Here is a 57,671-nt window from a genome sequence, read left to right on the forward strand (position 1 = left end):
AGTCCAATTTATTATAGAGCCGCAATTTTTTAATTAAAAAAGGAGCAGAACAGAATTCAAATAGAATTCGATGTTCCACTCCAACTTTAATTGTTTATAGGATCTTAAAATTATTTCAACTGTTCGGCGCAATCTTTACAGAGCGTATTCAAACTTAAATAACTTGTATTATGCTGATGTTTTACTATCATTCAATAAGTTACCTTCAGAATCGTATAATTCTGGGTCAACTTCATCATTAATTGTTTTATCAGTAATAACAACTTTAGTTACGTCTTCTGATGAAGGAACATCATACATAATATCGATTAATGCTTCTTCAATGATAGAACGTAATCCACGTGCTCCTGTTTTACGCTCAATAGCTTTCTCACTTACCGCAGCTAATGCTTCTTCGGTAAATTCTAACTCAACATTATCAAGTTCTAACATTTTAGTATATTGTTTTACTAAAGCGTTCTTAGGTTGCGTTAAAATGTTTTTAAGCGCTTCTACATCTAATGTTTCTAAGTTAGCAACTATTGGCACACGACCAATAAACTCAGGAATTAAACCATATGATTGTAAGTCTTCTGGGCGAATTTGTTCTAACAATGCTTCCTCATCGTATTTATCCGCTTCATTACTTGCAAATCCAATCACTTTTTCTCCTAAGCGACGTTTAATTACTTCATCGATGCCATCAAACGCACCACCTAGAATGAATAAGATATTTGTTGTATCAATTTGTATTAATTCTTGGTTTGGATGTTTACGTCCACCTTGTGGAGGCACACTTGCAGTCGTACCCTCTAAAATTTTAAGTAAGGCTTGTTGAACACCTTCACCAGATACATCACGCGTAATTGATGTGTTTTCAGATTTTCTAGCAATCTTATCAATTTCATCAACATAGATAATGCCTTTTTCAGCTTTATCAATGTCGAAGTCAGCTGCTTGAATTAATCGTAATAAAATATTTTCTACATCGTCACCAACGTAACCTGCTTCAGTTAAACTTGTAGCATCTGCAATAGCAAATGGAACGTTTAAAGTTTTAGCTAATGTTTGTGCTAATAATGTTTTACCGCTACCAGTTGGTCCTATTAACGCAATATTACTTTTTTGTAACTCAACTTCATCTTCATTAGGTCCTAATTGTTGGATACGTTTATAGTGATTATAAACGGCAACTGCTAAAGATTTTTTAGCTTTTTCTTGACCAATAACATATTCATTTAAATGATCCATAATTTCTTTCGGTGTAGGCAGTTCAGTAAATTCTTCAGAAGTCGTTTGAGTTAACTCTTCTTCTACAATTTCTGAACATAGTTCGATACACTCATTACAGATATATACGCCACTTCCTGCGACTAATTTCTTAACTTGGTCTTGGTCCTTACCACAGAAAGAACATTTTAAATTTTCTTCATCTTCATTGAATTTAAACATTCATTTACACCTCTATTCTTAAACGACTATACTAGATAGCATTCTACAATGCAAATTCATGGTTAACAACTAAAATGCTTAAAACATAGAGTAGCAGGTTACATATATTGATGCACCTGCTACTTTAAATTTTAATTATTAATTTAACAATGAATTATTATTTATCTTCTTTAGTAGATTCAACGTATTTAGCATTGTCTCTAAGTAAGTCAATTACTTTTTGGATACGTACATCATTTTTAATAATGTCAGTATTACCTAAAGTATTTTTAATATCTTCAACTGAGATATTAAATTGTTTACTCATTTTTTCTAATTCTTTATCGATATCTTCATCAGTTGCTTCAATATTTTCTTTATCCGCAATAGCTGAAAGTGTTAAGTTTGTTTTAATGCGTTGTTCTGCATCATCTTTCATTTGTTCTCTTAATTGAGATTCATCTTGACCTGAAATTTGGAAGTAAGTTTGTAAATCTAATCCTTGTTGTTGGATTCTTTGACCAAATTCTTGAACCATACGATCTAATTCAGTGTCAATCATTGCTTGAGGAATATCGATTGTAGCATTATCAGTTGCTTTATTAATTGCTTCTTCTTTTTCAACATTTTCAGCTTCCTCAGCTTTTTGTTCTGATAAACGTTTGCGTAAGTTTTCTTTGTACTCATCAACACTGTGAGCATCTGAATCTAATTCATTTGCAATTTCATCATCTAATTCAGGTACTTCTTTATATTTAATTTCATTTACTTTAGTTTTGAAAGTAGCTTCTTTGCCAGCTAATTCTTCAGCGTGATATTCTTCAGGGAAAGTTACAACTACATCTTTTTCTTCACTTGTTTTAACGCCTACTAATTGATCTTCAAATCCAGGAATAAATGAGCCTGAGCCAATTTCAAGATCATAACCATCTGCTTGTCCACCTTCAAATTGCTCGCCATCAACATAGCCATCAAAGTCAATGTTTACTGTATCTCCATTTTCAACAGCACCATCTTCTTTAACTACCATATCAGCTAAGTGTCCTAGGCTGTGGTCAATTGCTTCTTGTAAATCTTCATCAGTTAATTCTGAATCTTGTTTTTCTATTTCTAAACCTTTGTAATCACCTAATTGAACTTCAGGTTCAACAGTTACAGTAGCTTCAAATTCAAAATCTTTACCTTTTTCAATTTGTGTAACATTAATTTCTGGTTGAGCTACTGGATTGATTCCAGTTTCATCAATAGCTTCACCATATGCTTCAGGTAATAGAATATCTACTGCATCTTGATATAATGCTTCTACACCGAAACGTTGTTCAAAGATAGGACGAGGCACTTTACCTTTACGGAAACCAGGCACGTTAATTTGTTTAACTACTTTTTTAAATGCTTGATCTAATGCTTTGTCTACTTTTTCTGCTGGAACTGTAACTTTTAATAATCCTTCGTTACCTTCCTTTTTTTCCCAAGTTGCTGTCATGTATAAATACCTCCATGATTACATTTTTATTTTTTCAACTTCCCTATTATAGCACACGTCCAATACGGACACAAACAGTCTTTTATAGGGCTTAAAACACTTTTAAAATTCAATAATCTAACTTTAACGAATTAATTTAACAATATAAAATAATTTGCTCAAAGTTGACCATCAAGACTATTAATAAAATTTAATATTTTTACATTATCTTCATTAGTTTGTATACCAATCATTGATTTAAAGTAAACATTATAACCAGTAATCCATTCATCACAAGTGTATAAATCGAATATATTAAGTGGATATAGTAATATAGCATGATTATTCATGGTATGTATTGCTTCATCAATGATATTGAGTGCTCCATTTTCTAGCTTATCAATTACTCGAGGAATTACTTGAGTTTTAAGTTCAGTATGTTCCAAACCATTAAGCTCATTAGGAATAACGTTAACTGAATAATTCATCTTGTTAATATTAATTGGTATATTGTAGCCAGCAAATCTTAAAAATTCTAGCATTAAACTTTTTAAATTGTCTGCCTCAACCTCATTAGATAATAAAAAGGCTATAGTTTCTTTAAATTCATAATGCCCATTATCAATTAATTTAAGAACTAATTGTATTTGTTCATTCAAATTGAGTGTATTAAATTTAGCCAATGATTGACTTGTGATATGTTTATCTTCATTGAGTTGAGATTGAGCATATTCTTTTAATGGAAATAACGCCATTCTTGTTTTATGACTTTGAACTTCGTCTATAATTTGATTGATAACATTTACAGACTCATAATACTGACCTAAGCCATTTAACGCCTTTATATAATATAACATTAACTCATCATACGCTTGAATGCCTCTTTTTAAAAGTACAATAGCTTCTTCTCTTAATTCCAAAAACGAATTCAAATGATATAACATATCACATTTAATTAAGGCTAATGTCTCATCTAGTTCAAATTGTGCTTCATAATCTTCAATTAATTGATATACTGTTTCGTAATGTTGACTGTTATGAGATGATTTAATATCTTTATACAATTTTTGTTGTAGTTTTGGAAAAGGGATGATGTCTGACATGTTGTATCCCTCCTATAAATCTTTTAAAATTAATGCACTCCATGTTTCAAATTCATCATAATTATCAATACGCTCTTTTTCTAACCATTGAATTTTTAATGTATCTGTTTCACGTACTTCAATATCATTTGAGTTAACTTTAATTTTAAAGACTACACCTATATGTACTTTACCCACATCGTTTGTATCATCATTTATAAAACCTATATATTCCAAATTCTGAGAATTAGCTTCTAATAAACCGACTTCTTCTTCTAGCTCTCTTTGAGCATTTACCCTTAAAACTTCGTTTACAGAATTTGCGCCAATCACATCATTCATGTGTCCACCTACACCGATAGAAGATTGACCATGTAGACGTGACTCTCCACCAGCACTTAATCTTTTGTATACTAATATTTCATTTTTCTCATTTTCTAAAAGACAATATGATATTAATTGTTTATATGAAGGATCTTCTTCCATATCTCCACGTCTTTTAACTTCATAATTAGAAAAAGTATTAAATATCGCTTCACCTTGTGGATCATTTTTAGTTAAAAAGCCATTAAAAGCATTTGACTCTTGTTCAAAAAGGATATCTCTTGGTACAACTATAATTTGCTCATCATATTTAGACATAGTGTTCTCCTTACAATAATTTCTTAATTAGCATTTTATCAAACTCAATCACCAAAGAACAAATAAAGGTGCATTAACGATTTATAATTTCAATTATTAATTATTTGAAAACAAAAAAAGATGACTTCAAAGTCATCTTTTATAAATCAATTATTTTAAAGCTTCTTTAGCTTTTGAAACTAACTCTGCGAAAGCTTTTTCATCTGAAATAGCAACTTCAGAAAGCATTTTACGGTTAATATTGATGTCAGCTTTTTTCAAGCCGTTCATTAATCTTGAATAGCTCATGTCATGTTGACGTGCAGCTGCGTTAATACGTGTAATCCATAATTTACGGAAATCACGTTTACGTTGACGACGGTCACGGAAAGCGTATTGACCTGATTTCATTACTTGTTGTTTTGCTACTTTATATAATGTGTGTTTAGCACCGAAGTAACCTTTAGCTAATTTAATCGTTTTTTTACGACGTGCTCTTGTTACTGTTCCACCTTTAACTCGTGGCATATTAAATTCCTCCTTAGATATAACAATTAATTATCGTACATTTATCAATTACAATTATTTTTTATAAGCTAATAATTGTTTTACTCGTTTCATATCGCTTTTAGAAACTAATTTAGCTTTACGTAATTTACGTTTTTGTTTAGTGTTTTTATTTGCAAATAAGTGTGATGTGAAAGCTCTTGAACGTTTTAATTGACCTGAACCAGTTCTTTTAACACGTTTAGCTGCTCCACGGTGAGTTTTCATTTTTGGCATGATTCATTTCCTCCTAATAATAGTGAATTATTTTTCGTTAATAGGCGCTAACATGATAAACATTTGACGCCCTTCCATTTTAGGTTTCTGTTCAACAGTGGCAATATCTTTACATTCGTCAGCGAATTTTTCTAATACGCGCTGACCAATTTCCTTATGAGTGATTGCACGACCTCTGAAACGAATAGAAACTTTACATTTATCGCCTTTAGATAAGAATTTACGACCATTTTTCAACTTAGTTTGGAAATCATGTTCCTCAATAGTTGGACTTAGGCGTATTTCTTTAACATTGATAACTTTTTGTTTCTTTTTCATTTCTTTTTCTTTTTTCTGCTGTTCGAATTTGTATTTACCATAATCCATAATTCTTGCAACAGGTGGTTTAGCATTTGGTGCTACAACTACTAAATCTAATTCAACACGTTCAGCCATTTCTAATGCTTCTCGTTTTGATTTAACACCAATTTGGTCACCATTTTGGCCAATTAAACGTAATTCTTTAGCGCGAATCTTTTCGTTAACTTGCGTTTGATCTTTTGCTATGGTTGACACCTCCCAAAATTTTACGAAATTTTCCAAGCAAAAAGAGCGGACATATTATGCCCGCTCTTCTCTCATACACATTTTATGTGTGACATGATTGACCTGCCAACTGCTTTAAGCGTCGCTACAGGTGAGAAACGGGTGTTTCTACTTGGTACGTTTCGTATTCAACGTTAATAATCATATCAGTGTATATCATATAAGTCAACTATTATTTTAATATTAGTGATGTTTTACTTCATCCATTGAAACATCTTGTCTTAAATCTACTTTATCTAATGGAATTATCTTCGTTTTATATCTCAATTTATGATAAATAAAGAATACTAAGAAAACTGGGATTCCCATATATGTGATAATGAAGCGATTTAAATCGAAATGACCTGTTTTAATAAAATCAACATCTTGCCCGATTATGACAATCACACAGAGCAAGCCTGCGAATATAGGACCGAATGGGAACCATTTAGCTTTATACTTCAATTCCCTTTTACTATGATGCTGTTTTTCGAAAGCTCTTCTAAATCTGTAGTGACTAATTGCAATACCTACCCATGCGATAAAGCCAGTCATACCACTAGCAGCGACTATATACTCATATGCATCACCACTTAGTTTTTGCACTAAGAAAATAATAACTACTAAAATCGCTGTTCCAACTAATGATAAATAAGGAACACCATATTTATTCGTTTTACCAAATGAATGGAAAGCTAATTTATCTTTACTCATTGAATAAAGCATTCGTGTTGAGGCATACATACCTGAATTACCTGCTGATAATACTGATGTTAAAATTACTGCATTCATAAATGATGCCGCAAAAGCTAACCCAGCATTTTTAAACACGAGTGTAAATGGAGAAGTAGCAATATTATCATCGCCACCCATCAATGCATTACTATCGTAAGGGATTAACATACCTATAACAAATATTGCTAATATGTAGAATAATAATATTCTCCAGAATACTTGTTTAATAGCTTTAGGTACAGCGCGTTCTGGATTTTCAGATTCTCCAGCTGTAATACCAATTAACTCTGTACCTTGGAATGAGAATCCAGCAACTAGGAAGACGCCTAGAATTGATAATAAACTTCCACCTAAGTTTCCACCTAGAATTGGTCCGTCACCTTTCGTAAATGTCTCGAAACCTACAAATTCTCCACCCATAATACCTAGTATCGTTAAAAGACCAATAATGATAAAGATAATGACTGTTACAACTTTGATTAAAGCGAACCAATATTCACTTTCACCATAAACTCTAACTGATAAAGAGTTTAGTGCGAATATAATAACTAAGAATATACAACTCCAAACCCATGCTGGAATACCAGCCATAGTTGTCCAATATTGGATGACTTGTGCAGCAATGGTTACATCTGCTGCAACTGTAATAACCCAGTTAAACCAATAGTTCCAACCTAACGCAAATCCTAAAGATGGATCTACAAAACGTGTTGCGTAAGTACTAAATGAACCAGACACTGGTAAATACGTTGCCATTTCACCTAAAGATGTCATGAGGAAGAATACCATAGCTCCAATAATCGCATATGCAATTAAAGCACCTAATGCCCCTGCATCGTGTATTGCTCCCCCAGAGGTCATAAATAATCCGGTACCGATACAACCACCCATTGCTATCATAGAAATATGGCGGTCCTTCAGTCCTCTTTTGATTCCATCATCTTGATTTTCGACTTTTTTCATAGAAGCTCCCTTTCTTACAGTAGAGGCTAACTAAAATAGTTTTGTTGTGTTATGCGATGATTATGAACGCATTCAAATTATACTTCCAAATAGTTTATAATTCTTTAAAGCATAAAAAAGTGGTTGCATACCTTTAGATATGCAACCATCTGCTTAATCTATGTCGGTAGCACATCACAAATTGTGACAGTACAGTTTCTATTCGATAACTGTCCCAACAAATGATAATTAAGGGTATCATTCATTTCGGCATCTTTACCTTCCACACTTTCAACATACGTTCCTTAATAACTTCTGAAGTGTTACTAATTAAAGACGCAACCTCTAACTCTTTTTTTAATTAACTATATAGTAATATACATTAAGCTATCATTTTTATCAAGACTATCTATGTTTTTTCAAACGAATTTCATCTACTAAATTCCAAATAAATTCATCTTTTTCAACTGTTTCTTGATCTTGAGAGCCGTATTTACGTACATTAACTTGATTGTTTTCAACTTCTTTATCACCAACAACTATTTGATAAGGTATTTTTTGCATTTGTGCTTCACGAATTTTGTACCCCATTTTTTCATTACGGTCATCAATTTCTACACGTACACCTTGTGATTTTAATTCATCTTGTAAATTTCTAGCATAGTCATAATGTAAGTCAACATTAACAGGTATTATTTCAACTTGTTTAGGTGCTAACCAAGTTGGGAATGCACCCTTAGTTTCTTCAGTTAAGAACGCTACAAATCGTTCCATAGTTGAAACTACGCCACGATGAATAACTACTGGACGATGATTTTCACCATCGCTACCGATGTATGTTAATTCAAAACGCTCTGGCAATAAGAAATCAATTTGAGCAGTTGATAAAGTTTCTTCTTTACCCATAGCAGTCTTAACTTGAACATCTAGTTTAGGACCATAGAATGCCGCTTCACCAATTGCTTCAACATATGGCAATCCCATTTCATCGACTGCTTCTTTTAACATAGTCTCAGCTTTGTTCCACATTTCATCATCATCCATATACTTCTCTTTATCTTCTGGATCTCTGTAACTTAATCTGAATGTGTAATCTTCAAAGCCAAAGTCACTATATACTTCTTGAATCATGTTAACAACACGTTTGAATTCATCTTTAATTTGATCAGGTCTAACAAATATGTGTGAATCGTTTAATGTCATTCCACGTACACGTTGTAATCCTGATACTGCACCACTGGCTTCATATCTGTGCATAGTTCCTAATTCTGCAATACGGATAGGTAGTTCACGATAAGAATGAGGGCGATTATTATAAACCATCATATGATGTGGACAGTTCATAGGTCGTAATACCATTTCTTCTGTTTCGTCTAATTTCATTGGTGGGAACATATCATCTCTATAATGATCCCAGTGTCCAGAAGTTTTGTATAACTCAACATTTGCTAACACTGGAGTATATACGTGGTCATAACCCATACTTACCTCTTTATCAACTATATAACGTTCAATTTCTCTACGAATTGTAGCTCCATTAGGTAACCATAATGGAAGACCTGCACCTACTAATTGATTGTTAGTGAAAAGCTCTAAATCTTTACCAATTCGACGATGATCACGCTCACGACGTTCTTCAAGCATCTCTAAATGTGCTTTCAAATCTTTTTTATCAAAGAATGCTGTACCATAAATACGCTGTAACATTTTGTTATTGCTATCCCCGCGCCAATATGCACCGGCAGTTGAAAGTAATTTAAATTCTTTGATTTTTGAAGTTGAAGGAACGTGTACACCACGACATAAATCAGTAAATTCACCTTGTGAATATAAAGTAACACTTTCATCTGCAGGTATAGCGTCAATTAATTCCAATTTATAAGGATCATCTTTGAAGAATGATTTAGCTTCTTCTCTTGATACAACTTTGCGTTCAATTTTATGATTTTCATCAACGATTTGTTTCATCGTTTTTTCAATTTTTTCAAAGTCATCTGACGAAACCTTTTCATCCATATCAAAATCATAATAGAACCCACCGTCTATAACAGGGCCAACTCCAAACTTAACATCCCCATATAAACGTTTTAAAGCTTGAGCCATTAAATGGGCAGTAGAATGACGTAAAACTTCAAGCGCTTCATCACTACCTGGAGTCACAATTTCAATTGAACCATCTTCTTCTAATGGTCTAGTTAAATCAACCATTTGATTATTAAATTTACCAGCAACCGCTTTTTTTCTTAATCCAGGGCTAATTGATTGTGCAATTTCTTCAGTTGTTACGCCTTTATCAAACGTTTTCGAATTACCATCTGGGAATTGAACATTTATTTGATCCATTATAAAACCTCCATAAATAAATTCTAATTTCAATTAAATTCTAATTTCGTTGAAATAAAAAAACTCGCCCCTAAAAAAGGGACGAGTTCGTCGTGGTACCACCCTAGTTATTTAGCAATAGCTAAATATCTCTACTTAAGATAACGGTCTTGAGCCGGGCATTGATTACCAACACCTAATGATGAAGGAGTAATAATTTAATTTGTTAGCTAATCTCTCATCATATATTAGCTCGCTGTATAACATGGATTAAATTATCATATCTTCAATTATTTCAACGATTAAGATTTATCTTAATTATACAATAGTTATTTTAAATTTCAATTGTTTCTTAAATTTTTACCATCCAAATAATATGGCGTTGATAAAGATTTAATTCTTTCAATAATTCTAGCAGCTTTTGTTTCTTCCGCACCTTCACGTGTAATAGATAAATGATGTTCTAGCTCATCAAAATTTAAATTCGATGAGAAAAACGTTGGTAGTTCTTGAACCATGCGATAGTGTAGTAATGGTCCAATTACTTCATCTCTAACCCAAGGTGTTACTTCTTCCGCACCTATATCGTCTATCATTAATATATTTGCCTCTCTTATTCGTTGTAACTTTGTTTCATAACTACCATCTCTGAAACCACTTTTGAGCGTGCGAATATACTCAGGTAAATAAACAATCGTAGAAGCAACACTTTTAGCTTTAAGTTGATTGGCAATTGCACCTAGAATAAATGATTTTCCTGTTCCAAATGGACCGTGAATATACATTCCTTTTACATTTTCTCCATTAACTAATTGTTTACAGATATCATTTACATTTTTAGCTATAACTAATCGGTTCAAATCAGTGTCATAAATATCTTTCATCTTAGCGTTTAATGTATCACGTTGCATATGGTGTGATGTGATTAAGTGAGAATTAAATCTTTCTTCATCGTGTTTAATTTTGCAAGGGCACATATTATAACGTATTTTAATTCTATTATTGTCGATATATAATTCAGGTACATGACCTTTAACAAAGTTCGGACAATTTTCATAATCATGTCCATCATAATTTTTTTGTTGATCTTTATACTCTTGTAACACATTTAAGTCATTATCAATGATTTCATTAGTCAATTCAGATTGATGTTCATTTAAAAATGATTTAACATCAGGATCATTAATGACTTGTTTTTTAATTTTAGCAATTCTTTTTTCTAAATCGCCATTTGATTTGATAATACTATTGAATGATTTCATTTAATCCTCCTCCCAATCGCGTTTTAGTTGTTCACGAAACGCAGCTCTTTCCTTTTCAAACTGTTCTTGTTCTTCTTTAGTCGTTTCTTTATCAGTATTTTCTTGACCTCTATTTTTTAACCATTTAGGTGTTTTTTCTCTAGATACAATCTCACGTGATTTTGAATAACGTTTTCTTGATTGACGTTGGTCATTACCTTTATATTCTGATTTTGGTTCATTTGCTTTTAACGCATAGTTATATGCTTCTTTTGCAGTCTTAATACCTAATTTTTTCCAATTAGATGCGATTTCTAAAATATATGTTTTAGGTAGTTTCATCTCATTTTTTAGCATTACAAATTGTAAAAGAATATTAATTACACCAAAGTTTAATTTTTCTCTTTCGACTAACTCTTCAATCATTTTCTTTTGTTGAAATGTTGGTTCTGATTCTGACCATGACGCCAACATATCTACTGGACTTGTTTCCTCTAACAATTGAAACCAATCATCATTTGAAGTGGGCTGACTTGAAGACACAGATTGATTGTTACTATTCACTTCATTTTGATTACTTGCCTTAGGCTCTAATTCAGGTAATTGTTGATTATGTTCAATTAAATAATACGAACGCGCATGCTTTCTCATTTCTTCGTATGATAATTGTTGATTACTAGTAATAGAATTCAATATAATTCGTTTCATAGCATCTTCTGTTAAACCATACAATGTAGCCAATTGAACAATTAAATCTCTAGCTTCTTTAGTTATAATTTCATCGCTAATAAAATGATGACGTAGCATTTCTTTTAAAATCTCAAAATCAAATGATACATTGGATAAATCTATACCATGATATGGTTTTTCTTTTTTAATTGATGAAGCATCAATAGTAACGCTTGAGTGTGGAATTTTAAAAACATCAGTAAACTTGCGAGTTACTTGTTGAAAACCACTTAAATCAAAATCATGCTTTTTAAAATAATTTTTTAAGCTTTTAAAACGTTGTTTATCGACTTGGTTATATAGATAAATTGATAACATAGGATCATTAAAAAATTGATAGGCAGTTGGTGGCTGTATCAATTCGTAAATAAAAAATGATTGTTGTTCATCATGCTTTACATATGTTTTAAATAGACCGATTGCTTCCAATAAATCCATATACTGTCTAAATTCTGATAAATTCATTTTCAATTCATTCATTATTGTGTAATGCGTTAGTGTGTCATCACTATTCACGAATTGATTCATAAAGTGATATGTACCTATCGCTTGCGCGCCAATTAATGGCATATACAATCTATTAAGTATTTCCAAATGATTATGATTAAATTGGAACTGACGATACACTTTAAAACCGTCATGTGGACTCAAACCATACTCATACGATTGTAAACTCATTTATAAATCACTCCGTTTATTATCGTTCAAGATACCTTGCATTGATGCTAACAATTGATCAACATCTTTAAACTCTTTATAAACTGAAGCAAATCTCACATAAGAAACTTGATCGACATGCATCAACAGGTTCATAACATGTTCACCAATATCTCGTGAAGATATTTCAGTTTGTCCGCTATCACGTAGCTGCCATTCAACTTTATTAGTAATATCTTCTAATTGTTGATAACGTACTGGTCTCTTTTCACAAGATCTAACAAGACCATTTAAAATTTTCTCTCTTAAAAATTGTTCTCGAGTTCCATCTTTTTTTACGACAATCAATGGACTTACTTCTATATGTTCGAACGTCGTAAATCGAGTACCACAATTTTCGCATTCTCTTCTTCTTCTAATTGCATTTGCATCATCCGCATGTCTAGAATCAACTACACGCGAATGTGTTGAACTACATTTTGGGCATTTCATATCTTTCACCCTCTTGAATAGATTATGATTCATTATACTATAAAAGCATTCTTGACAAAAGAAGTCTAATTCTCATTTAAATTAAACTAAAACAAAAGTATCTCAATAAGAATCTAGTTTTATGCATAATATATTTCTTAAATGACAAGAATGTGTGAAAGTTTAAATACAAAATCACATAAAAATAAAATACGAGACTATCAAATCTTAGTCAAAAGATTTAACAGTCTCGTTTTAATTTACAGTAATGTCTTGTTAGTTAGCCGTTGCAACATTTTCAGAGCCAATTAATTTAGCAATTTGTTGAGCAACTTCAACTACTCTATTTGAGTAGCCCCACTCATTATCATACCATGCAATCACTTTTACTTTATTATCATCCATCACAATTGTGTTTTGAGCGTCAATAACTGCTGAATTAGGATTTGTATTGAAGTCCATTGATACTAGTGGCGCGTCTTCTACATCGAGAATACCATCTAGGCCAGCATTTCTGAATGCATCATTGACTTGTTCAGCTGTAATATCTTCTTTTAAATCTACAACTAAGTCTACAAGTGACACGTTTTTAGTTGGCACACGTAAAGCTAAGCCATGCAATTTACCTTCTAATTCAGGAAGTACTTCTTTTAAAGCTTTAGCTGCGCCAGTTGAAGTTGGAATAATACTTTCATTACATGAACGTGCACGACGTAAATCTTTATGCGGATTATCAATATTATTTTGATCGTTAGTAATCGCGTGTACTGTTGTCATAAGACCGTTAACGATGCCAAATTTATCATTAAGCACTTTTGCTACCGGACCAATACAGTTAGTTGTACAAGATGCATTACTAAAAATGTCATATGTGTCTACATCTAATTGGTTATCATTTACCCCTTTAACCACCATTTGTACATGGCCACCCTTAGAAGGACCAGTTAGTAATACTTTTTTAGCACCTGCATTAATATGGCCTATTGCTTTATCGCCATGATTAAATTTACCTGTAGCTTCAATTACAATATCAATGTTTAAGTCTTTCCAAGGTAAATTTTCAGGGTTACGGTCAGAAACAAGTTTAATATCTTGTCCATCGACACGGATACCGTTCTCAATTGGTTCAACTTTTTTATCAAATCTACCATGAGTAGTATCATAATTTATTAGATGCGCAATTGTTTCAGGTGGATAGCTTGCGTTGATCGCTACAACATTTAAATCTTCTTTATGTAATGCGATTCTTAACACCATTCTACCTATTCTACCCATACCATTAATTGCAATATTTGTTGACATTTAAAGCACCCCTTGATTGTTTGTTTATATGTTATACTTTATAAAAATAGTGTAACATAATAATTTGATTTTGAAAGCGTTTTCTATTAATTTTAAAAAATTTTTTAATCGACAATATTTGGTTAACAAAAAAGCTCTAATAGACTTATCTATGTAAAAATTTGACATTTACATCATTCATCTACTAGAGCCGAAGCATAAATAATTGCTTAAGCAAATTTTATATATCTTTGTTAATAAAACCTTTATCAGTCAATAGCTGTTCTAAGTTTTGTTTCAGTTCCAACTTATCCCCTAGGTTATCAATAACATGGTCTGCCATTCTACTCTTTTTATCTATTGATATTTGACTATAAACGCGCGCTTTCGCATCCTCTAATGACAATTGATTTCGCTCCATCAATCTCTCAATTTGAATACTTTCAGACGTATATACTAACCATACTTCATCAACTGTATTTTGTAATTCATTTTCAAAAAGAAGCGGGATATCCATTATGACATCATAACCCTGATTAAGATATGATTGCTTTTCTTCTTCCATTATTTCTCTAACTATAGGATGCACAATATCATTTAACTCTAAACGTTTCTCTGGGTGATTAAAAACAATTTCACCTACATATTTGCGATCCATTTCACCTTCATCAGTAATAGCACTATCACCAAAAGCTGCTCTAACTTGTTCTAAACCTTTGGTTCCTTTTGCAACAGCTTTTCTTGCAGCTATATCAGCATCTACAACTTTAAAACCAAATGCTGTTAATAACTCAGAAACCGTTGACTTTCCAGTGGCAATACCACCTGTTAATCCAATAACTTTTGGCATAAATATTCACTCACCTTTATTTCTGACAATGTGGACAAAAATGACTATTTCGCGATGCAATGACTTTTTGCTCAATGTCATGACCACATATTTTACATGTCTTTTGTTTATATACATTTAAGTGTAATTGCATTTCTCCTGTCTTGCCATCAGCATGACGATAATCAGAAATGCTAGTACCGCCATTATTTATACCCTCATTTAATACTTCTTGAACATAATAAAATAACATTTGTCGTTCTTGATTAGACACATCTTTTACTTTCCTCTCAGGTAAAACGCCTGCTCTAAATAACGCTTCACATGCATAAATATTTCCACAACCTGCTATCATTTTATGATCAAGCAACATTTGTTTAATAGGTTTGTTTTGATATTTCTTAAGTTTAATACGGTCTAAAAAATAGTTTAATGCTTTGTCATCAAAAGGTTCAGGCGCAATTTCAAGAAAAGCTGGATAATCATTATAAGTAGCCAGATTTCTTAGTTCACCAAATCGTCTAATATCAGAATAAACGAGTTGTTTACCATTATCTAAATGAAACACGACATGCCAATGTTTTCGATAGTTAGGTGTACTAATATCTGATAATTTATCGACAATAAAAAATCCGCCTGCCATACCTAAATGACTTAATATAATACGCTGGTTGTTATTTTTTTCAATAGTGAAGACAATGTATTTACTTCTTCTATCAACGGATTTTATTTTAAAACTTTCACTATTCAATCTGAAACCATCCAGATTAATTCCTTTGATAATTGTCTCTTTTCCTTGTTGTTTACCCTCAATAACTTTGTTTGAAAATGTCACACTTTTAATAGTTGCATTCAATATATAAGGCTCTATACCCCTTTTAACGTGTTCAACCTCTGGTAATTCTGGCATTTCTAATTCCTCTTTCTATTTTGCATCATACCATGTAGATCCATAGTTAGAATCTACTTTTAACGGCACATCTAATTGTAATGCGTGTTCCATAATTTCCTCAACAAATAAACTAAAATCTTCAACTTCATTTTCAGGTACTTCGAAAATTAATTCATCATGTACTTGAAGTAATAATTGGGCATGATAAGACGTTTGTTTAATTTGTCTATCAAACTCGACCATTGCTAATTTAATAATATCTGCTGCACTACCCTGTATTGGAGTATTCATTGCCGTACGTTCAGCAAAACCTCTCAAATTAAAGTTTCTACTATTAATATCTGGTATATATCTACGACGGTGCAATAATGTTTCAACATATCCATCTACTTTCGCATCTTTGACAATATCTGACATGTATTGTTTTACACCTGGGAAACTTGCCAAATAATCATCTATAAATGCTTTTGCTTTTTTTCGAGTAATGTTCAAGCTCTGGCTTAAACCATAATCACTAATACCATAAACTATTCCAAAGTTAACAGCTTTAGCTTGTCTTCTCATTAAAGCGTTAACTTCATTCGCTTCTACATCAAATACTTTCATCGCAGTAGCAGTATGAACATCTCTTTCATGGATAAATGCTTCTTTCATACTTTCATCTTGGGTAATATGAGCTAGTACACGTAATTCAATTTGAGAGTAATCAGCTGATAATATCACACTATCATTTGAAGTAGGCTTAAAAGCTTTTCTAATCTTACGTCCTTCTTCAAGACGGACTGGTATATTCTGTAAATTAGGATCTACACTTGATAAACGACCAGTTTGCGCTAATGTTTGATTGAAGCGAGTATGAATTCTGTTATCTTTACTTATAACTTTTTGTAATCCCTCTACATAAGTGGATTGTAATTTTGATAATTGACGATATTCAAGTATATAGTCAATGATTGGGTGCTGACCTTGTAATTGCTCCAACACATCAACTGCAGTAGAATATCCAGTTTTTGTTTTTTTAATGACTGGTAGTTCTAGTGTTTCAAATAATACTACACCTAATTGTTTAGGAGAGTTAATGTTAAATTCTTCCCCCGCTGCTTCGTGAATATTACTTATTAGTAAATCTAATTTTTCTTGGATTTCAGACTGCATTTGTTTTAAATCATTAATATCCGTATAAATTCCTGTTTCTTCCATTTCACTTAAGATACGTGCAAGTGGAAGCTCTAAATTTAACAATAGATCAGTTTGTTGGTGTGATTCTAATTCAGTAACCATTTCAGGTTTGCAGGCATAAATTGCCTCTGTGATTGTAGCAATATGCTTATTTAAAATTGCGTCTTCTGGAACATGTCGCTTTTTCCCTTTTCCATAAATTGAAATATCATCTTGGACATATTTTTGATTATAATTACTTACTACAGAGTTCACATCATCTATCGTTCTCGATGGATCAATAATATAACTTGCTAACATAACATCAAATACAATATTTTTTATATCTATATCTAATCTATGCGCAACAACGTATGTTTTTTTAGCATCATAAACAATTTTTTCTGTAGTCTCATTCTCTAGCCATTTAATCAATTCAGGATATTCCTTTAGTTGATTGGAAGCTATTACAACATGGTGCACTCCATCATAAAATCCAAATTTTAAAATTGTATCCTGTAAGTAATTGGTACCATCTACTTCGATGTGAATCACAGCTTCTTTTAATTCTTTAAAATTTATGGTGTTAAAATCATTACTCACTTCAATGACTTTATCTTCGTGTTTCTCTTCAGTATTATTACTATCTATATCAGATAATAATTGTTTGAATTCTAACTTTTTGAATAATTCAATTTTATCTTTATTATCATCTTGATTTTTTAGCTCAGTATCTTGTAATGCAACTTCAATTGGGCTATCTTTATTAATTGTTGCTAATTCTTTACTCATGAATGCATCTTCACGACTGTTTTCAAGTTTTTCCTTTAATTTTTTTCCTGAAACAGATTCTATATTGTCATAAACACCTTCAACAGTATTGAATTGTTTCAATAGTTTGATAGCCGTCTTTTCACCTACACCAGCAACGCCTGGGATGTTATCAGATGTGTCACCCATAAGACCTTTCATATCTATAATTTGACTTGGATTGAGTCCCTCATATTTTTCATTAATGAATTCTGGAGTATAATGATCAACATCTGTTACACCTTTCTTAGTGTAATAAATTGTAACATTATCAGTTGCTAACTGTGTCAAATCTCGATCACCAGTAACAATAATCGTTTCAAACCCTTGCTCGTTAGCTTCTTTACTTAATGTGCCTATAATATCATCAGCCTCATAATTTTCTAACTCATAGTGCTTTATATGGTAAGTATCTAATAATTGTCGAATATACGGGAACTGTTCGCTTAACTCAGGTGGGGTACTCTGTCTTCCGCCTTTGTATTCACTAAATTTTGAATGTCTAAATGTTGTTTTGCCGGCGTCAAACGCAACTAAAAAGTGTGTTGGTTGTTCTTCTCTTATAATCTTTTCCAATAACATAGCAAAACCGTATACAGCATTCGTATGTATTCCTGCTTTGTTAGAAAGTAGTGGTAATGCATAAAATGCTCTAAAACTTAAACTATTACCATCAATTAAAACTAATTTATTCAAAGCGTATACCTCCAGAGTGATTTTATTATATTTTAGCATATAACCTGTGGCATAACGAATGTATGGTTTATACAATAGCTTTTCACACTCTGCATTACTTATTTAAATAAAAAAGGCACTTTCATATCCTCAACCAATTTTTGGTGCAAGTATACGAAAGGCCTTAAAATAATAGTAATAATTATTAATCAAAATAAAAGTTCTAGTAACTCGATATTTTAGTCATTCTTTATTGAACGATATTATTCTTGTTCATCTAAAAATGAAACTTTAAATAGCGAGCCTTCACCAATATTGCTTTCGACATTAATCGTTCCATGGTGTGCCTCTACTATATGTTTTGTTATAGATAAACCTAAACCTGTACCGCCTGAATCTCTACTTCTTGCTTTATCCACCCGATAAAATCTTTCAAAAATATGCTTTTGATCACTTTTATCTATTCCAATACCAAAGTCTTGTATTTCTAAATTTACTTCATGTCCTTCTCTATACACTCTTACAATAACCTCATTATTCTCAAGTGAATAATTAATTGCATTTGATAGTAAATTAGTAATGACTTGTGCGATTTTGTTTTCATGTGCTTCTATAATGACATCTTTTTCTATATCGGATACTATTTTAATATTTTTATATCTTGCTTGGTTTTGTAAGTTATCAATAGTTGTGTAAGCAAGCTCTGATAAATTCATAAATGCTGTTTCTATCTCTGTTTGTTGTTCGATATGTGATAAATCCAATAAATCCATAACGAGTGACTCAATACGATTAGATTCTTTTAAAATAATATTTAAGAACATATCAAGTGATTCTTCATCGTTTTTCGCACCTTCGATAAGTGTTTCAGCGAAGCCTTTAATAGATGTAATAGGTGTTTTAAGCTCATGAGATACATTTGCAACAAACTCCCGACGCAAGTTTTCCAATTTTTTCAAATTTGTTATATCATGCATTACTACAACCATACCTTGTAACTTTTTCTTAGATTTACTTAGTATTGGAACACATGACAAATCGAAATATTTATGATGAACATTATTTAATAAAATTTCTATCTGATCATATAGTGGCTTTTCAGTTTTAAAACTTTCTAGAATTAATTGTTGAATTTTAGGATCTAAATATGATGTATAGTTTTTATTTTCAACCTTACCGTTTGGCCTAAACAACTCATAGTATGCATGATTGGCCACAACAATTTCACCATGTTTGTCGATCATTAATACTGAACTTGGTATATTTTCTAATGTTGTTTTTAATCGATTTGATTGCATTTTTTGTTTATTATTAAGCTTTTGTAAACGTCTTGCAAGATCGTTAGTTGTGACAAATAGCGCTTTTGTCTCCTTAACATTGCTTTCAGGTACTCTAACATGATAGTATCCATCAGCAATTAACGAGGTAGCATAAGTCACTTCATTAATCGGTCTAATATATGTACGATTGATGCTTCTAACAGCTAAATAAATCGCTAAAAGAACAATAATTCCTATTAAAGATAAATACTTCCACATACTCTTTTGTAATTCAAGAATCTCAGTATTCATCCCACTTATGTATATCGTTTTGTCATTGACAGTTGTTTTAAATGTGTATCTAACCTGACCATTTTCTCTTTTATAAATGATATTTGATGGATTAGCTTCATTATCGATGTTATCATTTATTTTATTTTGGTTACCAGTTTGGTATATCACCTTACCATTTTCAGAAATTCTAACAATTAAATTTTGATTAGCTGAAATATTTTTAATTTCATTATTATCATTTTGCTTGTTTAATTTCAAAAAATTTTCAGATACATGTTTGAGTTCCGTAACCTGAGCTGTTGATAATATTTGATAAATTGTATGATGAATAATGACGCCTAAACCAATAAAACTGATTATAGTAATTGTGCTTAATAGCAATAATAATCTATGATGAAATTTAAGCATTAAGCTTTAGGTCTCTCTAATTTATAACCAAGTCCACGAACAGTTTTAATTAATTTAGGTTGTTTCGGATTCTCTTCGAGTTTGTCTCTTAAATGACTTATATGAACATCAACAATTCGAGAATCTCCTGCGAATTCATAATTCCATACAGAATTTAACATGTGTTCTCGAGTGATTACTCGCCCTTGTCTTTCTATTAGATACAACAATAGTTCAAATTCTTTAGGAGTGAGTTCTAATAATTCATCATCTTTATATACCTCAAAGAATTCAGGTCTGATTCTAATATTTTCAATCAATATATCCTCATCATCAACATCTTCTTTTTCAATTTCACTAGCAAATTTCGATCTTCTCAAGATAGCTTTAACTCTCGCCACAACTTCTCTAGGAGAAAAAGGTTTAGTCATATAATCATCGGCACCTAATTCTAATCCTAATACACGATCAAACTCATCATCTTTTGCAGTTAACATTAAAATAGGTACTAAATTCTTATCAGAACGTATTGTTTTACATACTTCAATACCATCTTTTTTAGGTAACATTACATCTAAAACGACAAGTTCTGGTTGAATTTCATTTACCTTTTCCAAAGCTTCTTCACCATCGTAAGCTACCTCAACGATGTAACCAGCCGTTTCAAGATTATATTTAAGTAAAGTTACAATTGATTGCTCATCGTCAACCACTAATACTTTTTGTGACATAATGTGCCTCCCTGAATTAATATAACATTTCAATTTCATTATAACGGAAGTTAAAACAAAAATAACATACAACATATTAAATTTACATAATCTTAACAATCATATGATTATTTTCCACATATTGAGTATTTATTTTATTATTTTTAAAAAATTATTAACATATTATAAACAAAATAAAGTTATTTGTTTTACTTCATAATAAAAAAGCGGAACAGAATTTAATTTAAATTCATTGTTCCACTTTTATTATAAATTGCTATGATCGATAATCCCTTAAACTTGCGCTATTGTGTTAACTACTACATTAGTGCAATGCATCATCAATCTATTAATTTTTAAAAATTTTAAAATATTAATGTGTAATTAAATTACTTTAAGTTTTTAATTAACTCATCAGCGAATTCTGAAGTTGATACTTCAGTAGCACCATCCATTAAACGAGCAAAATCATAAGTTACAACTTTAGAAGCAATAGTAGCTTCAATTGCATCAGTAATCTTATCAGCGGCTTCTTGCCAACCTAAATGTTCTAACATTAGAACTGAACTTAATAATTCAGAAGATGGGTTAACTTTGTTTAAACCAGCATACTTAGGTGCAGTACCATGTGTTGCTTCGAAAATAGCGTGTCCTGACTCATAGTTAATGTTTGCACCTGGTGCAATTCCAATTCCGCCCACTTGAGCTGCTAAAGCATCTGAAATATAGTCACCATTTAAATTCATTGTAGCAACTACATCATGTTCTGCTGGACGAGTTAAAATTTGTTGTAAGAAAATGTCAGCGATAGAATCTTTAATAATGATTTTTCCATCTTGTTCAGCTTTTTCTTGAGCTTGATTTGCTGCATCTTTACCATCTTTTTCAACAATTTCATCATATTGTTGCCAAGTAAATACCTTATCAGCAAATTCATTATGAGCTACATCATAGCCCCATTGCTTAAATGCGCCTTCGGTGAATTTCATAATATTACCTTTATGAACAAGCGTAACAGTTTTACGATTATTATCGATTGCATACTGAATTGCAGCTCTAAGTAAACGTTCAGTACCTTCTTTAGAAACTGGTTTTACACCAATACCTGAAGTTTCTGGGAAGCGAATGTTAGTAGCACCCATTTCATTTTGTAAGAAATCAATGATTTTTTTAACTTCATCAGTACCTTCTTTAAATTCGATACCTGCATAAATATCTTCAGTATTTTCACGGAAGATAACCATATCAACATCTTGTGGACGTTTAACTGGTGAAGGGACACCTTTGAACCAACGAACTGGACGCAAGCATGTAAATAGGTCTAATTCTTGACGTAATGCAACATTTAATGAACGAATACCACCACCAATTGGTGTAGTTAAAGGTCCCTTAATAGCGATTAAATATTCTTTAATCGTGTCAAGCGTTTCTTGAGGTAACCATTCACCTGTTTCATCAAAAGCTTTTTGACCTGCTAGTACTTCTTTCCATTCAATACGTTTTTCGCCGTTATATGCTTTTTCAACAGCTGCATCAATAACGCGACTCGCTGCTTTCCAAATATCTGGGCCAATACCATCACCAATAATAAAAGGAATAATTGGTTCATTAGGTACATTTAATCCATCGTTAATTCTAGTAATTTTTTCAGCTGACATAATTTTACCTCCAAATATTGTGAAATCTATTAAAGTTTATAATTTATCTTTCTTCAATTGGTAAATACTTACGATTAGTTTCACCGACGTAATTAGCTCTAGGACGCATTATTCTATTATCACGATATTGTTCTAGGATATGTGCTGTCCAACCAGATGTACGACTTACCGCGAAAATTGGCGTGAATAAATCGTGTGGAATATCCATACTGTGATATACAGTAGCACTAAAGAAATCGACATTAGGAATAAGTCCTTTTTCTTCTTTCATACGTTTCTCAATAGCTATTGAAATATCATATAATTCACTTCTACCAGTTTCAGAAGTGATTTTTCGGCTCATCTCACGTAAATATTTAGCTCTTGGATCCCCGTCTTTGTATACTCTATGACCAAATCCCATGATTTTTTCTTTATTTTTGAATTTTTCATCTAAATAAGCATCAACTTCATCAACTGATTTAACATCAGCAAGCATGCTCATTACTTGTTCATTTGCTCCACCATGTAAAGGTCCTTTTAATGAACCCACAGCAGCTACAATACCTGAGTACATATCAGATAAAGAAGATACGGCACAACGTGCAGTAAATGCAGAAGCATTAAGTTCATGGTCAGCATGTAACACTAATGCTTTATTAAATGCTTCAACTTCAGTATCTGTTGGTAATTCTCCTCTTAACATATATAAGAAGTTAGCTGCATAACTTAAATCAGGATTAGGTTTAACAGGTTCTTTACCTTCACGAACACGCGCAAATGCTGTAACTAAAGATGCAATTTTCGCTTGAATACGTATTGCTCTTTCTTTTCTATTTTCTTCTGTTTCATTTTCAGCATCAGGATCAAAATGAGCAATATATGATACAGATGTACGTAGTGCCGTCATAGGGTGCACATTATCAGTTGCGTATTCTTCAAAATGCTTATAAACTCTTGGGTTTAAAGTCATATAATGATTAAATTTTTCTCTTAATGCATCTAGTTCATCTTGAGTAGGCAATCTATAATTCCATAATAAAAACACTACTTCTTCGAACAATGCATTTTCTGCTAAATCATCAATATCGTATCCCGCATACGTTAATTGACTATCAATAATTGAACTGATTTTAGTTTCAGCTGCAATTACCCCTTCTAAACCTTTTTGTAATTCTGCCATAAGTAATTCCCCTTTTCTTATACATAATGTAATGGCTTTCAAATACTATTATAGCCAATGTGATAAGTTTTGTGAACGATTATATATCGCTCAATAAATGCTATTTAACTTTAAATTTTTAAACTTATTTTTACTTAAATACCCAATAAACGCCATTATATAAGCTTTCATTCCAATTTAAATTATGTAATTAATGAGAAAATATTGAAAATTTCAATTTAATTATCAAGCTTGATTACAATTATTTAATCTAAATTTAAAGGAATTTTTAGAAAAAATTCGAAAAATAATTGTCGAATTGAATTTATAAGTGCATAATAATATTAATTAAATGTAAGGGAGTTGTCTTATGGCTGAAGAAAAATTACAAAGAGGATTGAGTAATCGTCATGTGCAATTGATTGCTATTGGCGGCGCTATTGGTACTGGATTATTCTTGGGAGCAGGTCAAACAATAGCAATGACTGGTCCATCTATTCTATTAACTTATATTATTATAGGTTTCATGTTGTTCATGTTTATGAGAGGCTTAGGTGAGATTATAATTCAAAATACTCGCTTCAAATCTTTCGCCGATGTGACAAATGAATACATAGGACCGTTTGCTGGTTTTGTAACTGGTTGGACTTATTGGTTGTGCTGGATTATAACAGGTATGGCTGAAGTAACTGCCGTTGCTAAATATGTTAGTTTCTGGTTCCCTGCAATTCCAAACTGGGTTAGTGCACTATTCTGTGTACTAATATTAATGTTATTTAATTTGCTTAGTGCTAAATTATTTGGTGAATTAGAATTCTGGTTCGCTATAATTAAAATTATAACTATCATCGCTTTAATCGTTGTAGGTTTAGTCATGATTTTAATGGCATATAAAACACAATTTGGACATGCGAGTTTTACAAATTTATATAAACATGGCATCTTTACTCACGGTGCATCTGGTTTCTTTATGTCATTCCAAATGGCATTGTTCTCATTTGTTGGTATTGAAATGATTGGTGTAACTGCAGGAGAAACTAAAGATCCTCAGAAAACAATTCCAAAAGCTATCAATGCTGTACCGTTAAGAATTTTAGTATTCTACGTTGGTGCATTAGCGGTAATTATGTCTATTATTCCTTGGGATAAAGTTGACCCTAGTGAAAGTCCATTTGTTAGATTATTCTCATTAATTGGTATTCCTTTCGCTGCTGGATTGATCAACTTTGTAGTATTAACTGCTGCAGCATCATCTTGTAATAGTGGAATATTCTCAAATAGTCGTATGTTATTTGGTTTATCAGAACAAGATCAAGCACCACCTATCTTTAGAAGTACTAATAAAAATGGTGTTCCTCATTTTGCTATTATTGGTTCATCTGCATTATTATTAGTAACAGCATTATTAAACTACATCTTCCCAGATGCTACGTTAGTGTTTACTTATGTAACAACAATTTCGACTGTATTATTTATTATCGTATGGGCATTAATTATTATTGCTTATATTAACTATCACAGAAAAAATCCTGAGCTACATAAAACTGTATCTTATAAACTTCCTGGTGGTAAATATATGGGTTACGCAATATTAGTATTCTTCTTCTTAGTATTTTGTTTATTATTTGTAAATGAAACAACTAGAAATGCTATTTTCTTAACTCCGATTTGGTTTATATTACTAGGTTTAATGTATTTGAGATATAGACAAGTTGCTAAGCATAATAAATAATTTAAAATTTTTATGAGATTATAATAGCCAGTAAATGAATTAACATAAAAATTCATTTACTGGCTTGTTATTTATAATAAACCTATTATCTAATAACTATATCTAATGTTTTAGAAAGTTAATTTATATCTTCTTCAATTTTAGACTCAAATTCATCTAATAAATCGCGTGCTTCATCAATCGATTCTGTACTCATTAATTGATGACGTAATTGACTTGCTCCTTTAATCCCCTTCACATAAATCTTAAAAAATCTTCTTAAACTTTTGAATTGTTGACTTTCATCACTTGAATATTTCTCAAACAATGATAAATGCAATCTAAACAAATTCAATAGTTCTTTACTAGTATGTTCACGGGGTTCTTTTTCAAAAGCAAACGGATTATTAAAGATCCCTCTACCTATCATCACGCCATCAACACCATATTTCATCGCAAGTTCATGTCCAGTTTTTCTATCTGGAATATCTCCATTAATCGTTAGTAATGTATTAGGTGCGATATCATCTCTTAATTGTTTAATTGCTGCGATTAATTCCCAATGCGCATCTACTTTACTCATCTCTTTGCGTGTTCGAAGATGTATGGATAAATTAGCGATATCTTGTTTAAAAACGTGCTTTAACCAATCTTTCCACTCTTCAATATCATAATAACCTAAACGTGTTTTAACACTAACAGGTAATCCACCAGCTTTAGTAGCCTGAATAATCTCAGCAGCTGTTTCAGGTCTTAATATTAAACCAGAACCTTTACCTTTTTTTGCGACATTAGCTACTGGACATCCCATATTTAAATCTATACCTTTAAAACCCATTTCAGCTAAACCAAAGCTCATTTCTCTAAACTGCTCGGGTTTATCGCCCCATATATGTGCTACCATAGGCTGTTCATCTTCACTGAATGTCAATCTTCCACGAACGCTATGAATACCTTCCGGATGGCAATAACTCTCAGTGTTTGTAAATTCAGTGAAAAAAACATCAGGTCTAGCAGCCTCACTAACAACATGTCGAAAAACGATATCAGTAACGTCCTCCATAGGTGCTAAAATAAAAAAAGGACGTGGTAATTCACTCCAAAAATTTTCTTTCATAATAATTAAACCTTCTTATAATAGTATATCTCAATTAATCCATGTTATATTACCACAAATTATAACCTTATTCAAAATGAAATTTTATAACTCAATTAACTTTCCTATTTGAAATTCTCATTTAATGAATTTCCTTCTAATGAAATGAAAAAACTGAGAAAAACTCTTCACGAGCTTATTCCCAGTTTAATCAACTATTGCGAATTTGCAATATCGCTTAGAAATATTATCTGTTCTGGCTCTCTTATCTTACTAGGTTAGCCATCATTCTTAATAATAAATTAATGAATTAAAGTACGTTAGCATACCCTTCAAATATTTTACCTTGGGCAGCATCTACTGTTACTAAAATACCATCTTTTAATTCTTTAGTAGCATTTTCAACACCTATAATTGTTGGAATACCTTTTTCAAGTCCAATAATCGCACTTGGTGATGTGATACCATTTTCTTCTGTAATTAATCCAACTGCTTGCTCAATATAAGGCACTAATGTCTCATCTACTGAATTAGTAACAATAACTGATTCACTTAAATCTACGCCTTCTAAATCACTTGCACTATTAGCAACTAAAGTTTTACCAACTACTGATCCACGACCGACACCTTGTCCTTTTGCAATTTCATCTCCAACTAAATGTAATTTCATCATATTAGTTGTACCTTTTTCACCAGTAGGTACACCAGCAGTAATAATAATTAAATCACCATTAGTAACTCTTCCAGTTTCAACTGCTGTAGCAACTGCATTATTTAATAGGTCATCAGTAGTTTTACGACCTTTTTTAATTACAGGATATGCACCCCAAACTAAAGCAAGTTGACGTGCAGTGTGCTCGCTTGGAGTAACCGCAATGATATCAGAATGTGGACGATATTTAGAAATAGTTACTGCAGTAGATCCACTTTCAGTTGCTGCAACAATAGCTTTAACTTTTAAATTTAAAGCAGTATGTGCAACTGAAACACCAATAGCATTTACTAATGAAGTTTCTACTAGTTTAGTACGGTCTGATAATAATTTTTTGTAATCTTGTGCCGCTTCAGCAGAAACCGCAATATTTCTCATTGTTTTAACAGCCTCTTCTGGATATAAACCAGCAGCAGTTTCACCAGAAAGCATAACTGCGTCAGTACCATCATAAATTGCGTTAGCAACGTCACTAGCTTCCGCTCTTGTCGCACGAGGGTTACGTTGCATAGAATCTAACATTTGAGTAGCTGTGATAACTGGCTTACCTAGTTTATTACATTTTCTAATTAAATCTTTTTGTACAATTGGTACAGATTCTGGTGGAATTTCAACACCCATGTCACCACGAGCTACCATTAAACCATCAGAAACTTCTAATATTTCTTCTATATTGTCAATACCTTCTTGGTTTTCAATTTTAGGGAAAATAGTGATATTATGATTGTTTTCTCTTTCAAGAATCTCACGAATATCTAAGACATCACTTGGACGTCGTACAAAGCTTGCTGCGATATAATCAACATCTTCTTTGATACCAAATAAGATATCATCAGCATCTTTATCAGTAATACCTGGTAAATTAACTTTTACACCTGGTAAATTTACGCCTTTTTTATTTTTTAATTCACCCGTATTTAAGATATCACATTTAACTTCGCCTTTTGTTTTATCGATGTCTTTTACTTGTAGTTCAACTAAACCATCATCAAGTAAAATGTAAGAACCTACTTGAACATCGTTGATTAAATCTTCATAAGTTACTGAGAATTTTTCAGGTGTACCTTCAACTTGAGACATACTAACGATAACTTCTTTGCCTTTTTCAAGCATAATTAAGCCATCTTTCATGTCATGTGTACGAATTTCAGGTCCTTTAGTATCTAATAAGATACCAATTGTTTTACCTAATTTATCAGCTACTTTACGAATCGTATCAATACGTGCTTTATGCTCTTCATGACTACCATGAGAGAAATTCAAACGCGCTACGTTCATACCAGCTTTCATTAATTTTTCTAACATTTCCTCAGACTCTGATGCAGGTCCAATTGTACATACAATTTTAGTCTTTCTCATTTTAAAAAGCCTCCTAAATTAAATAGATAACTCTTTCGCTAATTCATAAATATCAGTATTGAATTTATGGTCGTTACCATTGAAAATTTCATCAAATGGTGTAGCAGTCAATTTGTTATTCATAATACCTACTCCATGTCCAGAACGACCTTGTATTAATAAATCAACGGCGTAACCACCTAAGCGTGAAGCTAATACTCTGTCAGCACCTGATGGGCTACCACCACGTTGGATATGGCCCAGTACAGACACACGTGCATCAACATTAATATATTTCATTAATTGATCCGCACATTCTTGTCCACTCATACTGCCCTCAGCTACCATGACGATTGAGTGTTTTTTACCTCGTTTGATACCTTTTTCTATTTTTTCGGCAATATCTTTAATATCTGTATTGGCTTCAGGAACTAATATTGTTTCAGCACCAACTGATAAGCCAGCCCATAATGCTAAATCACCACAATCACGTCCCATAACTTCTACAATAAAAGTTCTAGCATGACTTGAAGCTGTGTCTCTAATCTTGTCTACACTATCAATAATTGTGTTCAACGCTGTGTCAAACCCAATAGTGAAGTCAGTACCATTAATATCATTATCAATAGTACCTGGAATTCCTATTGTTTTAATATCTTTCGTTTCTTCACTAATACGTTGGGCACCTCGGTAACTGCCATCTCCCCCAACTACTACTAGTCCCTCAATACCACGTTTGTGTAAATTCTCTATACCTTTTTGTCTTACACTCGCCTCTTTAAATTGTGGACATCTTGCAGAGTAAAGGAAAGTTCCTCCACGTTGAATTGTATCCCCTACTGAACCCAATTCAAGTTTATGAATATTGTCATCAAGTAACCCTTGATAACCTTGATAAATTCCATAAACTTCAATGTTGTTATAAATCGCCTTACGCACAACTGCTCTAACAGCAGCATTCATGCCTGGTGAATCTCCACCACTAGTTAAAACCGCAATTTTCTTCATGACGACATTCCCTTTCCTAACTAGATTTCTCTTTAATAATAAATTACCACAATTTTTTTTAGTGTTCCATCAATATAGGTGCACAAAATTCATGTAAACGTTTTATAATCAATATTTCTTTTCGAAATAAAAAAAGGGTGAACAATATTCAACAAGAATCAATTGTTTCACCCCTATAGGGAAAACTACAGCTAGAAAAATATAATAAAGGTTCCTTCACAACTTAATTTGCAACTGTGTTTTCAAAGTAGTTTTAAATATTAATTTGTATGTGTCCCAGCCCAGCTATTTTTCAATAAAAGCACCGATATTTCTAAACTTATTAAATCTATCTTCAACTAATTCATCAGCACTTTGTTGTTGAAGTTGTTCTAATTGATTTACGAATGCTTGCTTAATATCAATAGCTTGTTGTTCTATATTATTGTGTGCACCACCTAAAGGTTCGTCAATCACACTATCAATAACGTTTAAATGATGTAAATCTTTTGCAGTAATTTTCATAGTTTCGGCAGCCATTTTTGCTAATGAGCTATCTTTCCATAACAGTGCCGCTGCTCCCTCTGGGGAAATAACAGAATACGTACTGTTTTCAAGCATCATAATTCGATTAGCTATACCTATTCCTAGTGCGCCACCACTACCACCTTCGCCGATAACGATAGCTATAACTGGCACTTTTAGTGATGCCATCTCAACTAAGTTTCTAGCAATAGATTCACTTTGTCCGCGTTCTTCAGCAGCTTTACCTGGATAAGCACCTTTAGTATCAATGAAAGTAAAAATAGGTCTATTAAATTTCTCTGCTTGTTTCATTAATCTTAATGCTTTACGATAACCTTCAGGATGCGCCATACCAAAATTTCGATATATATTATCCTTAGTATCTTTACCTCTTTGTTGGCCTATAACTGTAACAGGGGTACCGTTTAAATACCCAATTCCACCAATCATTGCAGGGTCATCTCTAAAATTACGATCTCCATGTAATTCAATAAATGAATCGAAGATATATGGAATATAGTCTAATGTCGTAGGTCGTTCTTGGAGACGAGCAATTTGCACTCTATCCCAAGGCTTAAGATTGGTATATATTTTTTTGGTTTCTCTATCAAGTGATGCTTCAAGTAAATCAATTTCATCTTGTAAATCTACATCATTTTTTTCTTGAGATTGCTTAAGAGATTCAATTTTATTTTTTATTTCAAAAAGTGGTTTTTCAAAATCAAGCATCTTTATTCACCTCTTGGTGCAATTTTAATAATTGAGCAAGTGTTTCTTTCATCTCTTTACGGTGAACAACTTTATCAAGTTGACCATGCTCAAGAAGAAACTCTGAAGTTTGGAAATCATCTGGAAGTTTCTCATTTATAGTTTGCTCAATAACACGTCGACCAGCAAATCCAATTAAGGCTTTAGGTTCACTTAAATTGATATCCCCAACAGATGCAAAACTAGCAGAAACACCACCAGTTGTTGGATGCGTAAGATAAGAAATATATAATAATCCGGCATCTGAGTGTCGTTTCAGTGAAACACTCGTTTTACCCATTTGCATCAATGAAATAATACCCTCTTGCATCCTAGCACCACCACTTGCAGAAAATAATATGAATGGTAGTCTATGTTCTGTTGAATAATCAATAATTCGACATATTTTCTCACCAACAACTGAACCCATACTTCCCATTCTAAATCTAGCATCCATAACAGCTACACCAAATTGAACACCATCTAGTTTGGCAGTACCGGTTACAACCGCTTCGCTTAAATCAGTTTTTTGTTGGTCTTTTTCAATTTTTTCTTGATAACCAGGAAAGTCTAAAGGATTTGCTGATGTCATTCCTTTATCAAATTCAACGAAACTATTTTCATCAGTTATTGCTTCAATTCTCTTATATGCAGGTAATGCAATATGGTGATCACAGTTAAAACATACATTTAAATTCTCATTTAATTCTTTTGTATACATTATTTTTTTACATTTTGGACATTTAGTCATAATACCTGCTGGTACTTCATTTTGTTTTGAATCTTGAACTGTTAAATATTTTCGTTTTTTACTACTACGATTAAAAAAGTCTTTAAACATTCGTAAACCTCCACCTAACCATACAACCTTAATTTATTACATCTCAATTTAATATATGATCGAACATAAAATATGAGTTAGAAATAATACATGTCTTTGTTTTTTATTAAAATTGTTGCAATTCTAGGTTATTTCAAGTCTGTTAATTGCATTGTTTTATCATAAACTTTTTGAGGATCCACTTCAATTCTTGCCACGCCAGTTTCCATTGCAGCTTTTGCAACTTCACGTGCAACTGAAGGAGCTACCCTTTTATCGAAAGGACCAGGAATACAATAATCCGGATTTAACTCATCTTCATCTATAAGATTAGCAATCGCTTCAACCGCCGCTTTCTTCATATCTTCATTTATGTGTGTTGATTCAGTGTCTAATGCACCTCTAAAAATACCTGGGAACGCAAGTACATTATTAATTTGGTTTGGAAAATCTGAACGACCTGTTCCTACAACTTTAGCGCCTGCTTCTTTAGCATCATCGGGCTTGATTTCTGGATCTGGGTTAGCCATTGCAAAGATGATTGCATCATCCGCCATTGATTTAACCATGTCTTTTGATAGTAAGTTAGCAACTGAAACACCTATAAATACATCAGCATCTTTAATTACATCTTGTAATGAACCTTCAATTTTATCTTTATTTGTGAATTTAGCTACATAATCCTTAGTGTCATTCATACCATAAGATCGACCTTCAAAAATAGCACCTTTTGAATCGCACATTATCATATTTCTGACACCGTAAGAATCTAATAATTTAACAATTGCAATACCTGCTGCACCTGCACCATTTAACACAACTTTAATATCAGATAAATCTTTATCAACAATTCTTAGTGCATTGATTAAACCAGCCATAGTAACAATCGCTGTACCATGTTGATCATCATGGAAAACTGGAATATTAGTTTCTTTTTTAAGACGATCTTCTATTTCAAAACATCTTGGTGCTGAAATATCTTCTAGATTAATTCCTCCATAATTAGGTGAAATTAATTTAACTGTTCTAATAATTTCTTCTGTATCTTTAGTATCTAAAGCGATAGGTACACCATTTATACCTGCAAAACTTTTAAAAAGAACAGCTTTACCTTCCATAACAGGAATACTAGCTGAGGCACCAATATTACCTAAACCTAAAACTGCAGTGCCATCAGTAACAACAGCCACAGTATTTCTTTTAATCGTGTAATCATATACAGTTCTTGGATCTTCATGTATTTCTTTACACGGTTCTGCTACGCCTGGTGAATAGGCTAAACTTAATTCTTCTTTATTAGTAACTTTGATATTAGGTGTAATTTCCAACTTACCTTGATTTTCTTTATGCATTTGTAATGCATCATCTCTTAAAGACATTAAATCAACCCCTGTTTATTTACTAAAATATCGAAAGTTCATCAGTATAATGAATATATATTCTCTGCATTTAAAATTTTTAAGATAAAATAAACTGATGACTTTATTTTATAAATCATCAGTTTACTATATCATAATTTTTTTATACATAAAAGTTATAAAATTCTTATATCTTTTGGATCAAAAGCCTCAACAAAGTTTTTAATTTCATTCGATGTTTTATCCATACTACCCAAATAATCAAGTTCTCCAGTTTGTTCATTATATATATTCACTTTAATCATATGGTTGTTTTGATGATCATTAAGAATTTGTTTAATTTCATCTAAGTTTTGAATGTTTCTTAAAATAATTTGAGATGCCTCATTTATTTTAGTTACTTCAAAATGTTCAACTGAATCCATTTGATTTAAAATGAGCTGCAATTGTTGTTTTCTCTTTTCAAATTTCCCCCAAACAATATACATTTCTCTCTCATTTAATTGAGTTTCATACCGTTTGAACTTATCTGGAAATAAAACTGCATCCATCGTATGTCGTCCATCATTTAGAACTAAAAATGCCATATTTTGACCATTCTTGGTCCTTATTTGTTTGATTTGATCTACTTGAACCAAAATAGGTTTGTGATTAACAACATTACTTAGTGTATAGATACCTAAATATTGCTTTTTATTAAATTGCTTTTCAACTGGATGATTAGAAACATAAAATCCTAAGTATTCCATTTCGTAACTACTAATCATTTGATCACTAAATTCCTCTTTATCAGTGTAAGCTTGCTTAGGTGTTAAAATATCCATTAACAAATCGTTTTGTTCTACATTTGACACTTCATCTAAAACTTGATCAATAGAACTTAATAAAGTTGAACGTGTTTTTCCAAAAGTATCAAAAGCACCTACCAATATTAATGATTCAAGTAATTTTCTAGTTTTTATGCGATTTGGTATTCGTCTAGTAAAATCAAAGAAATCTTTATACTTACCATTTTGATACCTTTCATCAACAATTGATTTAACGCTCTGATAACCAACACCTTTGATAGCACCTAAGGATAGATAAATATTTGATTTAGTTGCTCTATAATACCAATGGCTTTCATTAATATTAGGAGGCAAAATTTTCAATTTTTGATTTTTAGCTTCATCAATTATGGCCGCTGTTTTAGATTCATTACCAACGACATTACTCAAAATATTAGCGTAAAAATAATTAGGATAGTGAACCTTCAAATATGCCATGATATATGCAATTTTTGAATAACTTACTGCATGCGCTCTAGGAAATCCATAATCAGCAAACTTAAGAATTAAATCAAATATTTGTTTACTTATCTTCTCATCATATTTATTTTTTATCGCACCTTCAACAAAATGTTGTCTTTCACTTTCTAATACTGCTCTATTCTTTTTACTCATGGCACGACGTAGAATATCAGCTTGTCCATAACTAAAGCTAGCAAATTGACTAGCGATTTGCATAATTTGTTCTTGATAGATTATTACACCATACGTATTTTTAAGTATGGGTTCTAAATCAGGATGTATGTATTTAATTTCACTTTCGTTATGTCGTCGTGAAATATAAGTCGGAATTTCTTCCATAGGTCCTGGTCTATATAAAGACGTAACCGCAACGATATCTTCAAAATGTTCAGGCTGAAGTCGTTTTAATACTTTTCTTACACCTTCGGATTCAAGTTGGAAGATTCCAGTTGTATCTCCCCTAGATAATAACTTAAATACATCTACATCATTAAACGGTATCTCTTCAATCTCTAGAGTAATATTTAAATCTTTTTTTACTTGAGTGATAATTTGATGTATGATAGATAAATTTCTTAACCCCAAAAAGTCAATCTTTAGTAGACCAATTCGCTCTGCCTCTGTCATCGTCCATTGCGTCAATAAACCAGTATCGCCCAATGTTAGTGGTGCATAATTATATAGAGGTTGATCATTAATAATAATACCTGCTGCATGTGTTGAAGTATGTCTAGGTAAGCCTTCTAATTTCTTACTTAATTCAAACCACTTTTCATGTCGATGATTTCTATGTACAAATTGCTTAAATTGCTCATCCTCATATGCCTTATCTAAAGTTATACCAAGTTGATGAGGTATTAACTTAGAAATTTCATTTAAAGTTTTATCATCAAATCCAATTATGCGACCTACATCTCTTGCAACGGCCCTAGCCAATAAATGTCCGAATGTGACAATACCCGAAACACGATGTTTTCCATATTTGTCTTGAACGTATTGAATGACTCTTTCCCTACGCGTGTCTTCAAAATCAATATCTATATCTGGCATTGTTACACGTTCAGGATTTAAAAAACGTTCAAATAATAGATTAAATCTAATTGGATCTACTGTAGTAATGCCGAGTAGAAAGCTAACTAATGAACCAGCTGAGGATCCTCGCCCAGGACCAACCATAACATCATGTGTTTTAGCGTAGTGAATTAAATCACTCACAATTAAAAAGTAGTCTTCAAAACCCATTTCAGTTATAACGCGATATTCATGTTCTAATCTTTTTGTATAGCGTTCATCATGATCTAATTCCATCTTCTTTAAACTTGATTGGAGTTGTGACCATAAATACTCTTTTGAGGAACTACCTGATGGTGCATCGAATTTAGGTAGTAAATTTTGATGATATTCTAATCTTGCACTACATAAATTAGCTAGTTCAAGTGTATTATTCCATACCTCTCTGTCTATATTTAATGTTTCTAATTCATTTTGATTAGGAAAATGTTCCCCAATATCTTCAGTATCATTAACCAAATCTATCTTAGTATTATTTTTAATTGCTTCAAGTGCTGGAATCGTCTCAACATCTTCTTGATTTAAGTATCGTGCATTTTCAAACCAAACTACTTTTATATTATTATAAAATGCTAAGTCGCTTGAATGATTTATAAATATATTTTGGTGGTTTTGAAATTGTTCAACTATAGAATAATGAGATTGATTTGCTTGTTTAAATATGATTGCTATATTTGTTGAATACTTTTTTAACCACTCAACTGATATAACGTCTTTTTGCTTCATTTTAATTGCAGAAGAGAGTTGAAATAGTGATCTTAAGCCATCATTATTTATAGCTAAAACCACAGTCTCAATTGTATACAAACCATCCGTAACGTTAACTGTCATTCCAAAAATTGGTTTAATATTGGCTTTAATACAAGCATCATAAAATTTAGGGAAGCCATATAAGACATTAGTATCAGTAATCGCTAATGTATCATAATGATTATGTTGTGCTTTTTTAACTACATCATCGATTCTCAAACTAGAATTTAATAAATCATATGCTGTATGAAGATTTAAATGAGCAACCATGAATGACTTCCTTTCTTAAATTTATAATTTCTGACGTAAAGCTTGTGCTAATTCTTCAAATTCACCCCAACTATAGACTGACACACCTGATGCATTTGGGTGGCCTCCCCCACCAAATTGATTAGCGACATCATTAATAGTGATCCCTTTAGATCGAATACGACATCTAATTTGATCTCCCTCATCTACACCAAACATCCATATTTTTAAACCGCTAATATCCGCAACTGTATTTACAAATTGAGAAGCTTCATTAGGCTGAATGTCAAACTGCTTTAAAACATCATTAGTTATTTTAATTTGACAATATTCATGTGAAGCTGATAGTTCAAAATTTTGTAAAATATATCCTTGGAAAGGAATTAATTTAGGATCTTTTTCGGACATTTTATTTAATTCGGCATTATGATTGAATGGATATGCCAATAATTGACTAGCAACTTCCATTGTATGGGGTGATGTATTACTGAATAAGAATCGCCCTGTGTCTCCAACAATACCTAAATACAATACTCTAGCTACTTGTTCATCAATTATACTTAGATCATTAAAATGTGCGATGAAATCAAATATAATTTCACTTGTAGAAGATGCCTCAGTATTAACAAAATTTACATCACCGTATTGATCAGTAGCAGGATGATGATCTATTTTAATTAATGACTGTCCCTTTAAATATCTTTGATCATCAATACGTGGTGCATTTGCAGTATCACATACAATTACAAGTGCATCACTATATACACTGTCATCAATTTCATCTAAGTCTCCTATAAATGATAATGATGGTTCAGCTTCACCTGCAGCATAGACATTTTTTTCGGGGAATTTTCGTTCAAGATATAACTTTAATCCAAGTTGTGAGCCATAAGCATCTGGATCAGGTCTCACATGTCTATGAATAATAATTGTTTCTGCCTCTTTAACTCTTTGCATGATTTCATTAAAAATTTCTACCATTGTTATATCTCCTTAAATTAGATTTATTACTTTAAAATTAAATACTTTGCATATCCTCAAACATCTGACAAATTATCATTGCATTTGCGACTTTTTCATTCCCGCTTACCATCGCGACTTCCAATTTAGCAAAGTTCCTTCCAACATCGAGCATGTCATATTGAACTCTAATTGATGCTTCAATTGGCACAGTTTTAATATAGATGATATTTAAACTTTCAATCATAACATCTACCTTTTTATATTTTCGCAATTCATGTTTTATTGTTTCTTCAATAATAGCGACAAATACAGCCTTACTTAATGTGCCATATTGATTGGTTAATAACGGAGAAACCTCAACCGAAATATCATTTTGTGAAATCGTAATATGTTTCGCTATTTGATCATTAATCGTCTCACCTATTTGAGGTTGTCTGCCAATAAGTTGCATCGCTTTTAATACGTCATCTCTCGTTATTACACCTATTGCTCTTTTATTCTGAGTTACGGGTAATATCTCAATTCCTTCCCAAATCATAATGTGAGCACAACTCGCTACCGTTGTATTTAATTCAACATTGATAGGACGTTTCGTCATTACTTTAGCAATGGTATCATCTGAGTTCATTTGAATGACTTCCTTACTCGTAACGATTCCAACTAATCGCCAATCTTTATCTACGACTGGAAACCTTGAATGACCTGTAACTTTGGCACGTGATTTATAATCTTCAATACCCATTTCATCAAATATAACCGTCATATCGTTAATTGGTTTCACTATATCTTCAACTATTAAAATTTCTTTTCTAATCATTTGATTATACATTGCTCTATTAATAATATTGGCTACAAGAAATGTATCATAATTTGAAGACAGGATTGGTAAATCATGATTATTAGCATAATCAATAATTTTTTGTGTCGTTTTAAAACCTCCAGTTATAAGTACGCCACTACCTCTTTTTAACGCTTCTAACTGAACATCAGGCCTATTACCTACGATTAACAATGTATGATGACTTAAATATTTAACCACATCTTTAAGTTCCATTGCACCTATCGCAAATTTTGAAACACTTTTTGTTAATCCATTTTTACCACCAATGATATCTCCATCAATGATTTTTAAAATTTCTTTAAACGTAAGGTTCTCAATCTCCTCACGATTCTTTTTATCAATACGTACTGTACCTACTCTATCAATGGTAGTTACTAACCCAAGTTGTCCGGCATCTTTTATAGCTCTATATGCCGTCCCCTCAGATACTTTCATTACTTTGGCAACTTTCCTGACAGAAATTTTTTGGCCAACATTTAACGATTCTATGTATGCTATGATTTGTTCATGTTTAGTCATTGATAATACCTCTTTATAATGTACAGTGTTTTATTTATTATAACTTTTTAATCATAAAAAATCGATTTAGAAAATGTAAATTAATTAGTTTTAAAACGCTTCATCAGTTTGATTTTTTATTAATTAATAAATCAAGTTATGTTAATTAAATCTTTAATTATTTTAATTATATACATTGGTAAAATTAAAATATTTTATATATAATTGTTTATGAGGAGGGATGACCTATGTATAAAAATATTTTATTAGGTGTAGATACTCAATTAAAAAATGAGAAAGCGTTGAAGGAAGTATCAAAATTAGCAGGTCCAGATACCGTAGTAACTATTTTAAATGCGATTGGTGAACAGGATGCACAAGCATCAATTAAAGCTGGTACGCATATTAATGAATTGACTGAAAAACGTAGTCAATTGCTAGAAAAAACACGAACTACTTTAGAAGACTACGGCATTGATTATGATCAAATCATCGTGCGTGGTAACCCTAAGGACGAATTAGTGAAACACGCTAATAGTGGTAAATATGAAATCGTCGTATTAAGTAACCGTAAAGCTGAATCTCAGAAAAAATTCGTATTAGGCAGCGTAAGTCACAAAGTAGCTAAACGTGCTACCATCCCTGTATTGATTGTAAAATAGTTAGTACAATTTCAAAAGATGCGTCAAAATAATAGCACAAAGATGATTGTTCATGTATAAATCACCTTTGTGCTTATTTATTTCATTAAACTAATTAATTACTTCATTTATATTTACATTTATTAAAATGATACAGACTCACCAGGTTCTAATATTTGTACTTCACCTTCATGCACTGCATCCTTAAATTGCTGTGGATCTTGTTCAATTAATGGGAAAGTATTGTAATGAACTGGAACCGAAATCTTAGGTTTAACAAATTCATTAATTGCATAACTTGCATCATCAATACCCATAGTAAAGTTATCTCCAATTGGAACAAAACATACATCAACAGGGTGTCTTTCAGCAATTAATTTCATATCACTAAACAATCCTGTATCACCCATGTGATAAATCGTTTTACCTTCAACTTCTAATATAAGTCCCATTGGCATGCCTAAGTAAACAGGGATACCATCTTCATGTGTGAAACTTGAACTATGGAAAGCTTGAACATATTTAACGCTACCAAAATCAAATTTAGCTTTGCCACCGATATTCATACCATGAACATCTTCTACACCGTGATAAGTACTTAAATACCCTTGTAATTCAGCAGAACCTATAACAGTTGCGTGATTACGATTTGCTAACTCAACTACATCGCCAAAGTGATCAGCATGACCATGAGTTAAAATAATATAGTCTACATCTAATGTTTGTTCATCTAAATCACATTTGTCATTACCCGAAATAAATGGATCTACAATTACTTTTTTACCATTACCTTTAAAATAAATCGTTGATTGCCCATGAAAAGAAAGTTTCATAATTATAGCCTCCTATTGCTTGATTATTATAATTATACCCTAGCTATTAAAGATATAACATGAAACTAAAAGAATCGCTTATTGCATTAAATAATTTTGAATTCTAAGCTGATTAGACGTAAAATTAACATAAATACTTAATGGAGATGATTGAATGAGTAAAATCGAAAAAATAACTAAACAATTACAACATGAACAAGCTGACGCTGCATGGATAACAACTCCTCTCAATGTATTCTACTTCACTGGGTATAGAAGCGAACCTCATGAGAGACTATTTGCACTATTAATTACAGCAAATGGAGATCAAACCTTATATTGTCCAAAGATGGAAGTTGAAGAAGTTAAGAATTCTCCATTTGAAGGAAAAATCATTGGCTACTTAGATACTGAGAATCCTTTTGAAATTGATCCGTTATCTTTTAATAAGTTATTGATTGAAAGTGAACACTTAACAGTAAAACGCCAACGCGAGTTAACTCAAAACTTTGGTGTTCAGCACTATGGCGATATTGATCAAATAATTAAAGAATTACGTAATATTAAAAACGAATCCGAAATTGAAAATATTCGCGAAGCGGCAAAGCTCGCTGACAAATGCATCGAAATTGGTACCGAATTCCTTAAAGTTGGTGTAACAGAACGTGAAGTAGTCAATCATATTGAAAATGAAATCAAAAAATTTGGTGTTAGTGAGATGAGTTTTGACACAATGGTATTATTTGGAGATCACGCTGCATCACCTCACGGGACACCAGGAGAAAGAAAACTTGTTAAAGATGAATATGTATTATTTGATTTAGGGGTTATATATAATCATTATTGTAGCGATATGACACGTACAGTAAAATTCGGAACCCCTTCTGAAGAAGCTCAAACAATTTATAATATTGTTTTAGAAGCAGAAACCAATGCAATTGAGGCAATTAAAGCAGGCGTCCCTTTACAAGAAATTGATAAAATCGCTAGAGACATTATAAGTGATGCTGGATACGGTGATTATTTCCCTCACAGATTAGGACATGGCCTTGGTTTAGAAGAACATGAATATCAAGATGTTTCAAGTACAAATTCAAACCTACTTGAAGCGGGAATGGTTATTACGATAGAACCTGGTATATATGTACCAAATGTTGCTGGAGTACGTATTGAAGATGATATTTTAGTAACTGAAAATGGTTATGAAATACTAACACACTATGATAAATAAAAATTAAAAATCCAGTTGAGTTTATAGTAAAAAACTATGCACTCAACTGGATTATTTATATTAAATCAATTATTAATCTTCTTTTAATGCATCTTCAACAGATGTATATTCTAAGCCCAACGCTTCAGCTACACCTTTGTGAGTTACATGACCTTTGTACGTATTTAAACCTAAAGATAATGCGTGGTTAGCTTTGAATGCTTCACGGTAACCCTTACTTGCTAATAATTGCGCATAAGGTAATGTTGCATTATTTAATGCAATTGTAGATGTACGAGGTACTGCACCTGGCATATTCGCAACTGCATAGTGAACAACACCATGTTTTACATATGTTGGATCATCGTGTGTCGTAATTTTATCTGTGGTCTCAAAAATACCACCTTGGTCAATAGCGATATCAACAATCACTGAACCATCTTTCATTTGTTTAATCATATCTTCAGTAACCAAGCTAGGTGCTTTTGCACCAGGGATTAATACGGCACCAATAACTAAATCACTTTCTTTTACTGCATTTTCAATATTTAATGGGTTAGACATAATAGTGTTCACACGGCCATCAAATAAATCATCTAATTCAGCTAATCGTTTAGGGTTTACATCTAAGATTGTAACATTAGCACCTAAACCTAGTGCGATTTTAGCCGCATTTGTACCAGCTTGACCGCCACCGATGATAGATACTTTACCTTTTGGTACTCCAGGAACGCCTCCAAGTAAAATACCCATTCCACCGTTAAATTTTTGTAGGAATTGTGAGCCAACTTGAGCAGACATACGTCCTGCAACTTCACTCATTGGTGTTAATAATGGTAATGAACGGTCAGGTAATTGAACCGTTTCATAGGCAATACCTACGACTTTATTATCAACTAACGCTTGAGTTAATTTTTCTTCATTAGCAAGATGTAGGTATGTAAATAAGATGAGTCCTTCTTTGAAATATTTATACTCTTCTTCCAATGGTTCTTTAACTTTAATAACCATTTCTACATCCCATACAGATGACTGTTCAGATACAATGTCAGCACCTGCATCTTTGTAATCTTTATCTTCAAAGAATGAACCTAAACCAGCATCTTTCTCAACAAGTACTGTATGTCCTTGCTCAACTAATGCATGTACACCACTTGGTGACAAACCAACTCTGTTTTCGTTATTTTTTATCTCTTTTGGAATACCAATTTTCATTCCATCCACCTCCATCACTATCGTAACGCTAAACCAATGAAAGCGCAATCAGAAAAAGTACACATTATTGTTAAAATATAAAGAGTAAAAATTCTGAAATTTGTGGTAATATATAAGTAAGAAAAGCTAAGGGGGTTATTAAGATGTTAACATACAAAAACATTTTAATCGCAGTTGATGGTTCACACGAAGCTGAGTGGGCTTTCAACAAAGCAGTAGACGTAGCTAAACGTAATGACGCTAAATTAACTATAGTGAACATTATCGATTCAAGAACGTATTCTTCTTATGAAGTATACGATGCACAATTCACTGAGAAGTCTAGAAGTTTCTCTGAAGAATTATTAAAAGGTTATCAAGAAGTTGCAACACGTGCTGGAGTAACTAACGTTGAAACTCGTTTAGAATTTGGTTCTCCTAAAGCAATTATCCCTAAAAAATTAGCAAGTGAATTAGGTGTAGATTTAATTATGTGTGGTACTTCAGGATTAAATGCCGTTGAAAGATTTATTGTCGGTTCTGTATCTGAAGCAATTGTACGTCACGCACCATGTGATGTTTTAGTAGTACGTACAGAAGAAATTCCTGAAGATTTCCAACCTGAAGTTGCGACTCCAGAATTTAGAAAACAATATTCATAATAGTTATATCTAACTATTCACTTACAAAGTGAGTTTAATATGGCGATAAGGTCTTTGACTTTATCGTCATTATTTATTTGTCACAATTTTATTAAAAAAGACAACATACATTGTCTAAGTACAATGCATGTTGCCAGTATTAATAAATTATAATTCGCCAAATTTAACTGTATCTCTGGCAATCATAACTTCTTCATTTGTTGGAATAACAATAACTTTAACTGGTGAGTGTGGGTAATTGATAAATCCTTCTTCACCACGGATTGCTTCATTTTTCTTAGGATCCCAATAGATGCCCATGAATTCTAAGCCTTCTAATACTTTAGCACGTACTGTTGAAGAGTTTTCTCCTACACCAGCTGTAAATACAATGACATCCACGCCATGCATTCTTGTAGCATAAGAACCAATATATTTATGAATTCTTGAAGCAAATACGTCTAGTGCTAATTGTGCACGTTCTTTACCTTCTTCTGCATCACTTTCAAGGTCACGTAAGTCACTTGATGTACCTGAAATACCAAGTAGACCTGATTCTTTGTTTAATACATTAAGAACTTCTTCGGCGTTTTGACCAGTCTTTTGCATAATGAAAGGAATTAATGCAGGGTCGATATTACCTGAACGTGTACCCATTGTAACACCTGCTAATGGAGTGAATCCCATTGATGTATCGATTGATTCACCACCATCGATGGCAGCAATTGATGCACCATTACCAATATGACAAGAGATAATGCGTAACTCTTCAATTGGTTTATTCATGATTTCAGCAGCACGTTGTGATACATATTTGTGACTTGTACCATGGAAACCATATTTGCGAATACCATAATCTTTATAGTATTGGTAAGGTAAGCTATATAAATAAGATTGTTCTGGCATTGATTGGTGGAATGAAGTATCAAACACTGCTACATGAGGAATGTTTGGTAATAATTTTCTGAATGCACGAATACCCATTAAGTTAGCAGGGTTATGCAATGGTGCTAATTCACTTAATGACTCAATTTGTTCTTCCACTTTATCTGTAACTAATGCAGACGTTGGGAATAACTCACCACCGTGCACGACACGATGTCCTGTACCAGCAATATCATTAATGTCATCAATGATGCCATGTTGTTTGAAACTGTCTAACATGATGTTAATTGCTTCTTCATGATCCTTGATATCTTTAACATCTTTAATTTTTTCACCATTCACTTCAATTGTGAAGATTGAATCTTTAATACCGATACGTTCGATTAAACCTTTTGTTACTAGAGTTTCTTCAGGCATTCTTATTAGTTGGAATTTTAAAGAAGAACTACCAGCGTTAATCGCTAAAACTAAACTAGACATATATTATTGTCCTCCAATTTATTAATTAATATCCATATTTATTTAACCATTAATACAGCCATAATTCAAGAATATCACAGTTTATTTTTGAGGATGATTGTCTTTCATCCAAGTATTTAATTCACCAATAAATCCTTGGAATTGATTAGGATTTTTAAAATCAGGAATATTTGCTAATAACACTTCAACTGGCTTAGTCTCATTCGATTTTTTCTTTTGTAAAATCAATATTGATTTACGCGCATTTTCGTTCTTAAATAACGTCTTAGGTAAATTTAGAAATGCTTGCATTTCTGTTTCTGTAGCAATGAAATTTTCCAACTGTTTTACATTGTCATCTTCAAAAATATTACTTGGAACTACTAAAAATGCGAAACCAGATTGTTTCAAGGCAGTAATTGCTTGTTCAATTAGTAAATAGTGAGAATAGCTATGCCCTTCTTTAAAACCTAATTGCATTTCATGACTTCGTTCATCTAGAGGATAATATCCTATCGGTAAATCGCCAATAACAATATCCGCTTCTTCTAAAGGTAACGGCATAATTGCATCCTGAGGATAAACATCAAACGGTATCTCCAAGAAATTTGCTAAATGTACACTAACTCTTGAAAGTACCGGATCAACTTCAATAAGATGATGCATTATTGTAGTATCCTTAAGCACTTCATTAACAGATGCGCTTAAATGGCCTGCACCACTAGCGATATCTACAACATGTAATTCTTCGTTTTTTTCAGTAAATTTTTGAACTAAAAATCCGAGAATTAAACCTATAGAATCGGGTGTTATTTGGTGATTGGCTTGAATTGTTTCTTCTTGCATTAAACTTAAATAAGCGAACTGAAATGCTTTTCTACGATCTTGTAATGTGGCTTGTTCTAATAATTCACGTTTATTACTATAAACATCTTCCATTGCTAATCCTAAATTCTCAATAAAACTTTGACCGTTTTGTTCATTTAAAGCTTTAGCTTTTTCATCTAATGTTTTGAAAAGCTTTTCCATGATTGTTTGTTCTTCACTCATAAACTTAATCCTCTCCATTAAAAAAGTGTCCATTCGGTTTATTTCTTAAAAATAATCAACGCTAATTTAAAGTAGCATTTCTGAAATAAATATGGACACTTTTACGTTATATCTATCATCTAAAAATTGATATTAAATGTTGCGATATGCTTCTAATGCAGCATCAAAGTTAGGGAAATCAGTACCTTCACTAACTAATTCTTTATATACAACTTTGTCATTGCTATCTAATACAAAAACAGAACGAGCTAATAATCTTAACTCTTCCATAACGACACCATATTGTTGACCAAATGATAAGTCTTTATGGTCACTTAAAGTAATAACGTTATCTAAACCATTTGATGCACACCATCTTTTTTGAGCAAATGGTAAATCTGCAGAAATAGTTAAAACAACACCGTCTTCTTGCGCCGCTTCTTCATTAAATTTACGAGTTTGTTGGTCACACACACCTGTATCAATAGAAGGTACAACGCTGATTAATTTCTTTTGACCTTTATAATTTTCTAAACTAACTTCATTTAAATCGTTATCTAATACTTTAAAGTCAGGAGCATGTTGCCCTTCTGATACTTCAGAACCAGCTAAATGAATTGGATTATTTTTAAAAGTAATTTGTGTCATGATGAAATGACCTCCTATAATATTTATCATTATATTGTTATCATACGACAGTCGTAAAACTTAAATCAATCATTTAAAACTGAATCATATCTAATGTTGAAGCAGTTGTAAAATGTAGTCATATGTGTTTTTCAAAATTAGAACTGCTGTAACGATGATAAAAAGTATCTTTACATAACCAACACCTTTGCTTATGGCAAATTGTGCACCTACATATGAACCAATTATCATACTTACAGCCATAATTAAGCCATACACAAAATCAACCTGACCTAAGATAATAAACAGAACTAATGCACCTAAATTAGAAGCAAAATTTAAGACTTTCGCATTACCTGCTGCACTTAAAAAATCAAATCCAAACATAAGCAAAACAAATAACATAAAAGAGCCAGTGCCTCCACCTAAGAAACCATCATAAAAGCCAATTATAAACATTAAAGATACAAAAATGATAGCTTTACCAATTGTTAGCTTAGAAAATGTGCGCACATTTCCCCAATCTTTTTTCATAATTGTATATATCAGTACAAGGCTCAATATAATGATAATTAAAGGCTTTAAAACTTGTGCAGGCAACATAGTAGCTAAACTAGCACCGCCTGCTGCAAATATAAACACAAATGGAAATAACTTAAGTACAATATTTAAATCTACTTTGCCTGAACGTATAAACTTAATTGCACTTGTAAGCGATCCAAATGAACTGGCTAACTTGTTAGTACCAAGCGCCAATGAAGGTGGCATTCCTATAGCTAATAGAGCTGGTGTTGAAATTAGGCCCCCACCACCTACTACTGCATCGATAAAAGCAGCTAAAAATCCAAATGCTATAATAATCAATATAATATTTAGTGTTATCTCCATGATGCATATCCCCTTTGTTTTTAATACTTGATTACTCTATTTTAGAATAACTCATCAATTAATGCATCAGTGTTTTGGTCTTTTTCGCTCTTATAATCTTTGTTAATCGTTAATGTTTCAATATTATCTGCTGCACGTTGAACCATTTCATCGAAGTTAAATACACTTTCATATTTAATTACTTTATCGTAATCTGGTTCAGTTACAGGATTTTTAGGAGTGAAAATAGTACAACAGTCTTCATAAGGTTGAATCGAAACATCAAATGTACCAATCTCTCGTGCTTTCTTGACAATATCTTCCTTATCAAGCGAAACAAGTGGTCTTAAAATCGGAGTAGAAGTCACATCATTAGTTGCATACATACTCTTTAATGTTTGACTTGCCACTTGTCCTAAATTTTCACCGTTAACAATCGCATTAGCCCCAACTTTTTCTAATACAATATCCGCTACACGTAACATCATGCGACGTGTTGATGTCATTGTGTATCTAGGATGAACTACTTTATTTATTTGTTTTTGTAATTCTGTAAATGGCACTATATGCAATTTTATTGGTCCCACTCTTTCAGAGAGGATACGTGTAAGTTCAATCACTTTATCTTTAGCTTTTTCACTAGTAAAGGGTGGACTATGGAAATGAATCGCTTCTATATAAACACCACGTTTCATAATTTCCATTCCAGCTACTGGAGAGTCTATGCCTCCTGACAACATTAAGAGTGTTTTACCGCCAGTGCCAACCGGTAAACCACCAGCACCTTCATAAATTTGAGTGAATACGTACACACCATCCATTCTTACTTCAACTCTTACGTTATAATCCGGTTGTTTCACATCAACCGATATATCTTCAGTTGCTTGTAAAATCGCACCTCCAAGTTCACGTTGTAAAGCATATGTGTCCATTGGAAATGACTTATCTACACGTTTAACATCAATTTTGAATGTCTCTCCCGGTTTAAAATCTTGAGCTAAATCAACACATAATTTTTTTATTTCATCTAATTCTTGAGATGTTTTATGAACAGGACTAATAGATTTAATACCAAATATTTTAGTTAAGCGATTGATTACCTCTTGTGCATCCGCTTCTTCAGTTAATGAGATATACATTCTATCTCTCTTACCTTTAACATGCGTTCCTTCTATAGTTTGTAAAGACTTAATGACGTTATCTTTCAAAGCATTTACAAACTTTTTCCGATTTGTTCCTTTTAAAGTCAGTTCACCATATCTAACTAATAAATGATCAAACTCCATTTACTTTAACAACTCCTTAATTTCTTTGTATATTGTTCCAAATTTCACTTTAAATTGATCAATATCTTCTTGAGTAGTCATATCTCCTAAGGATAATCTAATACTTCCTTCAATTTTATTATCAGGAAGTCCCATTGACATTAAAACTTCATTTAGTTTCCCTCTTTTAGATGAGCAAGCGCTTGTAGTTGAAACCATGATATCCATTTTAGAAAATGCATTAACTAAGACCTCACCTTTCACACCTGGAAACGCAATATTTAATATTTGCGGAGCACAATCCATAGGAGAATTGATATATACACCTCTAAACTCTTTTAAAAATTCACGTAATTCATGGTTGTAATCACTTAATCGTTGATTACGTTCATTTAAATTATCCATTGCTAAAGTTATTGCTTTCACTAGTGACACATTCATCGGCAAGTTCACTGTTCCACTTCTTACGCCGTATTCTTGTCCTCCGCCATGAACAATAGGCTCTAATTTATCTTTATTGTCAATTAATAGGAGACCTTGTCCTTTAAGTCCATTAAATTTATGGCCACTAAAGCTTACACTATTAACACCTTCAAGGTTCATTGTTATCTTTCCCAAAGCTTGAACTGCATCAACGTGTAAATGTACTTTAGGATATTCTTTTAATATGTTCACTATTTCATCAATAGGTTGAATTTGTCCCATAATATTATTCACATACATACAAGAAACAAGGCCGACCTTATCATTCATCAATGAAGCTAAATGTTCAATATCAACACGGCCATCCGCATTAACATCAACATATTTTAATACAAACCCATCTTCTTCTAAATATCTCATAACTTCTAAGACAGATGGATGTTCTAAAACGGAAGTAATAATTTCATTTGCAAATTGCTTTTTACGATAAGCAATACCTTTTAAAGCTATATTATTCGATTCAGTGGCACCACTTGTGAAAATAACATCTGTATTTTGTCCTATAGATAGCATTGAAGATATACGCTCCTTTGCTTGTAGAAGCACCTTCTCCGCTTGCAACCCCCACTTATGAGGACTATTTGGATTGAAATAAACAGTTTCATTTACTTTATTAAATGAATCGAGTACATCTTTATGAGGCTTTGTAGTGGCTGCATTATCAAAATAGATCACTTAAAACACTCTCTTTCATTCTCTATTAAATTATTTATTTACCCTTAGTAAATTTATCTTTTATAGACATATTATTCAAAAATAGATACTAAAGCATTATACTATTTTTAAATAAAAATAAAAGGCGTCGGACTCAAATTAAATGATTTTGAGTTGAAAACTTATTTAGCATTATTTATTAAGCGTTCTGAATTTAAATAACTCCTCTTGAATTCAATAACTTATTATAACTTTAAACAAATCAAAAAAGATGGGACAGAATTCATTATGAATTCATTGTCCCACCTCAAAATAGACTACTATTTATTTGCTTTAACCTAACACTTGTTAGTTACCAAAGTTATAAATTTTTATTGTCAATAAGACAAGCGAAATTAACCTTTGGCTACCTCATCTTCAATATATTTAGTAATTCCAGGTTCTACACTTTCAAGTGCTTGTTCTGAAATTTCAATTGATCGTTTGTAACGATTATTTTTAAACAAGCGTTCTGCTTCGTTTAAACTCTTATCTACATTATTATGATCTTTACGATAACGGTTACCATATTGAATTAAACGTTCTGCGTATACGGCATTTACCAATACATCATTTGCTTCATCTTCAAAAGTATTCATTTGAATAACAATTTTGGCAACTTTATCTTTAAGTTGTTTAACGTGAATTGGACGTTCACTAAATTGATCATTCGTTTCACGAACTTCATGGTCAATTTCATTTTTCATAATAATGAATCTTTCAGGTACACTTGTTAAATTTGAAGCTAAAAGTCGGCGATAAACTTCTTCTTTTTTAGATTGAATTCTTAAAAGATTATCTTCTGCCTCAGCTTCATCTTCTCTCAATTGAATAAGATGATTTTGTAATTTTTCTTGATTCTCATTAATTACTTTAACGTGATCGTCTAAATATTCTAAGTTGTCTTTAACTTCGCTATAACGTACAGCAGATTTAGCCATTTCTTTAAGAATTTCATCATAAACTGCTACTAAATTTTGAATTTCGTTCTCATGTTGTCTAATGCTATGAACATCACTTTCATTAATGAAATAATTCTCACGAATATAGTCAATTTCTGTACGTAATGTGTAATTCATCTCACGTGCTTTGAACAATTCATCAGTAATTTGTTCTTTAGTTTCTTCCACTTCATTTTTAGCTTTAACTTCATGCTCAATCAAATCATACATTTCATCAAGCTTATCATTAATTTGTTCAAGTTTATCGTTTGCATTATCTAACTCAAGACGACTGATCATAGGTTCTACAAAATTCAACTCTGTCTTTAAGCTTTGTAGCGTACCATCGATTTTAACGTGATCTAGATCATAACCGTTCATCTTTAAGTCACGACAACCATATTTCAAATCTTGAAATTGTCCAGGTAGTTCTTTTTGGGCTTCTCTAATTAATTCTGGAATTTCATCCATATACTTTTGGACTTCATTCATAGATTCATTTAGACCCATAATGTGGTTGTGTGCTTGAACGTAATTTCCTTCTTCTTTAAGTTCTTCATACTGTACAAGTTCTGGCTCAAATGATTCAATTCTTTTTTCAAGTGGTGAAGCTGCATCGCCAAACTGATGTCTGTTAGCTAACACATCACGCTTCATTTCTCGATAATTAGTCTTGCACTTTTCATAAACTTGTTCATTTTCCTTATGTAAAGAAACAATTTCATTAACATCTTCAACTTGTTGTTGATACCCAGCTTCGTATTTATCCATTAATTCATGTGCATCGTCAATGTCACTTTGAGCTCCAGAAAATTGAAACTTATCAAGTTGAATTTCAGCATCGTGGATTTTTTCCTCTACGGGTGCTAAATAGTTATTTGTATAGTCTAAGGTGTCTCTCTTAAAGGCATCATATTTTGTTCTAGTTTCACCTTTTAAATTTAATTCAGAAAGTTGTTTTAAATTTTCTTCAAAAGGTAATCTTTGAACTTTCAACTTACGTTCTTCAGCTTCTTCAACAATTTTTCGTTTGTTAGAACGTAAATAAAACATGATTCCTACAATGATTAAAACAATGATAATTATTGCTAATATTGTGTATAAAACCATCTCATTCTCCTCCTATATTATCATTATTATAACGCAAATACCGCTTTCATTAAAATAGTAAATGAATGAATTGATAGAATAAATTTTTCCATTTATACTTTTATTAAAAATAACAAAATGAGGTAAGCATATGCCATTAATAAAAGAAACAAATTATAATTTATTAACGAAACAGCTTCAAAGTTTAATCGAAGACGAACAGAACCTTATCGCAATTCTAAGCAATACATCAGCTATATTAAATGATAATTTAGATCAAATTAATTGGGTTGGTTTTTATCTAATTGAAAATGAAGAACTAATTCTTGGACCCTTTCAAGGTCATCCAGCTTGCGTTCATATTGCAATTGGCAAAGGTGTCTGTGGTACTGCAGTTGCAGAAGATAAAACACAGTTAGTTAAAGATGTACACGCGTTCCCAGGACACATTGCTTGCGATGCAAACAGTAAATCAGAAATAGTAATTCCAATTCATGTCAATGATGAAATAATTGGGGTTCTAGATATTGATGCACCTATCACAGATCGATTTACCAATGAAGATAAGGAAGGTTTAGAAGTTATTGTCAAAGTTCTTGAAAAACAGCTAACTAAATAAATAAAAAGTATTGACACTTTGTAAAATACTGTTACAATGAACTTTGTGTGAATTAACGAAAATAGCAGTTGCATATCAATAAGCTCTATGTTGTTCCCGATGAGGACGTGTCGCGTAACTGACGCTATAAGGTGAAGACACATAAAACAACATATCCTATTGGGCATGCAACACTCTTTTTTGTTTATTCATAACAACAAAAAAGAAAAAGGAGGAGTCTTAATATGGCTCGATTCAGAGGTTCAAACTGGAAAAAATCTCGTCGTTTAGGTATCTCATTAAGTGGTACTGGTAAAGAATTAGAAAAACGTCCTTACGCACCAGGACAACATGGTCCAAACCAACGTAAAAAATTATCAGAATATGGTTTACAATTACGTGAAAAACAAAAATTACGTTATTTATATGGAATGACTGAAAGACAATTCCGTAACACATTTGACATCGCTGGTAAACAACACGGTGTACATGGTGAAAACTTCATGATTTTACTAGCTAGTCGTTTAGACGCAGTTGTTTATTCATTAGGTTTAGCTCGTACTCGTCGTCAAGCACGTCAATTAGTTGGTCACGGTCACGTTGAAGTTGATGGTCGTCGTGTTGATATTCCATCATATTCATTAAAACCTGGTCAAGTTATCACTGTACGTGAAAAATCACAAAACTTAGACATCATCAAAGAATCTGTTGAAATTAATAATTTCGTACCAGAATACTTAGACTTTGATGCAGATAGCTTAAAAGGTACTTTCGTACGCTTCCCTGAACGTAGCGAATTACCAGCTGAAATTAATGAACAATTAATCGTTGAGTACTACTCAAGATAAGTTCATGATAATGAACAACCACCCTTCCTTATGGAATGGGTGGTTTTTTTATATCATAAATGATCAAAATGATTTTATATTCTAAAGATATCCTCTGGTAAATCAGAAATAATGCCATCTACGCCAAGGTTTATAAGTTTTTTAACATCTTTCCGTTTATTCACAGTATATGGAATAACCTTCAATGATTTACTATGTGCATTTTTTATAAATTTAGAATTAACTAATTTGTAATTAGGATTAATAAAATTTGCATAATCAGATATTTCTTCAAAATTTGGAGATTTATACCAATATTTCTTTCTACTAATAAGCAACCCTAATTGATACTCACTATCCAATGAGTTTAAACGTTTCACACAATCTTCATCAAAAGATTGAATGATTGCCTTATGTTTAGGAACTTTATATATTTCTAAAGCCTTTAATACAGCTTCTTCTATTCCGGGATATTGATGTGGAACTTTAATCTCAATAAGTAACTTTTTTGAAAAATTTTTAATTAAGGATAACACCTCTTCAAATGTTGAAATCTTAGTATTTCGAAAAGATTTATCATGTTTTACTCCAAAATCAAATGTTAACAATTCTTCAAGTGTATAGTCTTTTACTTTTCCTTCACCATTCGAAGTTCGATTAATAGTGTCATCATGTATAACAACTAAATGATTGTCTTTGCTGAAATGTACATCTATTTCTAACATATCAATATGTTGCATTAAAGCCGCCTTAAAACCAACAAGAGTATTTTCTGGAAATTGATTAGATAAACCACGATGAGCAACTATTTGAAATGCTTGATTAGGTTTATTAATTTTCATAAAAAGTCACCTTTCTTTAATTATGTCACACTTTAAACTACACTTAAATTACCATATTATAAGTGGAGGTTAAACATAAATGGTTAAGCATGATTTTAAAGTACAAACAAAATGGCGTGGTGGAAGAGAAGAAGTTGGAACTGTTAATGGAAACATTATTTCTGAACAAATTTCTATACCTGCACCGCTTGGTGGTAATGGAGTAGGTACAAATCCTGATGAATTATTAGTATCAGCAGCATCGTCTTGTTATATCATCTCATTGGCAGCAACATTAGAAAGAGCAAAATTTACCGACATCAATCTGATAAATGATTCAGTGGGTACTGCCCTATTCGAGAATGGTAAGTTTAAAATGGCTACAATAACACATTATCCTAAAATTTCAGTGACTGCGGAAGACAAAGCAAATCTTGAGAAACGACTTCCTAAATTATTAGAAATAGCTGATAATAATTGTATGATTTCGAATTCTATACGTAATAATGTAGAAATTAAAATTCAAGCGTCAATTCAATAATTGTTAAAATTGCGCTAGTTTCACCATGAATCTCATATAAACATGGTGATTGCTCTTTTAAATTATCAGAATATTTGGTAAAATGATTAAATCTTATACCGTGGGAGGAAATTTAATGAATTATTATGAACCACTTTTATTAACACCAGGACCTACTCCAGTTCCAAAGGAAATCAATCATGCTTTAGGTTTACCTATGGTTGGTCACCGTTCACCAGATTTTGAATCTATAGCTAAAAAAGCATTTAACAATTTAAAACCCATTTTTGGTACAGAAAATGAAGTTATGATTTTAACATCAAGTGGCACTAGTGTCTTAGAAGCAAGTATGTTAAATATAGTTAATCCTGATGATCATTTTGTCGTTATAGTGTCAGGTGCCTTTGGCAATCGTTTTAAACAAATTGCTGAGACATACTATGAAAATGTACATATATATAATGTGGAATGGGGTCAACCCATTGATGTTAAAGAATTCATAACATATCTTGACAATTTAAATCATCAAATCAGTGCTGTATTCACTCAATTCTGCGAAACGTCAACAGCTGTCTTACATCCTGTAGGTGAACTTGGTAAAGCACTGAAAACATTCGATCAAGATATCTACTTTGTTGTAGACGGTGTGAGTTGTATTGGTGCTGTAGATGTTAATTTAGAGCGTGACTACATAGATGTGTTAGTTTCTGGAAGTCAAAAAGCAATTATGTTGCCACCCGGACTAGCATTCGTTGCTTATAATGATCGTGCTTTGAATCGTTTCAAAGAAGTGAGTACACCACGCTTTTACTTAAATTTAAATAAATACTTTGACTCACTTCAACAAGATTCTACTCCTTTTACACCAAATGTCGGGTTATTTAGAGCTGTAAACGCTTATGCCGAATTAATTCATTCTGAAGGGTTTGAAAATACCATTAAACGTCACTATATTATTAGAGACGGTCTAAGATCAGCTTTAAATGCATTAGATTTGGAACTGCTAGTAGAAGATGATTTCGCTTCCCCAACGGTAACATCGTTCATACCAACATCCAAAGATGAATTAACTCATATTAAATCAACTTTAAAAACAAGATTTAATATTACAATCGCTGGTGGTCAAGGTAAATTGAAAGGAAAAATTTTACGTATCGGACATATGGGTAAAGTCTCACCTTTCGATATACTCTCAGTGATAAGTGCTTTAGAGATTATACTTACAGATTACCGTCAAACGAATTATATTGGTAAAGGCTTAACAAAATTTTCAGAGGTGATTCATAGTGAAGCATAATATTCTAGTGTCAGACCCTATTTCAACAGATGGATTACAAAGTTTATTAAACCATTCTGATTTTAACGTCGATATTAAAACTGATTTGGATGAACAATCATTATTAGATATTATAGGTAATTACGAGGGTTTAATTGTTCGTAGTCAGACGCAAGTGACTCAACAAGTCATTGAAAAGGCTAATAAATTGAAAGTTATCGCACGTGCTGGTGTTGGCGTTGACAATATTGATATTGACGCTGCTACTCTCCAAGGTATTTTAGTTATTAATGCACCTGATGGTAATACTATTTCTGCAACTGAACATTCAGTAGCTATGATTTTAGCGATGGCTAGAAATATTCCTCAAGCGCATGCATCTTTAAAAAATAAGGAATGGAATAGAAAAGCGTTTAAGGGTGTCGAACTTTATCAAAAAACATTAGGTGTCATAGGTGCAGGACGAATAGGTATTGGTGTAGCACAACGACTTCAAAGTTTCGGTATGAAAGTGTTAGCTTATGACCCTTATCTTACGGAAGATAAAGCACAACAATTAGGCGTTAAACTTGCTACTATAGATGAAATAGCTAGACAAGCTGATTTTGTAACAGTTCATACGCCATTAACACCTAAAACAAAAGGTATTGTAAATGCTGATTTCTTTTCAAAAGCAAAACCAACATTGCAAATTATTAACGTCGCAAGAGGCGGTATTATCAATGAAGATGATTTATTAAATGCACTAGATAATAATCAGATTGCACGTGCTGCATTAGACGTATTTGAAAATGAACCCCCTACCGATTCACCATTAATAGAGCATGAAAAAATCATTGTTACGCCACACTTAGGTGCATCAACTATTGAGGCTCAAGAGAAAGTTGCAGTATCAGTGTCAGAAGAAATTATAGATATACTAGAAAACGGTAATGTAACACACGCAGTCAATGCGCCAAAAATTAGTTTCAATGATATAGATGAAATAACACAACAATGGATTGAAATAGGTGAGTTATCTGGTGAATTAGCCATTCAATTAATTGAAGGTGCACCGAGAGAAATCAAGGTGACTTTTAATGGTGATGTCGCTAAACAGGAAACTGACTTAATTACACGCTCAATTGTAAAACAAATTTTGCAACAGGATTTAGGAGATCGTGTTAATATCATTAATGCTTTTGCACTTTTAAATGAACAAGGTGTAACACGTAACGTTGAAAAAAGAGCATCACAAGGTACTTTTAGTAATTATATTCAAGTTCATTTAGTTAGTGATACGGAAGAAGTAAAAATTGGTGCCACTGTCATAGCTGGCTTTGGCGCTCGTATTGTACGTATTAATGATTACTCTGTTGACTTTAAACCTAATGCCTACCAACTTGTTTCTTATCATGGTGACAAGCCTGGTATGGTCGGTTTAACTGGTCAGCTACTAGGTAGACATAATATTAATATTGCATCAATGTCACTTGGCAGAAATGTACAAGGAGGCCAAGCGATGATGGTATTATCAATTGATCAACCTGTTACTGAGGATATTATCAATGAACTATATGATGTGGGTGGTTTCGATAAAATATATGGAACTACACTCTCAGTCAAATAACTAATCTTTTTAAAGATTCACTACTATAACTACTTGAAATAATAATGCCCCTCTATGATGGATTTCACTTCATCATTGAGGGGCATATTAATACTAATGATTTAATATCAATTTAT

General features: G+C 32.1%; 48 protein-coding genes, 1 riboswitch and 1 other annotated feature. Of the genes, 9 read left to right on the forward strand and 39 right to left on the reverse strand.

The annotated features are described in order from the left end of the window. Positions 1-168: 168 nt before the first annotated feature. The 20 genes from clpX to F1592_RS12730 form a co-directional block, all read right to left on the reverse strand. The gene (gene clpX, locus F1592_RS12635; RefSeq protein ID WP_053016720.1) at positions 169-1,431 is read right to left on the reverse strand and encodes an ATP-dependent Clp protease ATP-binding subunit ClpX; all 1,263 of its coding nucleotides are present in this window, start codon (positions 1,429-1,431) and stop codon (positions 169-171) included. Positions 1,432-1,588: 157 nt separating this feature from the next. Continuing rightward, positions 1,589-2,893, reverse strand: coding sequence for a trigger factor (gene tig, locus F1592_RS12640; protein ID WP_149809711.1), 1,305 nt, complete (start codon positions 2,891-2,893; stop codon positions 1,589-1,591). Between the two features lie 158 nt (positions 2,894-3,051). Then, positions 3,052-3,975, reverse strand: coding sequence for a hypothetical protein (locus F1592_RS12645; RefSeq protein WP_053016722.1), 924 nt, complete (start codon positions 3,973-3,975; stop codon positions 3,052-3,054). A gap of 12 nt (positions 3,976-3,987) precedes the next feature. Continuing rightward, positions 3,988-4,596 (reverse strand): NUDIX domain-containing protein, encoded by a 609-nt coding sequence (locus F1592_RS12650; protein ID WP_149809710.1) that lies wholly within the window; start codon positions 4,594-4,596, stop codon positions 3,988-3,990. 150 nt (positions 4,597-4,746) lie between these two features. After that, the gene (rplT, locus tag F1592_RS12655) at positions 4,747-5,103 is read right to left on the reverse strand and encodes a 50S ribosomal protein L20 (RefSeq protein WP_011275545.1); all 357 of its coding nucleotides are present in this window, start codon (positions 5,101-5,103) and stop codon (positions 4,747-4,749) included. A gap of 54 nt (positions 5,104-5,157) precedes the next feature. Next, entirely contained in the window at positions 5,158-5,358 is a 201-nt protein-coding gene (gene rpmI / locus F1592_RS12660) for a 50S ribosomal protein L35 (RefSeq protein WP_002448990.1), read from the reverse strand. A 27-nt stretch (positions 5,359-5,385) separates the two neighbouring features. After that, on the reverse strand, positions 5,386-5,913 hold the full coding sequence (gene infC, locus F1592_RS12665; protein ID WP_029376631.1) for a translation initiation factor IF-3: 528 nt from the start codon (positions 5,911-5,913) through the stop codon (positions 5,386-5,388). Positions 5,914-5,935: 22 nt separating this feature from the next. Then, positions 5,936-6,063, reverse strand: a sequence feature (ribosomal protein L20 leader region). Between the two features lie 63 nt (positions 6,064-6,126). Beyond that, a complete protein-coding gene (locus tag F1592_RS12670) occupies positions 6,127-7,620 on the reverse strand; it encodes an amino acid permease (RefSeq protein ID WP_149809709.1) in 1,494 nt (497 codons plus the stop codon). 159 nt (positions 7,621-7,779) lie between these two features. Further along, a riboswitch (Lysine riboswitch) is annotated at positions 7,780-7,955 on the reverse strand. A 49-nt stretch (positions 7,956-8,004) separates the two neighbouring features. Continuing rightward, positions 8,005-9,942, reverse strand: coding sequence for a threonine--tRNA ligase (gene thrS, locus F1592_RS12675; RefSeq protein ID WP_053016724.1), 1,938 nt, complete (start codon positions 9,940-9,942; stop codon positions 8,005-8,007). A gap of 320 nt (positions 9,943-10,262) precedes the next feature. Continuing rightward, on the reverse strand, positions 10,263-11,183 hold the full coding sequence (gene dnaI, locus F1592_RS12680) for a primosomal protein DnaI (RefSeq protein WP_037536791.1): 921 nt from the start codon (positions 11,181-11,183) through the stop codon (positions 10,263-10,265). Beyond that, on the reverse strand, positions 11,184-12,569 hold the full coding sequence (gene dnaB / locus F1592_RS12685; protein WP_053018216.1) for a replicative helicase loading/DNA remodeling protein DnaB: 1,386 nt from the start codon (positions 12,567-12,569) through the stop codon (positions 11,184-11,186). Next, positions 12,570-13,040 carry a transcriptional regulator NrdR gene (gene nrdR / locus F1592_RS12690; protein ID WP_011275538.1) on the reverse strand — a complete coding sequence of 157 codons (471 nt, stop codon included), beginning with the start codon at positions 13,038-13,040 and terminating at the stop codon, positions 12,570-12,572. It abuts the gene before it with no gap. A 255-nt stretch (positions 13,041-13,295) separates the two neighbouring features. Further along, complete coding sequence (gene gap / locus F1592_RS12695) at positions 13,296-14,321, reverse strand: type I glyceraldehyde-3-phosphate dehydrogenase (RefSeq protein ID WP_053016726.1); 1,026 nt, start codon at positions 14,319-14,321, stop codon at positions 13,296-13,298. 220 nt (positions 14,322-14,541) lie between these two features. After that, positions 14,542-15,150: a dephospho-CoA kinase gene (gene coaE / locus F1592_RS12700; RefSeq protein WP_037536797.1), complete on the reverse strand. Its 609-nt coding sequence runs from the start codon at positions 15,148-15,150 to the stop codon at positions 14,542-14,544. 16 nt (positions 15,151-15,166) lie between these two features. After that, entirely contained in the window at positions 15,167-16,039 is an 873-nt protein-coding gene (gene mutM, locus F1592_RS12705) for a bifunctional DNA-formamidopyrimidine glycosylase/DNA-(apurinic or apyrimidinic site) lyase (RefSeq protein WP_037536799.1), read from the reverse strand. Positions 16,040-16,054: 15 nt separating this feature from the next. Continuing rightward, complete coding sequence (gene polA, locus F1592_RS12710) at positions 16,055-18,685, reverse strand: DNA polymerase I (protein WP_053018214.1); 2,631 nt, start codon at positions 18,683-18,685, stop codon at positions 16,055-16,057. 242 nt (positions 18,686-18,927) lie between these two features. Next, entirely contained in the window at positions 18,928-20,625 is a 1,698-nt protein-coding gene (gene pnpS, locus F1592_RS12715) for a two-component system histidine kinase PnpS (protein WP_053016729.1), read from the reverse strand. Continuing rightward, entirely contained in the window at positions 20,625-21,335 is a 711-nt protein-coding gene (locus F1592_RS12720; RefSeq protein WP_037536805.1) for a response regulator transcription factor, read from the reverse strand. The genes pnpS and F1592_RS12720 overlap by 1 nt, the downstream gene beginning before the upstream one ends. A 368-nt stretch (positions 21,336-21,703) precedes the next feature. Beyond that, a complete protein-coding gene (gene icd / locus F1592_RS12725; protein ID WP_149809708.1) occupies positions 21,704-22,972 on the reverse strand; it encodes an NADP-dependent isocitrate dehydrogenase in 1,269 nt (422 codons plus the stop codon). Between the two features lie 43 nt (positions 22,973-23,015). Then, on the reverse strand, positions 23,016-24,134 hold the full coding sequence (locus F1592_RS12730) for a citrate synthase (RefSeq protein WP_037536808.1): 1,119 nt from the start codon (positions 24,132-24,134) through the stop codon (positions 23,016-23,018). 349 nt (positions 24,135-24,483) lie between these two features. Between F1592_RS12730 and F1592_RS12735 the strand changes: the two genes are divergently transcribed. Next, complete coding sequence (locus tag F1592_RS12735; protein ID WP_037536810.1) at positions 24,484-25,845, forward strand: amino acid permease; 1,362 nt, start codon at positions 24,484-24,486, stop codon at positions 25,843-25,845. A 118-nt stretch (positions 25,846-25,963) separates the two neighbouring features. Here F1592_RS12735 and F1592_RS12740 read toward each other — a convergent pair whose 3' ends face one another. The 9 genes from F1592_RS12740 to F1592_RS12780 all read right to left on the reverse strand — a co-directional run bounded on the left by F1592_RS12740 (position 25,964) and on the right by F1592_RS12780 (position 39,089). After that, positions 25,964-26,941 (reverse strand): tRNA dihydrouridine synthase, encoded by a 978-nt coding sequence (locus tag F1592_RS12740; RefSeq protein WP_053016731.1) that lies wholly within the window; start codon positions 26,939-26,941, stop codon positions 25,964-25,966. Between the two features lie 289 nt (positions 26,942-27,230). Beyond that, positions 27,231-28,991: a pyruvate kinase gene (pyk, locus tag F1592_RS12745; protein WP_149809707.1), complete on the reverse strand. Its 1,761-nt coding sequence runs from the start codon at positions 28,989-28,991 to the stop codon at positions 27,231-27,233. A gap of 18 nt (positions 28,992-29,009) precedes the next feature. After that, positions 29,010-29,978, reverse strand: a complete 969-nt coding sequence (gene pfkA / locus F1592_RS12750) for a 6-phosphofructokinase (RefSeq protein WP_037536816.1) — start codon at positions 29,976-29,978, stop codon at positions 29,010-29,012. 285 nt (positions 29,979-30,263) lie between these two features. Beyond that, positions 30,264-31,211, reverse strand: coding sequence for an acetyl-CoA carboxylase carboxyltransferase subunit alpha (locus tag F1592_RS12755; RefSeq protein WP_053016732.1), 948 nt, complete (start codon positions 31,209-31,211; stop codon positions 30,264-30,266). Further along, positions 31,204-32,070, reverse strand: coding sequence for an acetyl-CoA carboxylase, carboxyltransferase subunit beta (gene accD / locus F1592_RS12760; protein WP_053016733.1), 867 nt, complete (start codon positions 32,068-32,070; stop codon positions 31,204-31,206). The genes F1592_RS12755 and accD overlap by 8 nt, the downstream gene beginning before the upstream one ends. Before the next feature lie 128 nt (positions 32,071-32,198). Beyond that, on the reverse strand, positions 32,199-33,428 hold the full coding sequence (gene ystJ, locus F1592_RS12765) for an NADP-dependent malic enzyme (RefSeq protein WP_053016734.1): 1,230 nt from the start codon (positions 33,426-33,428) through the stop codon (positions 32,199-32,201). Between the two features lie 155 nt (positions 33,429-33,583). Continuing rightward, positions 33,584-36,787, reverse strand: a complete 3,204-nt coding sequence (locus tag F1592_RS12770) for a DNA polymerase III subunit alpha (protein ID WP_053016735.1) — start codon at positions 36,785-36,787, stop codon at positions 33,584-33,586. A gap of 21 nt (positions 36,788-36,808) precedes the next feature. Continuing rightward, on the reverse strand, positions 36,809-37,747 hold the full coding sequence (locus F1592_RS12775; protein ID WP_053016736.1) for a DHH family phosphoesterase: 939 nt from the start codon (positions 37,745-37,747) through the stop codon (positions 36,809-36,811). Positions 37,748-37,784: 37 nt separating this feature from the next. Beyond that, positions 37,785-39,089, reverse strand: a complete 1,305-nt coding sequence (locus tag F1592_RS12780) for a DRTGG domain-containing protein (RefSeq protein WP_149809706.1) — start codon at positions 39,087-39,089, stop codon at positions 37,785-37,787. Positions 39,090-39,316: 227 nt separating this feature from the next. On the opposite strand from F1592_RS12780, the gene F1592_RS12785 reads away from it, so the two are divergent. Beyond that, positions 39,317-39,730, forward strand: coding sequence for a universal stress protein (locus F1592_RS12785; protein ID WP_011275518.1), 414 nt, complete (start codon positions 39,317-39,319; stop codon positions 39,728-39,730). A gap of 122 nt (positions 39,731-39,852) precedes the next feature. Here F1592_RS12785 and F1592_RS12790 read toward each other — a convergent pair whose 3' ends face one another. Next, positions 39,853-40,542: a metal-dependent hydrolase gene (locus tag F1592_RS12790; RefSeq protein ID WP_149809705.1), complete on the reverse strand. Its 690-nt coding sequence runs from the start codon at positions 40,540-40,542 to the stop codon at positions 39,853-39,855. A gap of 154 nt (positions 40,543-40,696) precedes the next feature. Between F1592_RS12790 and F1592_RS12795 the strand changes: the two genes are divergently transcribed. Further along, positions 40,697-41,752, forward strand: coding sequence for a M24 family metallopeptidase (locus F1592_RS12795; RefSeq protein ID WP_053016738.1), 1,056 nt, complete (start codon positions 40,697-40,699; stop codon positions 41,750-41,752). A gap of 72 nt (positions 41,753-41,824) precedes the next feature. Here F1592_RS12795 and ald read toward each other — a convergent pair whose 3' ends face one another. Beyond that, positions 41,825-42,946 (reverse strand): alanine dehydrogenase, encoded by a 1,122-nt coding sequence (gene ald, locus F1592_RS12800; protein ID WP_149809704.1) that lies wholly within the window; start codon positions 42,944-42,946, stop codon positions 41,825-41,827. 143 nt (positions 42,947-43,089) lie between these two features. Here ald and F1592_RS12805 point away from each other — a divergent pair, with 143 nt between their 5' ends. Then, positions 43,090-43,587 (forward strand): universal stress protein, encoded by a 498-nt coding sequence (locus F1592_RS12805; RefSeq protein WP_011275514.1) that lies wholly within the window; start codon positions 43,090-43,092, stop codon positions 43,585-43,587. A gap of 147 nt (positions 43,588-43,734) precedes the next feature. On the opposite strand, the gene F1592_RS12810 is transcribed toward F1592_RS12805, so the two are convergent. From F1592_RS12810 to ezrA, 7 genes are all read right to left on the reverse strand, one after another. Beyond that, positions 43,735-44,931 carry an acetate kinase gene (locus F1592_RS12810; protein WP_053016739.1) on the reverse strand — a complete coding sequence of 399 codons (1,197 nt, stop codon included), beginning with the start codon at positions 44,929-44,931 and terminating at the stop codon, positions 43,735-43,737. 81 nt (positions 44,932-45,012) lie between these two features. Further along, positions 45,013-45,960, reverse strand: a complete 948-nt coding sequence (locus F1592_RS12815) for a class I SAM-dependent methyltransferase (protein WP_070580903.1) — start codon at positions 45,958-45,960, stop codon at positions 45,013-45,015. Between the two features lie 132 nt (positions 45,961-46,092). Then, positions 46,093-46,587 (reverse strand): thiol peroxidase, encoded by a 495-nt coding sequence (gene tpx / locus F1592_RS12820; RefSeq protein WP_011275511.1) that lies wholly within the window; start codon positions 46,585-46,587, stop codon positions 46,093-46,095. Positions 46,588-46,677: 90 nt separating this feature from the next. Further along, entirely contained in the window at positions 46,678-47,454 is a 777-nt protein-coding gene (locus tag F1592_RS12825) for a sulfite exporter TauE/SafE family protein (protein ID WP_037536843.1), read from the reverse strand. A gap of 41 nt (positions 47,455-47,495) precedes the next feature. After that, entirely contained in the window at positions 47,496-48,719 is a 1,224-nt protein-coding gene (thiI, locus tag F1592_RS12830; RefSeq protein ID WP_149809703.1) for a tRNA uracil 4-sulfurtransferase ThiI, read from the reverse strand. Further along, a complete protein-coding gene (locus F1592_RS12835) occupies positions 48,720-49,856 on the reverse strand; it encodes a cysteine desulfurase family protein (RefSeq protein WP_053016741.1) in 1,137 nt (378 codons plus the stop codon). 374 nt (positions 49,857-50,230) lie between these two features. Next, the gene (gene ezrA / locus F1592_RS12840; protein ID WP_037551046.1) at positions 50,231-51,925 is read right to left on the reverse strand and encodes a septation ring formation regulator EzrA; all 1,695 of its coding nucleotides are present in this window, start codon (positions 51,923-51,925) and stop codon (positions 50,231-50,233) included. A gap of 130 nt (positions 51,926-52,055) precedes the next feature. Between ezrA and F1592_RS12845 the strand changes: the two genes are divergently transcribed. Together F1592_RS12845 and rpsD are read left to right on the forward strand one after the other, a co-directional pair. After that, complete coding sequence (locus F1592_RS12845; protein ID WP_037536849.1) at positions 52,056-52,523, forward strand: GAF domain-containing protein; 468 nt, start codon at positions 52,056-52,058, stop codon at positions 52,521-52,523. Between the two features lie 224 nt (positions 52,524-52,747). Continuing rightward, positions 52,748-53,350 carry a 30S ribosomal protein S4 gene (gene rpsD / locus F1592_RS12855; RefSeq protein ID WP_011275505.1) on the forward strand — a complete coding sequence of 201 codons (603 nt, stop codon included), beginning with the start codon at positions 52,748-52,750 and terminating at the stop codon, positions 53,348-53,350. 74 nt (positions 53,351-53,424) lie between these two features. Here the strand turns inward: rpsD and F1592_RS12860 are convergent, their stop codons facing one another. Then, positions 53,425-54,171 carry a glycerophosphodiester phosphodiesterase gene (locus tag F1592_RS12860; RefSeq protein WP_053016742.1) on the reverse strand — a complete coding sequence of 249 codons (747 nt, stop codon included), beginning with the start codon at positions 54,169-54,171 and terminating at the stop codon, positions 53,425-53,427. Between the two features lie 79 nt (positions 54,172-54,250). Here F1592_RS12860 and F1592_RS12865 point away from each other — a divergent pair, with 79 nt between their 5' ends. The 3 genes from F1592_RS12865 (at position 54,251) to serA (ending at position 57,555) form a co-directional block, all read left to right on the forward strand. Beyond that, positions 54,251-54,691, forward strand: a complete 441-nt coding sequence (locus tag F1592_RS12865) for an OsmC family protein (RefSeq protein ID WP_053016743.1) — start codon at positions 54,251-54,253, stop codon at positions 54,689-54,691. A gap of 115 nt (positions 54,692-54,806) precedes the next feature. Further along, entirely contained in the window at positions 54,807-55,967 is a 1,161-nt protein-coding gene (locus F1592_RS12870) for a pyridoxal-phosphate-dependent aminotransferase family protein (protein WP_053016744.1), read from the forward strand. Further along, positions 55,957-57,555, forward strand: a complete 1,599-nt coding sequence (serA, locus tag F1592_RS12875) for a phosphoglycerate dehydrogenase (RefSeq protein ID WP_053016745.1) — start codon at positions 55,957-55,959, stop codon at positions 57,553-57,555. The genes F1592_RS12870 and serA overlap by 11 nt, the downstream gene beginning before the upstream one ends. Positions 57,556-57,671: the final 116 nt, after the last annotated feature.

The sequence above is a fragment of the Staphylococcus sp. GDX7P312P genome, assembly GCF_008385775.1.
Lineage (GTDB): Bacteria > Bacillota > Bacilli > Staphylococcales > Staphylococcaceae > Staphylococcus > Staphylococcus haemolyticus.

Excerpts from the sequence above, each read along its gene's own strand:
- clpX (WP_053016720.1), bottom strand. The coding sequence starts at position 1,431 with ATGTTTAAATTCAATGAAGATGAAGAAAATTTAAAATGTTCTTTCTGT.
- tig (WP_149809711.1), bottom strand. The coding sequence starts at position 2,893 with ATGACAGCAACTTGGGAAAAAAAGGAAGGTAACGAAGGATTATTAAAA.
- F1592_RS12645 (WP_053016722.1), bottom strand. The coding sequence starts at position 3,975 with ATGTCAGACATCATCCCTTTTCCAAAACTACAACAAAAATTGTATAAA.
- F1592_RS12650 (WP_149809710.1), bottom strand. The coding sequence starts at position 4,596 with ATGTCTAAATATGATGAGCAAATTATAGTTGTACCAAGAGATATCCTT.
- rplT (WP_011275545.1), bottom strand. The coding sequence starts at position 5,103 with ATGCCACGAGTTAAAGGTGGAACAGTAACAAGAGCACGTCGTAAAAAA.
- rpmI (WP_002448990.1), bottom strand. The coding sequence starts at position 5,358 with ATGCCAAAAATGAAAACTCACCGTGGAGCAGCTAAACGTGTTAAAAGA.
- F1592_RS12670 (WP_149809709.1), bottom strand. The coding sequence starts at position 7,620 with ATGAAAAAAGTCGAAAATCAAGATGATGGAATCAAAAGAGGACTGAAG.
- thrS (WP_053016724.1), bottom strand. The coding sequence starts at position 9,942 with ATGGATCAAATAAATGTTCAATTCCCAGATGGTAATTCGAAAACGTTT.
- dnaI (WP_037536791.1), bottom strand. The coding sequence starts at position 11,183 with ATGAAATCATTCAATAGTATTATCAAATCAAATGGCGATTTAGAAAAA.
- dnaB (WP_053018216.1), bottom strand. The coding sequence starts at position 12,569 with ATGAGTTTACAATCGTATGAGTATGGTTTGAGTCCACATGACGGTTTT.
- nrdR (WP_011275538.1), bottom strand. The coding sequence starts at position 13,040 with ATGAAATGCCCAAAATGTAGTTCAACACATTCGCGTGTAGTTGATTCT.
- gap (WP_053016726.1), bottom strand. The coding sequence starts at position 14,321 with ATGTCAACAAATATTGCAATTAATGGTATGGGTAGAATAGGTAGAATG.
- coaE (WP_037536797.1), bottom strand. The coding sequence starts at position 15,150 with ATGCCAAAAGTTATTGGATTAACAGGTGGTATTGCCACTGGAAAGTCA.
- mutM (WP_037536799.1), bottom strand. The coding sequence starts at position 16,039 with ATGCCAGAATTACCAGAGGTTGAACACGTTAAAAGGGGTATAGAGCCT.
- pnpS (WP_053016729.1), bottom strand. The coding sequence starts at position 20,625 with ATGCTTAAATTTCATCATAGATTATTATTGCTATTAAGCACAATTACT.
- F1592_RS12720 (WP_037536805.1), bottom strand. The coding sequence starts at position 21,335 with ATGTCACAAAAAGTATTAGTGGTTGACGATGAGCAATCAATTGTAACT.
- icd (WP_149809708.1), bottom strand. The coding sequence starts at position 22,972 with ATGTCAGCTGAAAAAATTACTAGAATTAACGATGGATTAAATGTACCT.
- F1592_RS12730 (WP_037536808.1), bottom strand. The coding sequence starts at position 24,134 with ATGGCAGAATTACAAAAAGGTTTAGAAGGGGTAATTGCAGCTGAAACT.
- F1592_RS12735 (WP_037536810.1), top strand. The coding sequence starts at position 24,484 with ATGGCTGAAGAAAAATTACAAAGAGGATTGAGTAATCGTCATGTGCAA.
- F1592_RS12740 (WP_053016731.1), bottom strand. The coding sequence starts at position 26,941 with ATGAAAGAAAATTTTTGGAGTGAATTACCACGTCCTTTTTTTATTTTA.
- pyk (WP_149809707.1), bottom strand. The coding sequence starts at position 28,991 with ATGAGAAAGACTAAAATTGTATGTACAATTGGACCTGCATCAGAGTCT.
- pfkA (WP_037536816.1), bottom strand. The coding sequence starts at position 29,978 with ATGAAGAAAATTGCGGTTTTAACTAGTGGTGGAGATTCACCAGGCATG.
- F1592_RS12755 (WP_053016732.1), bottom strand. The coding sequence starts at position 31,211 with ATGCTTGATTTTGAAAAACCACTTTTTGAAATAAAAAATAAAATTGAA.
- accD (WP_053016733.1), bottom strand. The coding sequence starts at position 32,070 with ATGTTTAAAGACTTTTTTAATCGTAGTAGTAAAAAACGAAAATATTTA.
- ystJ (WP_053016734.1), bottom strand. The coding sequence starts at position 33,428 with ATGTCTTTAAGAGATGATGCATTACAAATGCATAAAGAAAATCAAGGT.
- F1592_RS12770 (WP_053016735.1), bottom strand. The coding sequence starts at position 36,787 with ATGGTTGCTCATTTAAATCTTCATACAGCATATGATTTATTAAATTCT.
- F1592_RS12775 (WP_053016736.1), bottom strand. The coding sequence starts at position 37,747 with ATGGTAGAAATTTTTAATGAAATCATGCAAAGAGTTAAAGAGGCAGAA.
- F1592_RS12780 (WP_149809706.1), bottom strand. The coding sequence starts at position 39,089 with ATGACTAAACATGAACAAATCATAGCATACATAGAATCGTTAAATGTT.
- F1592_RS12785 (WP_011275518.1), top strand. The coding sequence starts at position 39,317 with ATGTATAAAAATATTTTATTAGGTGTAGATACTCAATTAAAAAATGAG.
- F1592_RS12790 (WP_149809705.1), bottom strand. The coding sequence starts at position 40,542 with ATGAAACTTTCTTTTCATGGGCAATCAACGATTTATTTTAAAGGTAAT.
- F1592_RS12795 (WP_053016738.1), top strand. The coding sequence starts at position 40,697 with ATGAGTAAAATCGAAAAAATAACTAAACAATTACAACATGAACAAGCT.
- ald (WP_149809704.1), bottom strand. The coding sequence starts at position 42,946 with ATGAAAATTGGTATTCCAAAAGAGATAAAAAATAACGAAAACAGAGTT.
- F1592_RS12805 (WP_011275514.1), top strand. The coding sequence starts at position 43,090 with ATGTTAACATACAAAAACATTTTAATCGCAGTTGATGGTTCACACGAA.
- F1592_RS12810 (WP_053016739.1), bottom strand. The coding sequence starts at position 44,931 with ATGTCTAGTTTAGTTTTAGCGATTAACGCTGGTAGTTCTTCTTTAAAA.
- F1592_RS12815 (WP_070580903.1), bottom strand. The coding sequence starts at position 45,960 with ATGAGTGAAGAACAAACAATCATGGAAAAGCTTTTCAAAACATTAGAT.
- tpx (WP_011275511.1), bottom strand. The coding sequence starts at position 46,587 with ATGACACAAATTACTTTTAAAAATAATCCAATTCATTTAGCTGGTTCT.
- F1592_RS12825 (WP_037536843.1), bottom strand. The coding sequence starts at position 47,454 with ATGGAGATAACACTAAATATTATATTGATTATTATAGCATTTGGATTT.
- thiI (WP_149809703.1), bottom strand. The coding sequence starts at position 48,719 with ATGGAGTTTGATCATTTATTAGTTAGATATGGTGAACTGACTTTAAAA.
- ezrA (WP_037551046.1), bottom strand. The coding sequence starts at position 51,925 with ATGGTTTTATACACAATATTAGCAATAATTATCATTGTTTTAATCATT.
- F1592_RS12845 (WP_037536849.1), top strand. The coding sequence starts at position 52,056 with ATGCCATTAATAAAAGAAACAAATTATAATTTATTAACGAAACAGCTT.
- rpsD (WP_011275505.1), top strand. The coding sequence starts at position 52,748 with ATGGCTCGATTCAGAGGTTCAAACTGGAAAAAATCTCGTCGTTTAGGT.
- F1592_RS12860 (WP_053016742.1), bottom strand. The coding sequence starts at position 54,171 with ATGAAAATTAATAAACCTAATCAAGCATTTCAAATAGTTGCTCATCGT.
- F1592_RS12865 (WP_053016743.1), top strand. The coding sequence starts at position 54,251 with ATGGTTAAGCATGATTTTAAAGTACAAACAAAATGGCGTGGTGGAAGA.
- F1592_RS12870 (WP_053016744.1), top strand. The coding sequence starts at position 54,807 with ATGAATTATTATGAACCACTTTTATTAACACCAGGACCTACTCCAGTT.